This window comes from Pseudoalteromonas qingdaonensis (assembly GCF_038739665.1).
In the GTDB taxonomy this organism is placed as follows: domain Bacteria; phylum Pseudomonadota; class Gammaproteobacteria; order Enterobacterales; family Alteromonadaceae; genus Pseudoalteromonas; species Pseudoalteromonas qingdaonensis.
Genome location: NZ_JBCGCU010000003.1, coordinates 173,014 through 230,684, shown reverse-complemented (window position 1 = coordinate 230,684; position 57,671 = coordinate 173,014). Strand labels below are relative to the sequence as shown.

52 protein-coding genes, 6 tRNA genes and 1 pseudogene (2 of these 59 only partly in view) are annotated in these 57,671 nt (G+C 49.0%); 12 read left to right on the top strand and 47 right to left on the bottom strand.

The annotated features are described in order from the left end of the window. From WCN91_RS04750 to WCN91_RS04720, 7 genes and pseudogenes are all read right to left on the bottom strand, one after another. Nucleotides 1-410: the start of a cystathionine beta-lyase gene (locus WCN91_RS04750; protein WP_342676793.1), read on the bottom strand. Its footprint begins 769 nt before the window's first position; the window shows 410 of its 1,179 coding nt (coding positions 1-410); it begins with the start codon at nucleotides 408-410; its stop codon lies beyond the left edge, outside the window. Further along, nucleotides 407-1,327, bottom strand: a complete 921-nt coding sequence (nudC, locus tag WCN91_RS04745) for an NAD(+) diphosphatase (RefSeq protein WP_342676791.1) — start codon at nucleotides 1,325-1,327, stop codon at nucleotides 407-409. The genes WCN91_RS04750 and nudC overlap by 4 nt, the downstream gene beginning before the upstream one ends. A gap of 458 nt (nucleotides 1,328-1,785) precedes the next feature. Then, on the bottom strand, nucleotides 1,786-2,580 hold the full coding sequence (gene nagB, locus WCN91_RS04740) for a glucosamine-6-phosphate deaminase (protein WP_342676789.1): 795 nt from the start codon (nucleotides 2,578-2,580) through the stop codon (nucleotides 1,786-1,788). A gap of 47 nt (nucleotides 2,581-2,627) precedes the next feature. Next, nucleotides 2,628-3,329: pseudogene (locus WCN91_RS04735) on the bottom strand (DUF5009 domain-containing protein); the annotation flags it as partial. Between the two features lie 88 nt (nucleotides 3,330-3,417). Continuing rightward, nucleotides 3,418-4,539, bottom strand: a complete 1,122-nt coding sequence (nagA, locus tag WCN91_RS04730; protein WP_342676787.1) for an N-acetylglucosamine-6-phosphate deacetylase — start codon at nucleotides 4,537-4,539, stop codon at nucleotides 3,418-3,420. A gap of 33 nt (nucleotides 4,540-4,572) precedes the next feature. Continuing rightward, nucleotides 4,573-4,917 carry a hypothetical protein gene (locus WCN91_RS04725; RefSeq protein WP_425416008.1) on the bottom strand — a complete coding sequence of 115 codons (345 nt, stop codon included), beginning with the start codon at nucleotides 4,915-4,917 and terminating at the stop codon, nucleotides 4,573-4,575. Nucleotides 4,918-5,108: 191 nt separating this feature from the next. Beyond that, entirely contained in the window at nucleotides 5,109-6,083 is a 975-nt protein-coding gene (locus tag WCN91_RS04720; protein WP_342676785.1) for a transposase, read from the bottom strand. A gap of 254 nt (nucleotides 6,084-6,337) precedes the next feature. Between WCN91_RS04720 and WCN91_RS04715 the strand changes: the two genes are divergently transcribed. Then, the gene (locus WCN91_RS04715; protein WP_342676783.1) at nucleotides 6,338-6,961 is read left to right on the top strand and encodes a hypothetical protein; all 624 of its coding nucleotides are present in this window, start codon (nucleotides 6,338-6,340) and stop codon (nucleotides 6,959-6,961) included. Further along, complete coding sequence (locus WCN91_RS04710) at nucleotides 6,954-7,715, top strand: DUF3307 domain-containing protein (RefSeq protein ID WP_342676781.1); 762 nt, start codon at nucleotides 6,954-6,956, stop codon at nucleotides 7,713-7,715. Before WCN91_RS04715 ends, WCN91_RS04710 begins: the two co-directional genes overlap by 8 nt. Before the next feature lie 66 nt (nucleotides 7,716-7,781). Here WCN91_RS04710 and WCN91_RS04705 read toward each other — a convergent pair whose 3' ends face one another. The 3 genes from WCN91_RS04705 to metE form a co-directional block, all read right to left on the bottom strand. Beyond that, nucleotides 7,782-8,621: an isopenicillin N synthase family dioxygenase gene (locus WCN91_RS04705; RefSeq protein WP_342676779.1), complete on the bottom strand. Its 840-nt coding sequence runs from the start codon at nucleotides 8,619-8,621 to the stop codon at nucleotides 7,782-7,784. A 230-nt stretch (nucleotides 8,622-8,851) separates the two neighbouring features. Beyond that, nucleotides 8,852-9,895 carry a dihydroorotase gene (pyrC, locus tag WCN91_RS04700; RefSeq protein WP_342676777.1) on the bottom strand — a complete coding sequence of 348 codons (1,044 nt, stop codon included), beginning with the start codon at nucleotides 9,893-9,895 and terminating at the stop codon, nucleotides 8,852-8,854. A gap of 120 nt (nucleotides 9,896-10,015) precedes the next feature. Beyond that, complete coding sequence (metE, locus tag WCN91_RS04695; RefSeq protein ID WP_342676775.1) at nucleotides 10,016-12,289, bottom strand: 5-methyltetrahydropteroyltriglutamate--homocysteine S-methyltransferase; 2,274 nt, start codon at nucleotides 12,287-12,289, stop codon at nucleotides 10,016-10,018. A 301-nt stretch (nucleotides 12,290-12,590) separates the two neighbouring features. Here metE and WCN91_RS04690 point away from each other — a divergent pair, with 301 nt between their 5' ends. Next, nucleotides 12,591-13,481 (top strand): LysR substrate-binding domain-containing protein, encoded by an 891-nt coding sequence (locus tag WCN91_RS04690; protein ID WP_105200456.1) that lies wholly within the window; start codon nucleotides 12,591-12,593, stop codon nucleotides 13,479-13,481. Between the two features lie 210 nt (nucleotides 13,482-13,691). Here WCN91_RS04690 and WCN91_RS04685 read toward each other — a convergent pair whose 3' ends face one another. Further along, the gene (locus WCN91_RS04685) at nucleotides 13,692-14,444 is read right to left on the bottom strand and encodes a Nif3-like dinuclear metal center hexameric protein (RefSeq protein ID WP_342676772.1); all 753 of its coding nucleotides are present in this window, start codon (nucleotides 14,442-14,444) and stop codon (nucleotides 13,692-13,694) included. 162 nt (nucleotides 14,445-14,606) lie between these two features. Here WCN91_RS04685 and WCN91_RS04680 point away from each other — a divergent pair, with 162 nt between their 5' ends. Beyond that, nucleotides 14,607-14,981: a hypothetical protein gene (locus tag WCN91_RS04680; protein ID WP_342676770.1), complete on the top strand. Its 375-nt coding sequence runs from the start codon at nucleotides 14,607-14,609 to the stop codon at nucleotides 14,979-14,981. A 147-nt stretch (nucleotides 14,982-15,128) separates the two neighbouring features. On the opposite strand, the gene prpF is transcribed toward WCN91_RS04680, so the two are convergent. The 5 genes from prpF to WCN91_RS04655 form a co-directional block, all read right to left on the bottom strand. After that, entirely contained in the window at nucleotides 15,129-16,301 is a 1,173-nt protein-coding gene (gene prpF / locus WCN91_RS04675) for a 2-methylaconitate cis-trans isomerase PrpF (RefSeq protein ID WP_342676768.1), read from the bottom strand. Nucleotides 16,302-16,357: 56 nt separating this feature from the next. Further along, the gene (acnD, locus tag WCN91_RS04670; RefSeq protein ID WP_342676766.1) at nucleotides 16,358-18,949 is read right to left on the bottom strand and encodes a Fe/S-dependent 2-methylisocitrate dehydratase AcnD; all 2,592 of its coding nucleotides are present in this window, start codon (nucleotides 18,947-18,949) and stop codon (nucleotides 16,358-16,360) included. Nucleotides 18,950-19,026: 77 nt separating this feature from the next. Next, nucleotides 19,027-20,151, bottom strand: a complete 1,125-nt coding sequence (gene prpC / locus WCN91_RS04665) for a bifunctional 2-methylcitrate synthase/citrate synthase (RefSeq protein ID WP_342676764.1) — start codon at nucleotides 20,149-20,151, stop codon at nucleotides 19,027-19,029. Nucleotides 20,152-20,186: 35 nt separating this feature from the next. Next, on the bottom strand, nucleotides 20,187-21,065 hold the full coding sequence (gene prpB / locus WCN91_RS04660) for a methylisocitrate lyase (protein ID WP_342676762.1): 879 nt from the start codon (nucleotides 21,063-21,065) through the stop codon (nucleotides 20,187-20,189). A 30-nt stretch (nucleotides 21,066-21,095) separates the two neighbouring features. Next, complete coding sequence (locus WCN91_RS04655; protein ID WP_342676825.1) at nucleotides 21,096-21,806, bottom strand: GntR family transcriptional regulator; 711 nt, start codon at nucleotides 21,804-21,806, stop codon at nucleotides 21,096-21,098. Between the two features lie 229 nt (nucleotides 21,807-22,035). Between WCN91_RS04655 and rsmF the strand changes: the two genes are divergently transcribed. Further along, the gene (rsmF, locus tag WCN91_RS04650; RefSeq protein WP_342676760.1) at nucleotides 22,036-23,478 is read left to right on the top strand and encodes a 16S rRNA (cytosine(1407)-C(5))-methyltransferase RsmF; all 1,443 of its coding nucleotides are present in this window, start codon (nucleotides 22,036-22,038) and stop codon (nucleotides 23,476-23,478) included. Nucleotides 23,479-23,956: 478 nt separating this feature from the next. On the opposite strand, the gene WCN91_RS04645 is transcribed toward rsmF, so the two are convergent. From WCN91_RS04645 to yceD, 14 genes are all read right to left on the bottom strand, one after another. Further along, nucleotides 23,957-25,798 (bottom strand): alkaline phosphatase D family protein, encoded by a 1,842-nt coding sequence (locus tag WCN91_RS04645; protein ID WP_342676758.1) that lies wholly within the window; start codon nucleotides 25,796-25,798, stop codon nucleotides 23,957-23,959. 20 nt (nucleotides 25,799-25,818) lie between these two features. Next, complete coding sequence (locus tag WCN91_RS04640; protein WP_342676756.1) at nucleotides 25,819-26,598, bottom strand: TatD family hydrolase; 780 nt, start codon at nucleotides 26,596-26,598, stop codon at nucleotides 25,819-25,821. Nucleotides 26,599-26,632: 34 nt separating this feature from the next. After that, entirely contained in the window at nucleotides 26,633-26,959 is a 327-nt protein-coding gene (locus WCN91_RS04635; RefSeq protein ID WP_342676754.1) for a PilZ domain-containing protein, read from the bottom strand. A gap of 13 nt (nucleotides 26,960-26,972) precedes the next feature. Continuing rightward, on the bottom strand, nucleotides 26,973-27,872 hold the full coding sequence (holB, locus tag WCN91_RS04630; RefSeq protein WP_342676752.1) for a DNA polymerase III subunit delta': 900 nt from the start codon (nucleotides 27,870-27,872) through the stop codon (nucleotides 26,973-26,975). Next, nucleotides 27,872-28,495, bottom strand: a complete 624-nt coding sequence (gene tmk / locus WCN91_RS04625; protein ID WP_342676750.1) for a dTMP kinase — start codon at nucleotides 28,493-28,495, stop codon at nucleotides 27,872-27,874. The genes holB and tmk overlap by 1 nt, the downstream gene beginning before the upstream one ends. Beyond that, on the bottom strand, nucleotides 28,485-29,474 hold the full coding sequence (mltG, locus tag WCN91_RS04620; RefSeq protein ID WP_342676748.1) for an endolytic transglycosylase MltG: 990 nt from the start codon (nucleotides 29,472-29,474) through the stop codon (nucleotides 28,485-28,487). Before mltG ends, tmk begins: the two co-directional genes overlap by 11 nt. After that, nucleotides 29,471-30,295: an aminodeoxychorismate lyase gene (gene pabC / locus WCN91_RS04615; protein WP_342676745.1), complete on the bottom strand. Its 825-nt coding sequence runs from the start codon at nucleotides 30,293-30,295 to the stop codon at nucleotides 29,471-29,473. Before pabC ends, mltG begins: the two co-directional genes overlap by 4 nt. 82 nt (nucleotides 30,296-30,377) lie before the next feature. Beyond that, nucleotides 30,378-31,616, bottom strand: coding sequence for a beta-ketoacyl-ACP synthase II (gene fabF / locus WCN91_RS04610; protein WP_342676742.1), 1,239 nt, complete (start codon nucleotides 31,614-31,616; stop codon nucleotides 30,378-30,380). A gap of 84 nt (nucleotides 31,617-31,700) precedes the next feature. Then, nucleotides 31,701-31,937, bottom strand: a complete 237-nt coding sequence (gene acpP, locus WCN91_RS04605) for an acyl carrier protein (protein ID WP_010374019.1) — start codon at nucleotides 31,935-31,937, stop codon at nucleotides 31,701-31,703. Nucleotides 31,938-32,179: 242 nt separating this feature from the next. Beyond that, a complete protein-coding gene (fabG, locus tag WCN91_RS04600; RefSeq protein ID WP_342676739.1) occupies nucleotides 32,180-32,926 on the bottom strand; it encodes a 3-oxoacyl-ACP reductase FabG in 747 nt (248 codons plus the stop codon). A gap of 12 nt (nucleotides 32,927-32,938) precedes the next feature. Continuing rightward, the gene (fabD, locus tag WCN91_RS04595; protein WP_342676737.1) at nucleotides 32,939-33,868 is read right to left on the bottom strand and encodes an ACP S-malonyltransferase; all 930 of its coding nucleotides are present in this window, start codon (nucleotides 33,866-33,868) and stop codon (nucleotides 32,939-32,941) included. Between the two features lie 66 nt (nucleotides 33,869-33,934). Then, a complete protein-coding gene (gene plsX / locus WCN91_RS04590) occupies nucleotides 33,935-34,981 on the bottom strand; it encodes a phosphate acyltransferase PlsX (RefSeq protein WP_342676735.1) in 1,047 nt (348 codons plus the stop codon). An 11-nt stretch (nucleotides 34,982-34,992) separates the two neighbouring features. Then, complete coding sequence (rpmF, locus tag WCN91_RS04585) at nucleotides 34,993-35,163, bottom strand: 50S ribosomal protein L32 (protein ID WP_105190738.1); 171 nt, start codon at nucleotides 35,161-35,163, stop codon at nucleotides 34,993-34,995. Nucleotides 35,164-35,173: 10 nt separating this feature from the next. Next, nucleotides 35,174-35,698 (bottom strand): 23S rRNA accumulation protein YceD, encoded by a 525-nt coding sequence (gene yceD / locus WCN91_RS04580; protein WP_342676732.1) that lies wholly within the window; start codon nucleotides 35,696-35,698, stop codon nucleotides 35,174-35,176. Between the two features lie 120 nt (nucleotides 35,699-35,818). Between yceD and WCN91_RS04575 the strand changes: the two genes are divergently transcribed. After that, a complete protein-coding gene (locus tag WCN91_RS04575; protein WP_342676730.1) occupies nucleotides 35,819-36,406 on the top strand; it encodes a Maf family protein in 588 nt (195 codons plus the stop codon). Between the two features lie 40 nt (nucleotides 36,407-36,446). Here WCN91_RS04575 and WCN91_RS04570 read toward each other — a convergent pair whose 3' ends face one another. Next, the gene (locus tag WCN91_RS04570; protein WP_342676728.1) at nucleotides 36,447-37,097 is read right to left on the bottom strand and encodes an HAD-IIIA family hydrolase; all 651 of its coding nucleotides are present in this window, start codon (nucleotides 37,095-37,097) and stop codon (nucleotides 36,447-36,449) included. Then, entirely contained in the window at nucleotides 37,081-38,043 is a 963-nt protein-coding gene (gene rluC / locus WCN91_RS04565) for a 23S rRNA pseudouridine(955/2504/2580) synthase RluC (RefSeq protein ID WP_342676726.1), read from the bottom strand. Before rluC ends, WCN91_RS04570 begins: the two co-directional genes overlap by 17 nt. A 634-nt stretch (nucleotides 38,044-38,677) precedes the next feature. Here rluC and rne point away from each other — a divergent pair. Continuing rightward, entirely contained in the window at nucleotides 38,678-41,803 is a 3,126-nt protein-coding gene (rne, locus tag WCN91_RS04560; RefSeq protein ID WP_342676724.1) for a ribonuclease E, read from the top strand. 83 nt (nucleotides 41,804-41,886) lie between these two features. On the opposite strand, the gene yejK is transcribed toward rne, so the two are convergent. Next, nucleotides 41,887-42,894, bottom strand: coding sequence for a nucleoid-associated protein YejK (gene yejK / locus WCN91_RS04555; protein ID WP_342676722.1), 1,008 nt, complete (start codon nucleotides 42,892-42,894; stop codon nucleotides 41,887-41,889). Between the two features lie 64 nt (nucleotides 42,895-42,958). Here yejK and WCN91_RS04550 point away from each other — a divergent pair, with 64 nt between their 5' ends. The 5 genes from WCN91_RS04550 (at nucleotide 42,959) to WCN91_RS04530 (ending at nucleotide 48,038) form a co-directional block, all read left to right on the top strand. Continuing rightward, nucleotides 42,959-43,171 carry a YejL family protein gene (locus WCN91_RS04550; RefSeq protein WP_105190744.1) on the top strand — a complete coding sequence of 71 codons (213 nt, stop codon included), beginning with the start codon at nucleotides 42,959-42,961 and terminating at the stop codon, nucleotides 43,169-43,171. Between the two features lie 4 nt (nucleotides 43,172-43,175). Next, on the top strand, nucleotides 43,176-44,666 hold the full coding sequence (locus tag WCN91_RS04545) for a DUF3413 domain-containing protein (RefSeq protein ID WP_342676719.1): 1,491 nt from the start codon (nucleotides 43,176-43,178) through the stop codon (nucleotides 44,664-44,666). Nucleotides 44,667-44,811: 145 nt separating this feature from the next. Next, entirely contained in the window at nucleotides 44,812-45,267 is a 456-nt protein-coding gene (locus WCN91_RS04540) for a hypothetical protein (RefSeq protein WP_342676717.1), read from the top strand. 76 nt (nucleotides 45,268-45,343) lie between these two features. Further along, nucleotides 45,344-47,038 carry a bifunctional isocitrate dehydrogenase kinase/phosphatase gene (gene aceK / locus WCN91_RS04535; protein ID WP_342676715.1) on the top strand — a complete coding sequence of 565 codons (1,695 nt, stop codon included), beginning with the start codon at nucleotides 45,344-45,346 and terminating at the stop codon, nucleotides 47,036-47,038. Nucleotides 47,039-47,099: 61 nt separating this feature from the next. Further along, a complete protein-coding gene (locus tag WCN91_RS04530) occupies nucleotides 47,100-48,038 on the top strand; it encodes a LysR family transcriptional regulator (RefSeq protein ID WP_105190748.1) in 939 nt (312 codons plus the stop codon). 831 nt (nucleotides 48,039-48,869) lie between these two features. Here WCN91_RS04530 and WCN91_RS04525 read toward each other — a convergent pair. From WCN91_RS04525 to ruvB, 14 genes are all read right to left on the bottom strand, one after another. After that, nucleotides 48,870-48,960, bottom strand: a tRNA-Ser gene (locus WCN91_RS04525). Between the two features lie 106 nt (nucleotides 48,961-49,066). Next, the gene (gene nadA / locus WCN91_RS04520) at nucleotides 49,067-50,110 is read right to left on the bottom strand and encodes a quinolinate synthase NadA (protein WP_342676713.1); all 1,044 of its coding nucleotides are present in this window, start codon (nucleotides 50,108-50,110) and stop codon (nucleotides 49,067-49,069) included. 131 nt (nucleotides 50,111-50,241) lie between these two features. After that, nucleotides 50,242-50,317, bottom strand: a tRNA-Lys gene (locus WCN91_RS04515). 70 nt (nucleotides 50,318-50,387) lie between these two features. Beyond that, nucleotides 50,388-50,463: transfer RNA gene (locus WCN91_RS04510), tRNA-Lys, on the bottom strand. 67 nt (nucleotides 50,464-50,530) lie between these two features. Further along, nucleotides 50,531-50,606, bottom strand: a tRNA-Lys gene (locus WCN91_RS04505). Between the two features lie 23 nt (nucleotides 50,607-50,629). Continuing rightward, nucleotides 50,630-50,705 (bottom strand) — tRNA-Lys (locus WCN91_RS04500). A 26-nt stretch (nucleotides 50,706-50,731) separates the two neighbouring features. Continuing rightward, nucleotides 50,732-50,807 (bottom strand) — tRNA-Lys (locus WCN91_RS04495). Between the two features lie 188 nt (nucleotides 50,808-50,995). Continuing rightward, complete coding sequence (gene ybgF, locus WCN91_RS04490; protein ID WP_342676823.1) at nucleotides 50,996-51,763, bottom strand: tol-pal system protein YbgF; 768 nt, start codon at nucleotides 51,761-51,763, stop codon at nucleotides 50,996-50,998. A 16-nt stretch (nucleotides 51,764-51,779) separates the two neighbouring features. After that, nucleotides 51,780-52,313: a peptidoglycan-associated lipoprotein Pal gene (gene pal, locus WCN91_RS04485; protein WP_342676712.1), complete on the bottom strand. Its 534-nt coding sequence runs from the start codon at nucleotides 52,311-52,313 to the stop codon at nucleotides 51,780-51,782. 122 nt (nucleotides 52,314-52,435) lie between these two features. Beyond that, nucleotides 52,436-53,791, bottom strand: a complete 1,356-nt coding sequence (gene tolB, locus WCN91_RS04480; RefSeq protein ID WP_342676710.1) for a Tol-Pal system beta propeller repeat protein TolB — start codon at nucleotides 53,789-53,791, stop codon at nucleotides 52,436-52,438. Nucleotides 53,792-53,800: 9 nt separating this feature from the next. Continuing rightward, nucleotides 53,801-54,754 carry a cell envelope integrity protein TolA gene (gene tolA / locus WCN91_RS04475; protein ID WP_342676708.1) on the bottom strand — a complete coding sequence of 318 codons (954 nt, stop codon included), beginning with the start codon at nucleotides 54,752-54,754 and terminating at the stop codon, nucleotides 53,801-53,803. Nucleotide 54,755: 1 nt separating this feature from the next. After that, nucleotides 54,756-55,181 carry a protein TolR gene (gene tolR, locus WCN91_RS04470; RefSeq protein ID WP_342676706.1) on the bottom strand — a complete coding sequence of 142 codons (426 nt, stop codon included), beginning with the start codon at nucleotides 55,179-55,181 and terminating at the stop codon, nucleotides 54,756-54,758. Further along, nucleotides 55,168-55,869, bottom strand: a complete 702-nt coding sequence (gene tolQ / locus WCN91_RS04465) for a protein TolQ (protein WP_342676704.1) — start codon at nucleotides 55,867-55,869, stop codon at nucleotides 55,168-55,170. The genes tolR and tolQ overlap by 14 nt, the downstream gene beginning before the upstream one ends. A gap of 1,016 nt (nucleotides 55,870-56,885) precedes the next feature. Beyond that, nucleotides 56,886-57,671: the 3' portion of a Holliday junction branch migration DNA helicase RuvB gene (gene ruvB, locus WCN91_RS04460; RefSeq protein WP_342676702.1), read on the bottom strand. The gene runs 219 nt beyond the window's last position; only the last 786 of its 1,005 coding nucleotides appear in the window; its start codon lies beyond the right edge, outside the window; its stop codon occupies nucleotides 56,886-56,888.

The following is a 57,671-nucleotide window of genomic DNA, read 5'->3' as shown; positions in this document are numbered from 1 at the left end:
ATGCCTGCGCCTATCATGGGGTCGTAATAAGTAGTGCTCACGCCCAATCCGCTCAGTACCTTATCGCAAAAATCACGGGTCGGCTCATAAGCGGTATCCATCATCAGGATATGATCCCCGGCCTTCACAAATGACAACAGGGTATTGGCAATGGCCGCCGCACCGCTTGGGTAAAGGGCACAACCAGCGCCGCCTTCAAGCTCGGCAATGGCTTCTTGCAGGGCAAAATGGGTATTGGTGCCGCGACGGCCGTAGAATAAAGCACGATTTCCACGATTTTTAGCCGCTTCTTTAAATTCGGCCACGCTGTCGAATACCACGGTTGATGCCCGCTGCAATACCGGGTTCACTACCCCTTGGGTGTACTTTTTACTGCGCCCTGCAGCGATCAGTTGGGTTTCTTTCTTCATTCCTGGTCCTCATTCTGTGCTATCCAAGAGTCGATTAAAAATCGTGAAATGGAGTCTTTACGAGGCAATTTAAAATGCTCGCCCTCGTCCCCCCAGTTATCAAATTCCTGTAACTCTTGACGGGAAAACCATCTCGCCTCACTTATTTCGTCCTGGTCGATAAATATATCTGTGCTTTTTGCTTTGGCCATATAACCCAGCATTAAAGAGCTTGGAAAAGGCCAAGGTTGAGAGGCAATATACCTGGGGTTTTCAACAGCCACTCCCGCCTCTTCCATCACCTCACGAGCCACTGCGGCCTCTAAGGTTTCGCCCGGGTCCACAAAACCAGCCAAGGTTGAGTAAACACCTTGGGGCCAACTCGCCTGGCGGCCCAATAAGCAGCGTTCAATGCCATCGCTAAAGGGATAATGAACCAGCATGATCACTGCAGGATCGGTTCTTGGGAAGGTTAAATGACGGCAGTCTTTGTTGCTGCATTTACGCGCATGACCGGCTTCTGCAATAAAGTTTTGGGTGCCACAGCGACCACAAAACTTATGGGTTTTATGCCAGTGGCACAGACCTCGGGCCAGCACTAAAATGGCCGCATCATGAGCATCAACCACTGGCCCGTATTTGCGGATATCAACGAATTCATAACCTGCGAACTGCTTCTCTTCGGCCAGAGGCACGCTAACATCCAGTGCGAAGTAATGCTGCCGTTTGTGCTCGCCCAGGTAGATGGCATTATCCACATCAAAGGCTTTTACGGCTTGGTAGTCGGCAAAAGCAGCGATAGGAGAGTCTGGGATAAACAAATTATGGTCGTTATTAATAAGCACATAACGCCCACCTTGGCGCTTGTTAATAAGCCAATTTGGGTCTTTGCGGTCACTGGAGTGACGGTCTAAAGGCAACTGGGTGTACTGCAACATCTAACTATAAACACGGGCCAAAAAATCTAATGCCTCTACCCTAGCATAATTGCGGCCCATCGACAGCGACAAAAATAAGGGTCTGTTGACCTTTGCTGTTTTTTTCTGCAGCAGCTTGTTAGGTATTTATACAAGGCAGAGCATGTGTGGTGTAATCGCTCTACAGAAGCAGGCGATAACGTAGTAAAAATGCATCACAAGCGCTGCCCCATGGGTTCACCTAAACGTCTCCTGCTCTTTGTTGCTCGCTACTTACATAGACGAGCAAGACCGAAGCAATGCTTCGCAGCTTAGCGAGGTGAGCGCATGGATGCGCGATGTAACCAAGCTTCATGGATGAATTTAACCACATAAATCAGTGATTATATTCACCAGACTGCGTTTAGCTTGAACATAAAGTAAACCGCAAAGATAAACAGACCCTACATTAGGGCTTTTTAATCTAGCTAATGAAGAAGTTATCTTTTGCCAAGGCGCTTTAACAGCTTTTGGTTTTCGGCTTCAATATGTTTGTAAAAATCCACATCCGCCAACTTACTTGCTGCTGCTTCATCTATCACCAGCACGGCATTTTGATGCATTTGCAGCGCCGATGCCGGGCAAGCGGCACTGAGTGGCCCTTCGACCGTGGCGGCAATGGCCGCAGCCTTGCTCTCGCCTGTTGCCAATAACACCACCTTCTTGGCATCCAATATGGTGCCTATGCCCATGGTGATGGATAAGTGAGGCTGGTATTCGCCTTCCCCAAAGAAACGCGCATTATCGGCGATGGTTTCCTTGGTCAGGGTTTTTACTCGGGTACGCGAGGTCAAGCCAGAAGAAGGTTCATTAAAACCAATATGGCCGTTGCGACCTATACCAAGTAGTTGCAAGTCAATCCCGCCCGCTTCGGCTATTTGCCGCTCGTACTGCTCGCAGGCCGCAATGGGATCGTCCGCATTGCCTGGCGGCACATGAGTGTTGTTAATATCTATATCAATATGAGCAAACAACTGCTGATTCATAAAGTAGCGGTAACTTTGCGGATGTTCACCGGGCAAGCCCAGGTATTCATCGAGGTTAAAACTTTGCGCCTGAGCAAAGCTTATGTCCCCTTGCTGGTTTAGCTTGATCAGGTTTTGATACAAGGCCACAGGCGTTGAACCGGTCGCTAAACCCAATACCGAGGCTGGCTGCTTTTTTAACTGCGCCGCAAACAGCTCACTGCCATAGTGAGCAACCGCAGCAGCGTCTTTTAGAATCACAATTTGCATGTCTAGCTCTTTGTTAAAGTTGAAAAAAATGGGATCTATGGGCACAAGCGCCCAGCAAAAACACCCATCAACGCGTTGGCCACGGCGGGAATATTCGACAATATGCCCTCAGGGTCAACCGGCCTATTCTGATAACTAATACCCGGTAACAGGTGTTAATCAATCCAGGCGTTCCAACTGCCCTCGACACTTAGGTCGCCGGCAACCCCGCCGGGCACGGGAATAAAACAAAGCCAAAGCCAATAGTCTACTAAGATGCCAACCACCACCATCACCTGCGTGCGCATCGAGGTGTGCCACACCAGCATGGCAGCAATAAACCAGGCAATAGCGATGCGCCCAAGCACGCTGGCATAGCGAATTTCGTCCAGCGCCATAGGCATGCCGGTGCCCCAACCATGGTTATAAAGCACCCCAAAGGCAGATAAAATAACCAATCGTTTCAATGCCTTTTGGTAATAAGGCAGGCGTTCATTAAGAGATAAATGGTCGATGCGTTTAGGGCTTAAGCCCATGGCCACGCCCGATAAGAAGATAAAGAGCGGAAAAATCAGGTCGTAAAAAGTGAAGCCATGCCAGGGCGAGTGCAGCGTGTGCGCCTCGAATGCTTTCCAGCCTTGCCAACCCGTTAACACCAAAAGTGCGGCGAAAATGCCCTGACCGCCTAGGATCCAAAACATATCAAAGCCGCGCAATGCGGCCAAAGAGGCCAGGCGTTGCTTCTTCTTATCCGTGTTAGTTGTTGTCATATACTCTCACTACTTGCCTACCCTCATTTCTGGTTGGGCACAATAAAAAGCCCCGCATTACTGCCTGCGGGGTCTTCAGGGATTAACCTTAAAGCAAGTGCCCACCTAGGTAGGTTGCCTGTGCCTGCAGTTGCTCGTCAAGCACCACAAAGTCCGCATCAAAGCCTTCCAGCAGACGCCCCTTACTGTGCTGTAAGCCCAGGTATTGCGCCGGATAAAGGGAGGCCATTCGCAGCGCTTCGCCCAAACTGATGTCCAGGGTATTAACCGTATTACGCACGGCGCTGGCCATATCGAGCACACTGCCCGCCAGCTCACCTGTGCTGGAATTCAAACGGTCACCGGTACGGTACACCTTGCGACCATCGAAGAAGTCAAACTCGGTGACGTCTGTGCCAACCGGCGGCATGGCATCTGTCACCAGCATGATTTTGCCGCGCTGCTTGGTACGAATAGCCAGCTTGGCGGAGTCTGGATGCAGATGATGACCATCCACTATTAGCCCGCACCAGCTATTGTCATGCCAAAGGGCCGCACCCACCACACCGGGCTCGCGGGAGGTAAAAGGTGACATGGCATTAAATAAATGAGTGAAGCCATCGGCGCCGGCATCGAGAGCCGCCATGGTGGTGGCATAATCCGCATTGGTATGGCCAAGAGAAACTTTAACATCCATGGCCACCAAACGCTTGATGTCGGCAGTGCTGACATGCTCCGGTGCCAGGGTGAGCATTTTCAGACCCAGATCGTCACGCTCGTAAATGGCCATTTCTGCGGCACTGATAGGCCGGATAAACTGCTCACTGTGAGTGCCTTTTTTGGGTAAACTCAGATGCGGACCTTCGAAATGGACGCCAGCAATGCCCGGCACCTGAGTGCTAATAGCCTGTGCAATGGCGTCGGCGGCTGCGCCCATCACCTTAATATCATCTGTGATCAGGGTCGGCATCATGGCCGTGGTGCCAAATTGACCGTGCGCCTGCACCATCTTCTCAAGACAGGCAAGGTTAGGCTCGGCATTAAAAAACGCCCCGCCACCACCGTTGACCTGAACATCGATAAAGCCAGGTACCACTAAGCCTTCAAGTCGAGTGGCTTGTTCTTGTGGTGATGTCAGGAAATGCGATTTTCCCGCACGCGCCTGAAAATAGACGTCTGTTAAAAAGCGTTCACCATCAAATAAACGCTGGGCATGGAAGGTTGTATTCATTGTATTTATAACCTTAGAGTCTGTGGTGCCGATTTATTCCTGTGCCAACGACTGCTGTGCAAAGTAAACCGCACCTAATTCCGGTGGCTGTTTGGGTGGTGCGACACGCGCTGCAATATCCGCATCCAGCCACGGCTGTAAAGGCTCTGCCAAGCCGCCAATCATGGACAAACGCGGCGGCTCGAGTGCCAATAAACGCCTGGCCATCATACTGATATAGCGGGCACCGTCTTTGACTATTTCGCTAGCGAGGGGATCGCCCTGTTGCGCCGCATCCAAGACCATACGTGCTAATTTAGCATAACTACTTGAGGGTTGGCCTGCCCTTTGTTCGGCAATCACTATCGCCGATTTCGTATTAACAAATAAACAAGACACCCACTTTAAAAATTGAACGGTACAACGAAAAAAGGGAAATGCACTTTAAAACAAGTGCCGCTCAGTAAGAGCGTGTTTTGGTGATTTTCCTTTCGTTTTTATCATTTTCGTGAATTTGAGTCGTGCGTAGCCCGCACTTTGTGCATGTAGTAGGAGATTGGTAGGATAAAATGGTATTTAAGTGAACAAAGCTAAGCAAACAGAGCTTGGCTGTTGCCTAAATCCACACGTCGCTTTCGGTGTTGGTGCTGACAGTAGGTTGTTAAGGCTTGCTCTTTACCCACCGCACCGTGAAATACCTTGGTGAATGAGGTTGTTAGAGCCAACCAATTTGTAGGGCAAATATCGAGGCGCTCAAGTATGGGGGCTGCGTCAGATGAAATATGGCCAGGCTTATCTTCGCGCATACAGCGCCCTGTCCATTCAATCAGATCTAAGTAACTCTGTAGCTCAAAAGGTAACCCCTTAGGCATATTTTTGCGTGGATTACCAACAAAGGACATTAAGGTAGTGGGTTGCTGCCCCTTCTTTGCTGATGCGATTCTGGTTTTCACGCTGGTATAGTCGGATTGTTCGGGTAAGTCAGCGGCATTTGCTCGAATAGGGTTTAAGTCCACATAGGCTAAGCAGGCCACTAGGGCTGCTTCATCAAGAAGCGCTTGAGATTTAAAGCGCCCTTCCCAAAAACGGCCGGTACACTTGTCTTCACGATTGGCTTGGCGGGCAATTCCTTCATTGAGTACGCGCATAAACCAGCTGATATCACTGAGCCGCTCCCGATAAATCCTGATTCGACCTTGTAGGGCAGTAAACTCGGCCGTATCTAACGACTCTCCTTGCAAAAAGCGCTGGCTGAGCGCAGTGCCTTTAAATAGTTTATGCCACCGTAGCAGAATCGCCTTATCAGTTAGGTCCTGGGATTTACTCTTATCTACATGTAGTACCACATGAGTATGATTGCTCATTACTGCATAGGCACAGACATCTATACAGAAAACACAGGCCAGCTGCAGCAGTTTACTTTCAACCCAATCGCGGCGATGTTCATAAGAGCGGCCGGTCAGTGCATCTATACCACATAAAAAAGCACGCCGAACACAACGAGAAATACAGTGATAATAGGGGGTATCAACCAGACTGATTTGGTTTTTACGAGGCGTTGCCATGACCCACTCCTCCTTGAGTAGCACCTTCAAAGTGTAGCTAAAGGATCTTGAAGTGTGAAATATTGGAATGGGTGTCTGAGTTATTGCTTAGTTATTGTTCGTTATTGTTGGGTCCGGAAGTGTGAAATCTTAAAGTGGGTGTCTTAGTTAGTTTTTCTTGTACTATTAAGGGGGGGTAACTATATTTAGTTACAAATAAAGATGTAACTATTTTTAGTTACTTTTAGCCAAGTAACCGAACTGCACGGAGATCTATGTCCACAGCCAATTACACTGTACTGAGCGGCGATATTGTCGGCTCCAGCGAGCAGGCGGGCGCACAATACGACGTTCTGCTTTATACCCTGGAGCAAGGCTTGCGCGCCCTGTGCGAGCGCTTTGATGGGCACTTCAATATTTACCGCGGCGATGCGTTTCAATGCATTCTTGGCAAGGCCCCTGTACCTTTACAGGCGAGCCTGATGTTGCGCCTTTATTTGCGAAGCCATGCCCTTGATGCCCGTATTAGCGAAGCTATAGGGCCCATTGATAACTATCGCCAGGATGTAAAAACCGCCACCGGCGCCGCCCTATTACTCTCCGGCAAGGGACTGGATACGATTAAAAACAAGCGCCTGAGCCTAAGCCTCTATCAAAGGCCCTTGAGCGCCAGCTTTGCCTTAAACATCCGCTTTGTGGATCACCTACTCACGCACACCAGCCAAAAGCAGGCCCAGGCCCTGTATTGGTATCACTGGCTGGAACATCAAGATCATGCCGCCATCGCTGCTCAAATGGGCAGCTCACGAGCCAATGCCACCAAATTGCTCAATGCCGGGCAGTATCATTTGCTCGATGAATTTCTCGCGGTCGCCGCCAAGGAGTGCACACATGAATGAGCAAATCGCCCTGTTACTGGGGCTGTTGTTGGCCCATGTGGTCGCCGACTTTTTCTTGCAGCCCTTAAGCTGGGTTCACCAGCGTAATAAACGCCATTTTAAATCCCCTAAGTTGATGTTGCATACACTAGTGCACGGCGTGCTGAGCGGTGCCTTATTGTGGGCCTGGGAGTGTTATTACGGCCTCGGTGATTGGCTCCCTATACTGGCGGCCACCGCGCTTATTATGACCAGCCACTGGTTGATTGATGTCGCCAAATCCTACAGCAACCGTGGCTTTGTGCCCTTTATTATCGACCAAGGCGCGCATATTCTTATTCTTGTAGCGCTAAGCTGCTATTTAACGGATGCCGATACACTCGGCCTGTGGTTTAACGCTCAGCTGATGCACAGTAATACTTATGTGCTGCTGCTCGCCTATTTATTAGTGCTTAACCCCAGCTCTGTGGCCATTCGTATGCTGCTTGAGCGCTGGCACCTGCCTGCCAGCATCGCCGGTGATAAGAGAACAACGTTGCCACAAGCCGGGCACAGTATTGGCCTGTTAGAGCGCCTGCTTATGCTGACCTTTATCCTAATCGATGAATTAGCTGGAGTGGGGTTTGTGCTTGCCGCCAAGTCGGTCTTTCGCTTTGGCGATTTAACCAATGCCAAGGATAAGCAGCTCACCGAGTATGTAATGTTGGGGACTCTACTCAGCGTGGTGATCACGCTCGGTATCGGCCTGGCGGCCCGTGCCTTGCTGATAAGCTAAGCATTAAAAATGCCAAAACAAAAAAGCCCGTTTTTAACGGGCTTTTTTGTAATTACTCTATGAACGTTATTTTACGCCGAGTTCGCGCAAGCGTTCCTGCAAATAGCTGTCGGCGGTATAACGCTCAGAGAGCACCACATCTGGGCGCGGGTGCAAAAACAGGGGTAACGAGATACGTGACTTGGTCGAAGCCTTACCCGTTGGGTTAATTACTCTGTGAATGGTCGATGGGAAGTAACCACCGGATGCCTCTTGCAGCATATCGCCGATATTGATGATCAGGTTACCAAAGTCGCTTGGAACATCCAGCCAGCCACCCTCTTTGTTTTGCACCTGTAAACCTGGCTCGTTCGCAGCAGGCAGCACGGTCAGCAGGTTGATATCACCATGAGCGGCGGCACGAATAGCGCCCGGCTCTTCCTCGCCCGTCATCGGTGGATAGTGCAAAATACGCAGCAAGGTTTGCTCCGAATTTTTGATCATGTCTTTAAGGTCAATGGTGAACTTAGCCTGTACATCCGCCGGCGCATGGGCCTGCACCCAGCTTAGTAATTCGCTGGCAAACTCATTGGCCAAGCGATAATACTCACGAATTTTCTCTTCCAGTTGTTCAGGTACTCGGCCTTTAGGGTAGACATGGTAGTATTCTTTGATGTCTTTAACCTTGCAGCCTTTGGCCACTTCACTTATCTCGGGTGGGAAATAACCGTCCTGAGTTTGTTTATCAAAAAGAAACTCATGCTTTTGCTCTGAGTTAAAAAAAGCCTGCCAATCCTGATAAATTGACTCCACCAGCGATTGTGGGATCGGATGGTTAGTTAACACCCCAAAACCGGTATTGCGAAGCGATTCGACAAATTCGGCTGGCGCGTTCGGCGATTGATAGTCCACTGTAGGTAAGTGCATGGTTATTTCACCTGTTTGTTATAGCGCGAAAAGCACTGACTGTGCTTAATTTTAGCGCCAGAGCTTAGTCAAAGCCACTTTAGAACATAAGGACAATTGTCCGCTAAAGGCAGGGCTCTGCAACTTGCTTGCGGCAGATCAACACCCCGTCATCCATCTTGGCGGCTTATCCTTACAGGCATAAAAAAGCCCGATAACAAATCGGGCTTTTTCTAAGAGTGATCTAGAGCCTAGTCCTTAACCTGCCAATTCAGCATTTCACCGGCACAAATAGGAATGACCTTGTCTTCTCCCAGTGGGTAGCTTTGCGGCACTTGCCACGGCTCACGTACCAGGGTCACTGTATCCGTATTGCGGGCAATGCCGTAGAAATCCGGACCAAAGTGGCTAGCAAAGGCTTCAAGCTTGTCCAGGGCACCGGCCTGCTCAAAGGCTTCAGCATATAGCTCAAGTGGCGCGTGCGCCGTGTATGCACCAGCACAACCACAAGCCGCTTCTTTTTTGTCCTTAAGGTGTGGCGCCGAGTCGGTACCTAGAAAGAACTTGCTGTTACCACTGGTGGCAGCTTCAATCAGGGCTTCCTGATGGGTATTACGCTTAAGAATAGGCAGGCAGTAATAATGCGGACGAATGCCACCGGCAAGCATATGATTGCGGTTATAAAGCAGGTGATGCGCGGTAATGGTCGCCGCCACATTGGCCGATGCCGAGCTTACAAACTCAACCGCATCCTTGGTAGTGATGTGCTCTAACACCACTTTAAGCTCAGGGAAGTCCTGCACTACCTTTTTCAATTTGGTGTCGATAAAGACCTTTTCACGGTCGAAGATATCGATACTTGAGTCGGTCACCTCACCGTGAACCAACAACAGCATGCCCACTTCCTGCATGGCTTCAAGCACAGGGTAGATATTTTCAATATCGGTCACACCTGAGTCTGAGTTAGTGGTCGCGCCGGCTGGATACAGCTTGGCAGCAACGATTTTACCCGATCCCTTGGCTTTGCGAATTTCCTCAGGCGTGGTGTTATCCGTTAGATACAGCACCATCAGGGGTTCAAAATGCGCCTTTGGCCCCGCAGCCATAATGCGATCACGATAAGCTAGCGCCGTATCGGTACAGGTTGCCGGCGGTACCAGGTTAGGCATGATGATGGCGCGGCCAATATAGCGGCTGGCGTCTCTTACCGTGTCTTTTAGTTGCTCGCCATCACGAAGGTGAATGTGCCAGTCATCAGGACGAGTAAGGGTAATACGTTGCGGGGTATGTGTCATTGCGCTTATCCACTAGAAATTTTGTGTGATCTTATGAGGGAAGGCTGTGAAAGTAAAGGGTGAGAAAGGCTTAAAAAAGAGCGGACATTTATAACGTCCGCTCTTGTGTCACTCTTTTTGCTAAGCGCTTAGCTCTTGGCGTAGCTCCTTGGTGGCAATGACCATGTTTTGCAGGGCCTCACGGGTTTCCGGCCAGGCGCGGGTTTTCAAGCCGCAATCCGGGTTCACCCACAGACGCTCAACCGGAACTTTCGCTGCCGCCTTGTGGATCAAGTCCTTGATCCACGTAACCTCGGGCACATTCGGAGTATGGATATCATACACCCCAGGGCCAATATCATTGGGGTAATCGAAGTGCTCAAAGGCATCAAGCAATTCCATATTAGATCGCGATGTTTCTATGGTGATCACATCCGCATCCATGGCGGCAATGGCGCCAATAATGTCGTTAAATTCGCTATAACACATATGAGTGTGAATTTGCGTGCTGTCATCAACGCCACTGGCCGATACACGGAAGGCATAGGCCGCCCAATCAAGGTAACTCTGCCACTGGCTGGCTTTAAGTGGCATACCCTCGCGAAACGCTGGCTCATCGATTTGAATTACCTTAATGCCGCCATCTTGCAGATCCACCACCTCATCACGCAGTGCCAGAGCGATTTGATTGGCGATAGTCGGCTTATCCAAATCATCGCGCACAAAGGACCAGAATAAAATGGTCACAGGACCCGTAAGCATGCCCTTCATATGCTTGTCGGTGAGCGACTGGGCATACTGGGTCCATTGTAATGTCATAGGCGCGGCGCGAGACACATCACCCCAGATCAAAGGCGGCTTCACACAGCGGGTGCCATAACTTTGCACCCAACCGAACTGGCTAAAGGCAAAACCATCTAGCAATTCACCGAAGTATTCGACCATGTCGTTACGCTCCGCCTCACCATGCACCAATACATCTATATCCAGTGCTTCTTGCTCACGCACCGCATATTGAATTTGTTCCTGCATCTGTTGCTCATAAGCCTCGGCACTTAACTCCCCAGCCTTAAAGTCGCGACGGGCTTTACGAATATCCGATGTCTGCGGGAAGGAGCCAATAGTAGTGGTCGGCAACAGTGGCAATTGCAGGGCCACTTTTTGTGTTTCAGCACGCAGCGCAAACTCGCTGTGACGTTGACCGTGATCGGAACTTAGTTTTGCCACACGCTGCTGCACTTGCGCATTGTTTACTCGGCTTGAAGTACGGCGGTTTTTCACCGGTGCACTATAAGCGTCGATATCTTGCGTATTACTGCGCTCCAGAGCCACTTTTAGCAAATTAAGCTCTTCGCCTTTTTGCTTGGCAAAGGCCAACCAGCTTTTCAATTCACCGTCCAGTAGTTGCTCTTGCTCCAAGTCCACCGGGGTATGCAATAAAGAGCAAGATGGCGCCAGCCACAGTGAATCACCACGCTGGGCAGCAATTTCTTGCACCTGCTCATAGATGGCACTGAGGTCGGCACGCCAAATATTACGGCCGTTGATCACCCCAAGAGATAACACTCGCTCTTGGCCAAGCGCCGCATTCAGCGCTTCGATATTCTGCGGTGTAGCCACCAGGTCGAAATGCGCACCATCAAGGGCATACTCGCTGATATCTTTTAAGTAGCTGCTCACCTCATCAAAATAGGTGGCCAGCAACAACTTCACGCCTTGGTCGGCTAGTGCCGCAAAACTTTGAGTTAAAGCGCTGCGGTAGTGCGTATCCAGCTCCAAGGCCAAAATAGGTTCATCGATTTGCACCCACTCCACTCCTTGTGCCGCCAATTTGGCCAACACCTGTTGATACACAGGCAATAGATGCTCTAACAGGCTCAGCTTGTCGAACTCTTCCCCAGCGCACTTGGCCAGATACAAATAAGTCACCGGACCAACCAACACGGGCTTAACCTTATGCCCTAAATTCTGCGCTTCTTCTACTTGCTCAAAAAGTTCGTTAAAGCTCAGGGCAAACTGCTGCTCAGCACTTAGCTCAGGCACAATATAGTGGTAGTTGGTATTAAACCATTTAGTCATCTCACTGGCGGCGCAGGCGCAGCCCGTTGGCGCACGACCACGGCCGATACGGAACAGGGTGTCCAGGGCATTGCTGCTGTCGCTTTGGTGGCGAGCCGGAATGGCTCCTACCAGCATAGAAGTAGATAACACCTGATCGTACCAGGCAAAATCGCCCACAGGCACAAGCTCTATGCCTGCTTCGCTTTGCATTGCCCAATTTTCCTGGCGGATTTGCGCACCGCGCTGGCGCAGCTCTTCCTGGGTAATATCGCCGGCCCAATAGGCCTCGATAGCAAATTTTAATTCGCGGCGTTTGCCGATACGGGGAAAACCTAAGTTATGTATAAGTGCCATGATGTAAATATCCATTTAGCTGTTTAGATGGCTAAACGTTACATCTCAGATCTTGGGGACACAAACGAAGCTTATTCACATTGTTAATGAATTAAATTCATATCAGCGCCTTGATTCGCCGCTGACAAAATTAAAGAAAAGAGAAAATAGACATTTTTCACAATGAATTTTATCTTTTAATAGCCAACTCAGTATAAAAGTGATAATTTTTTAGCCGTCTAGACTTTCATACATTTATCAAGCGCGGTTTAGTCGCAATCATTATGAGATATGTGACTGGCTTTTATGAGATTTACTAAAGATGATTGAAATTAAACACCTTAAAACCATAGCCACCTTGAAAGAAACCGGTTCTTTAGTGAATACCGCCCGAGAATTATTTCTAACCCAATCTGCTTTATCCCACCAAATCAAAGACTTGGAAAACAAGCTCGATTGTCAGCTGTTTGAGCGTAAAACCCATCCGGTACGCTTTACCCCTCAAGGCATGCTGCTGCTGGAGCTGGCGCAGGATGTGTTACCTAAGGTCGAAGCCACCAAATGCCGCCTTAAAGAAAGTTTAAATCAGCCTATTTCGCAACTGCGCCTAAGTGTGGAATGCCACGCTTGTTTTCACTGGTTATTGCCGACCATTAAAGAATTCAATAACTTCTGGCCAGATATACATGTGGATTATGAGCGCGGCTTTAGCTATGACGCCATTCCCGAACTACTTGATGGGGATTTAGATCTAGTCCTAACCTCGGACATTCGTGAGCCGGATCGCTTGGAATTTGCTCATTTGTTTGATTTTAAACTTAAGCTGATCGTGGCACCAGATCACCCCTTGGCTAATAAGGCGTATGTGACCGCCTTGGATTTAAAAGATGAAACCATCATCTCCTACCCCATCCCACGGGAGCGCCAGGATATCTTCAAACACTTTATCCAAAATGCCCGTTTTGATGGCACCTTAAAAACCGTGGATCAGGGTTTGTTGATTTTCCAATTGGTGAGTGCGGGTATGGGCGTGGCCGCCCTGCCGGATTGGCTGGTGACGCCTTATGAGGCGCAAGGCTTGATAAAGTCGATACCTCTGGGCGCCCTGGGTTTAAACCGCCCCATGTATTTGGCGATGAAAAAAGAAATGAAGGATAACCCGGTTTACCGCCACTTCCTCAATACCTGTAAGCAAAATAACAGCCGCAAATAAGCCAGTGCAACAACAGTAAAAAAGGAGCCCCTGGCTCCTTTTAATACCAATTCTGTTAAGTATGTGATCAGAGATAGCGCTGGATAAATGATGTGATAACAAGGCGGAATTTTTCTTATGTAGTTATTTTACATCGAAAAATTTCAACACAGTGAGCACGATATTTAGCCCGCAAGGGTGATTAGCTATTTAAGTGAATTAGTATAATCTTTATACCGGATTGTCGATGTCAATAAAGGTCACATCCAAGCCGAATTCATCCGCTAAGAATTCCCCCAACGCCTTAGCACCATAGCGCTCGGTAGCGTGGTGCCCGGCGGCAAAGAAATCTATGCCCTGCTCGGTGGAACTGTGAATGGTTTGCTCTGAGGCCTCGCCAGTCAGATAGGCATCCAAACCTTGCGCCGCCGCCAGGTCGATATAACCCTGCCCACCGCCGGTACACAGGCCTATGGTTTCAATCACATCCGAGCGCACCACAGAGCTAAGGGGCGTGCGCCCTAAAACGGCTTCAATGCGCTTGGCAAATTCATCGCCACTGACAGGCTCGCTGAGCTTACCCCACACCGGCACGCTGGTTGCGCCCGACTCCATGCCGCCTTGAATTTCAATGCCCAGTAATCTAGCAAGCTGAGCGTTATTACCTAGTTCAGGGTGCACATCCAGGGGTAAGTGGTAGGCGAACAGGTTAATATCTGCCGCCAGCAGCGCTTTTAGACGGCGTTTTTTCATGCCACTGATCACTTGCGACTCACCCTTCCAAAAGTAACCATGGTGCACAACCAGGGCATCGGCTTGCAGCTCAATAGCCTTATCAACCAGGGCCTGACTGGCGGTCACTCCGGTGACGATTTTTTTAATTTGCTCTGTGCCTTCAACCTGCAGACCATTGGGACAAAAGTCTTTAATTTGCTCCGGTGCCAGCTTGGCATTCAAAATAGCGAGTAGCTCGTTGCGTTTCATAATCACCTCATGACCTAATTTAGGCCTAAATTTTCCCGTCATTGGCAAAAAAAATAAAGGAAATTAGCTATTTCGCCACAAAAAATTGAAAATTACAGGACAAATGGGTATAAATATACACTTATAATAAAATTAACCTGCGTTAACGACTAGGATCTTTTGATGAGTAAACTAGACAAAACAGAAGTGTTAGCTGCTTTTGAAGCTGCGTACGAAGCTGCGAATGGCAAAAAGCCAGAAATCACCACCAAACCTGGCTGGTACAGCATAGACGGCGGCAAAAACATGCGCCTTGCTGAGGTAGCTGAACTTACTGAAGAGCTTACTGCTGGTAAAACAGAAACAGTCGCTAAAACAGAAGAAAAGGCTCCTGCTAAAGCAAGCAAAAAAGCGGCTCCTGCGGCAAAAGCAACTGAGAAAAAAGCTGCCTTTACTGTTGTGAGTGAAAACAAAGATGGTTTCACTGCCGAAGAATTTTGGATTAAAGAGCTTGCAGAGAAAGACCACGACTGTCGCCTACCGCGCGGTGTTGTGTAATACCAATTCACTTAAATAGCTAATCATTCTAGCGGGCTAGATATCATGCTCACTGTGATCACATACTTAACAGAATTGGTATAATTTAACTTCTGATTTAATGAAGAAAGCCGCTATTAACGGCTTTTTTTATGTCTTGTGCTTTGTTTAGTCTAATTCAGGCTCTGGCACACGTACCCAGCCTTCCATTAAACGTCGGGCACTACGGCTCATACTAACACTGTGCACATCAGCCTGACCATCAAGCATATTTACCGCTGCACCCACTTGCAGCGTGCCCGAAGGATGACCAAAGGTCAGCGACTGGCGTGCCACACCACCTGCAGCCAGGTTCACCAAGGTGCCTTCGATAGCAGCAGCTGTCGCTATAGCAACGGCGGCCGTACCCATCATGGCATGGTGCAGCTTGCCCATGGACAAAGCGCGAACCTGTACATCTATATCTGCCGCATCAATGCGCTTACCACTGGATGCCACATAGCTGCTTGCTGGTGCCACCATGGCGATTTTTGGCGTATGCTGGCGCGTTTTCGCCTCTTCAATATCGCTGATCAGCCCCATTTGCACCGCACCATAAGCACGAATACGTTCAAAGCGTGCTAGGGCCTGCTCATCATTATTGATATCGTCCTGCAACTCGGCTCCTGTGTAACCCAGCTCGCTGGCATTCACGAAAATAGTAGGGATACCGGCATTGATAAAACTTGCCTGTAGCTCGCCCTCGCCCGGCACCACAAGAGTATCAACCAGGTTACCCGTTGGCAGTACTGCACCATCACCGACAGGCGATAGGAAATCGACCTTCACCTCGGCAGCGGGAAAGGTCACGCCATCGAGTTCAAAGTCACCCAGCTCTTGTACCATGCCATCGCGCATAGGCACATGAGCAATGATGGTTTTATGAATATTGGCCTGCCAGATACGCACTTGGGTTATGCCATTTTCACAAATGCGTGACGCATCCACCAAGTCGTTATTAATGGCAAAGGCACCCACCGCGGCGGTTAGGTTGCCACAGTTGCCACTCCAATCAATAAAGGGCTTGTCGATAGCGACCTGGCCAAACAGGTAATCAACATCATGATCCGCTTTATCGCTTTTCGATAAGATCACCGTTTTACTGGTACTGGATGTCGCCCCGCCCATGCCATCGGTATGCTTGCCGTAGGGATCCGGGCTGCCGATAACGCGCAAAAGCAAGGCATCGCGATAGGCGCCCGGCTGTTGTGCTGACTCCGGCAAGTCATGCAGCGCAAAGAACACCCCTTTACTGGTGCCGCCGCGCATATAGGTTGCTGGTATTTTTAGCTGTTGTGTCATTATTAACCTCAAAAAAAGTGAGCGCCCATGACTAATGGGAGCCCACCTTTTACAATTTATACTGAGCCTTCAAGGAAGTCCTGAGCAAAGCGCTGTAACACACCGCCTGCACTGTAGATAGACAATTCCTCTTGGGTATCAAGGCGACATTTAGTGGTAATAGTCAGCTGCTCACCATTGGCGCGGGTGATCTGCACTTGCATATCCGCACCCGGTGCAGGCTCACCTAACACAGTGTAAGTTTCGCTGCCATCAAGGTTAAAGGTCTTACGGTTTTCACCCGCTTTAAATTCAAGTGGCAAGACACCCATACCAATCAGGTTGGTACGGTGAATACGCTCGAAACCTTCGGCGATGATCACTTCCACACCCGCAAGGCGAACGCCTTTGGCTGCCCAGTCACGGCTTGAGCCTTGACCATAGTCGGCACCGGCAACGATACACAGCGGTTGCTTACGCTCCATATAGGTTTCAATGGCTTCCCACATACGGGTTACCTGACCTTCTGGCTCAATACGCGCCAATGAGCCCTGCTTCACCTCACCGTTTTCATCGCGCACCATTTCATTAAACAGCTTCGGGTTTGCGAAGGTGGCGCGTTGCGCCGTTAAGTGGTCGCCACGGTGCGTGGCGTACGAGTTAAAGTCTTCTTCAGGCAGACCCATTTTCGCTAGGTACTCACCGGCCGCACTGCTGGCCAGAATGGCATTCGACGGCGACAGGTGGTCGGTGGTGATGTTGTCACCCAGCACCGCCAGTGGGCGCATGTCTTTCATGGTGCGCGGTGCCGCAAGCGCCCCTTCCCAATAAGGAGGACGACGAATATAGGTGCTCATTTCGCGCCAGTCGTACAATGGGTTGTTCTTTTCTCCGTAATCCACGTCTAAATCGAACATGGGTTCGTACACCTGACGGAAGTGCTCTGGCTTCACGCTCTTGGCGATGACCGCATCGATTTCTTCGTCGCTTGGCCATAGATCCTTCAGGGTAATAGGCTGACCTTGCTTATCATAGCCCAGGGCATCTTTTTCAATATCGAAACGAATAGTACCCGCGATAGCATAAGCCACAACCAATGGCGGTGAGGCCAGGAATGCCTGTTTAGCATAGGGGTGGATACGGCCGTCAAAGTTACGGTTACCAGAGAGTACCGCAGTCGCATAAAGGTCGCGCTCGATCACCTCTTGCTGGATTTTCGGGTCTAACGCGCCACTCATGCCGTTACATGAGGTACAGGCAAAACCCACCACACCAAAGCCCAGGGCTTCCAGCTCAGGAAGAAGGTTCGCTTCTTCTAAATAGAGTTTCACCGCTTTAGAACCCGGCGCCAGCGAAGTTTTCACCCAAGGCTTGCGCACTAAGCCAAACTTGTTGGCGTTACGGGCTAACAAGGCTGCGGCAATCACGTTACGCGGGTTAGAGGTATTGGTACAGCTGGTGATAGCGGCAATAATAACCGCGCCATCCGGCATCAGACCTTCTTCTTGCTCAATAGATTTCGCGATACCGCGGGCTTGCAAGTCCGCGGTTGCTAAACGGGCATGCGGGTTTGATGGACCGGCCAGGTTACGACCCACAGATGACAGATCAAAGCTTAATACGCGCTCGTATTTCGCACCCGTCATGGCATCGGCCCACAGGCCAGTCTCTTTGGCATATTGCTCAACCAGCTTCACCTGCTCGTCTTCACGACCCGTCAGTTTCAAATAGTCGATGGTTTGCTCATCGATATAGAACATGGCCGCCGTGGCACCGTATTCCGGTGTCATATTCGAGATGGTGGCACGATCGCCCAGAGTCAGATGCGAGGCACCCTCACCGAAGAACTCAAGGTAGCTGGAAACCACACGTTCTTTACGCAGGAATTCGGTCAACGCCAGTACGATATCTGTGGCTGTAATGCCCGGCTGCGGCTTACCCGTTAGCTCAACACCGATAATATCCGGCAGGCGCATATAAGAGGCACGCCCCAGCATCACGCTTTCGGCTTCAAGACCACCCACACCCACGGCGATTACGCCCAGCGCATCAACATGCGGGGTATGGCTGTCGGTACCTACTAGGGTATCCGGGAAGGCCACGCCATCACGTACCTGGATCACCGGCGACATCTTCTCCAGGTTTATCTGGTGCATGATGCCATTACCCGGCGGGATCACATCAACGTTTTTAAACGCGGTTTTGGTCCAGTTAATAAAGTGAAATCTGTCTTCGTTACGACGGTCTTCAATGGCACGGTTCTTCTCGAACGCGTCTGGGTCAAAGCCCGGTGCTTCGACCGCCAACGAGTGGTCAACGATCAATTGGGTTGGCACCACAGGGTTTACCTTGGCCGGATCGCCGCCTTTGGCAGCAATGGCATCACGCAGACCGGCAAGGTCCACCAGCGCCGTTTGACCTAGGATATCGTGGCACACCACGCGCGCTGGAAACCAAGGGAAATCATGCTCGCGCTTGCGATAAATAAGCTGCTCAAGGCTTTGCGTTAAATCGTCTGGGTTACAACGGCGAACCAAGTTTTCGGCAAGCACTTTAGAGGTATAAGGCAAGCCATCGTAGGCGCCAGGTTCGATTGCATCAACGGCCGCTCGGGTATCGTAATAAACCAGCTCTGAGCCCGGCAGCGTCTTACGGTATTGGGTATTCATAATCATCTCTACATTGCAATGGATGTGGTGCGCCAACGAATGTGCCGCACCGACAGGCAAGGTGGCTAAGCCGTGGCTTAGCGCTCGCTTAGCTCAGGTACAGGACGCGCTTCTGGACCGATATAACCCGCACTTGGGCGGATAATACGGTTGTTAGCACGTTGCTCTTTTACGTGTGCAGTCCAGCCCGTTACGCGACTCATTACAAAGATAGGCGTAAACAATTTGGTTGGAATTCCCATAAAATGATAGGCCGACGCGTGGAAGAAATCGGCATTACAGAATAGCTTCTTCTCGCGCCACATCACTTCTTCACAACGTACAGACACAGGGTAAAGCACATCATCGCCTACCTCTTGGGCCAAACGCTCTGACCATTTTTTGATGATCACATTACGCGGATCGCTTTCGCGGTAAATCGCATGACCGAAGCCCATGATCTTCTCTTTGCGCTCAAGCATGCCCATCAGCTCCTGCTCGGCTTCATCGGCATTGCTGAAACGCTCAATCAGTTCCATGGCCGCTTCGTTAGCACCACCGTGCAATGGACCACGCAGTGAACCGATAGCACCGGTTACACATGAATGAATGTCAGATAGGGTTGAAGCACATACGCGAGCGGTGAAGGTTGAAGCGTTAAACTCGTGCTCGGCATAGAGGATCAAAGACACATTCATCACATCGGCAAACAACTGCGATGGCGCTTTGTCGTGTAACAGATGCAGGAAGTGAGCGCCTACTGAGTCATCATCGGTTTCAACGTCAATGCGCACGCCATCATGACTAAAGCGATACCAGTAACAGATGATGCTTGGGAAAATAGCAACCATGCGGTCGATGGCGTCATTGGCCTGGTCGAAATCGGCTTCCATTTCCAAGTTACCCAACATAGAGCAACCGGTACGCATTACATCCATTGGGTGCGCATCTTTTGGAATGGCTTCAAGCACGGTTTTAAGTGCCGCCGGTAGGCCGCGCAGTGATTTAAGCTTGGCTTTGTATTCAATTAGCTCACCCGCAGTTGGTAGCTCACCGCGCGAAAGTAAAAAGGCCACTTCTTCGAACTGTACTTTATCCGCCAGCTCGCTGATATCATAACCACAATAGGTTAGACCCGAACCTGTTTTACCTACTGTACAAAGGGCTGTTTGACCCGCTTCTTGACCGCGCAGACCCGCGCCACCTAATGCTTTATCTACCATAATAATTCTCCTGAATTTTTCCTGTTGAAACTCGGTTACTTATTCTTGCCTTCGGCAAAAAGGGCATCGAGTTTTTGTTCGTATTCGTGATAGCCAAGATAATCGTATAGCTCCATACGAGTTTGCATGGTGTCTATTACGGCTTTTTGATCGCCGTTCGCTAGAATCGATTTATATACGTTTTCTGCCGCCTTGTTCATGGCACGAAATGCCGACAATGGGTAAAGCACCATGTCCACACCCCAGTCGCCTAGCTCTTTGCAGTTCCACAGCTCGGTTTTACCGAACTCTGTGATGTTCGCAAGGATTGGTACGTCTAAAGCGTCGGCAAAGGCGCGGTAATGCTCTTCGGTTTGTACCGCTTCGGCAAAGATACCGTCGGCACCGGCGGCCACATAAGCCTTGGCACGTTCAATAGCGGCTTCTAAGCCTTCTTGGGCAAATGAGTCGGTACGGGCCATGATGAAGAAGTCTGGATCAGTACGGGCATCCACCGCCGCTTTAATACGGTCGACCATTTCTTCAACGGGAACGATTTCTTTATTTGGACGGTGACCACAACGCTTTTGCGCCACCTGATCTTCAATATGTACCGCAGCGGCACCGGCTTTTTCCATATCGCGGATGGTCTTGGCAATATTAAATGCGCCGCCCCAACCCGTGTCAATATCCACCATTAGCGGTAAGTCGCAGGCTGAGGTAATACGCTGTACATCGGCAATCACATCGTTCAATGAGGTCATGCCTAAGTCAGGCAGGCCGTATGAAGCGTTGGCCACGCCACCACCGGATAGGTAAATGGCCTGGTGGCCTAGTTGTTTGGCCATCATGGCACAGTAAGCATTGATGGTGCCGACAATCTGCAATGGCTGATTGGCTGTTAATGCGTCTCTAAATTTTTTTCCTGCGGACATTGTAAACTCCTGCTCTTTAAACGGTTGCGGTTATTGCGCCGCGTTAAATTTGTTTTCTATGTTATTCATTGAATAGCCGATATGTCGCTTCATCAACATTTCAGCCAATTCACCATCACGATTTTCAATAGCATTAATAATCGCCAAATGCTCATCGAACGCTTTAGAAACCCGAGGGCCCGTCATCCCCATTTGCACTCGGTACATACGAATAAGCTGGTATAAATCGTGAATTAGCAAATTAAATAGGTGCTCGTTTTTCGACCCCTTAATAATGCGATAGTGAAAATCCAGATCGCCGGCCTCTTGGTAATAAGACTCCCCTTCTTTCACTCTTTGCTCATTAAGGTGCTTGTTTAACAAGGCTTTAATATTGGCTATTTCCTCGTCGGTCATATTCTCTGCGGCAAGCCGACAGGCCAAACCTTCGAGGGAAGCACGCACCTGATACACCTCGATAAGGCGCTCCGGCGTCAAGGCCACCACGCGACAACCTACATTGGCTTTGCGCTCAACTAGGTTGCACGCTTCTAAACGGTTTAGGGCATCGCGCAAAGTTGCCCGCGATACACCGTAACGTTTTGCCAATTCGGGCTCGGAGATTTTCGACCCCTGCGCTACATCTCCCTCGACAATAGCGCGGCGTAGCTCCACAAAGACTTGATCTACTGCGGTTGTCACCTGGTTTTGCGGCTCTATTGATTCATTGGCCGCTGATTCATTGGTCACGGATTGATTAATCACGCCTTTCTCAAATTGTCGACAATCTTGGCACCTACTATGGGAGAGCTTGGGGATATTGTCAACCGTACCCACCTTATATTGTCGACATAAATCCTATTTATATCGATTCAAACTAACCATTTGTGTAAATTACGAACAGATGTGTCGACACTTTAAAAACCTCGGCATTAACAATAACGATGCGATACACTATGACCAGATTATTTGCCCGTCATTACCCCTATCTATGAACATCAATACCTATATCCCTGATGCTTTTATTGAAGACGTTAAAAGCTATTTGCCCGAACACCTTGAACTAGAAGACTTTATTAACGCCTGCCAAACACCGCTAAAACGCGCGGTACGGGTTAATACGCTAAAGATGTCGACCGCGGAGTTTGAGCAAGTATGTAGTGAGCGCAACTGGCAAATCACCCAGGTGCCCTGGTGTGAAGAGGGTTATTGGTTAGAGCGCCCCGAGCAGGAAGAAGAGGCCCTGCCCTTGGGCAGAACCGATTTGCACTTAAGTGGCTGCATCTATGTGCAAGAGGCCAGCTCTATGCTGCCACCTACAGCACTTAAAGATGCCTTAGACAATGCCCACACGGTACTGGATATGGCTGCGGCCCCGGGCAGCAAAACCTCGCAACTGGTCGCCATGCTTAATAATGAAGGTTTCTTGGTTGCCAACGAATATTCCTCGTCACGTTTAAAGGCACTGAGCGCCACCCTAAAGCGCGTCGGTGCCCATAATGTTGGCCTGACCCATTTTGATGGCGCCGTGTTTGGCGATTATATGCCAGAGATGTTCGATGCCATTTTATTGGATGCCCCTTGCTCTGGCGAAGGCACGGTGCGTAAAGATGCCGATGCGTTAAAAAACTGGTCGCTGCAATCGAATATAGATATCGCCGAGGTACAAAAATCGCTGATCAAAAGTGCTTTCCATGCCCTTAAGGTTGGCGGCACCTTGGTTTATTCCACCTGTACCTTGACTCCGGTAGAAAATCAGGCGGTGTGCCAGTACCTGCTCGATGAGTTTGATGGCTTAATGGCAGTAGAGCCGCTGAATGATTTGTTTATCGGTGCCGAAAAAGCGGCAACACAAGAAGGCTATTTGCATATCTGGCCTCAGCTGTTCGACAGCGAAGGTTTCTTTATTGCCAAGTTTAAGAAAACCGGCGCCAAAGCGGTGAGCGAGCCAAAGCGTAAAAAAGGCGCTTTTCCTTTTACGCCAATGCCAGCGAAACAACTGCAAGAATTTATGCAGTACCTGAAAAAACAATTTGGCATTACCGCCTTGCCCGGCACAGTCCATAGCCGCGATAAAGAAGTCTGGCTGTTTCCGGATGTAGAAAATGAGCGCTTATTAGAAACGGTAAAATATTCCCGCATAGGTATCCTGATCGGCACCACACACAAAAATGGCGTGCGACTTGAACATGAGTTTGGCAGCTGCTTAGGTAAACTGGCGAGCAAAAACACCCTTGAATTAACCGCCGAGCAAGGCGCCGATTACTTTAACGGCAAAGATGTGCGCCTAAGCGAGCCAAGTTCGGCTCAAGGTGAAGCGATCATCCGCTTAAATGGAGCTAGTGTCGGTCTTGGTAAGTGGCAGAAGAATAAAATAAAAAACTCCCTGGCTCGGGATCTGGTGCTGGATGGTCGGTTAATAACTTGGGAATAACTTGGGTATAAACCGTATAAAAAACACCTGTTATTTTTACAGTTTTTCACACAGGCCAGTAACATACTGTTTTAAATGCACTTTAATCTTGTTCATTTATTTCACTTTTTGCAGCGCGTTAACTACAATTAAGAAGACTTTCTCTTCTCCCGTACGAATGTGAACAGTTTATTTAGTTAGCGCACGGCTCATCAAGAGCCATTCCCCTAGGCCCAGGACAATGCGGATTCGTCCTGGGCGTTTTTTATACCAATTCACTTAAATAGCTAATCATTCTAGCGGGCTAAATATCGTGCTAACGGTGTTGGAATTTTTATATGTAGAATAACTACATAGGAAAAATTCCGCCTTGTTATCACATCATTTATCCAGCGCTATATCTGATCACATACTTAACAGAATTGGTATTATACCACCTTTAAATTTTCAACTTTAATTTCAATAAGTTGTGAGGAATTCTTGCGGCTTTTTTTGGACCTTAATCGAGTTCATACTCGGTGCAGCTGCCATCACTGTGTAGCAAACGATAGCGGCTTAGCTCGCCCTGCTCCAGCTCAATCAAGCTGATCGCCGCCTTGCTCACCAAATGTTTTTGCGGCCCCGTGGTGGTATCGTGCTTATCGACCTTCATCTGCCAGCGTTTAGTAAACATATTCAAGGGGCTGCGCGGGGAATAGAGTATAGAGTCAAGCTTATCCAAAAAGTTGATCAGCTTGCGGGGAAACTCATTTTTAATGCCACTGGCGGTCAGCTGCCAAATACGGTTATCACGCTCGCCAAAGCGCGCTTTGACTGAAAAGCAAAAGGAGTAATGCACATCGCCGGAGAGAATGATGGTTTCTTCCGGGGTTTCCATGCGCCTAAAGATATCCAGTAACTTTTTCGCCGAGCCCTCATGGGCCATCCAGTTTTCACAATCCACCATCAGCGGCTTGCCGCACAGAGTAAAGAGCGCCTGTATCGCCTCGATGGATTTCACCCCAAACACCGGCGCGGCGGAAACCAGCAACACCTTGTCACATCCTTCCAGGGCACTCTCCAGCTCGAGTAATCGCTCCCAGTCCAATAAGCCCGAGGGCTCATTAAAGTCCTGCTCATTACGCCATCTATGGGTGCGGGTATCGAGCACCACCACCTTGGGCACTGTCGGAAGCTCATAATGCCAGTAATCATAATGCAGTAAGGGCTTATACACGTCCTTCAAGTGCCAGTGATTATCTCGCAAGGCGCTATTGAGTAAGGAGAAAAATGGCCATTCCTGTTTTGCATCCGTATTACCCCAGCCCTGAAACAGAGCATAAGCCAACATGGCGTTACAAATAATGCCGCGGCTGGCGCCATGGGTGTACACAGCCTGCTCCCAATTGGCGGTCAGGTTCCAGTCATCGGTCACATCATGATCGTCGAAGATCATCAAGGTGCTGGTATGGGCCAACAGCCGCGCTACCTGAGTCTGACTGGCGGCAAATTTGCACAAATGCTCACGCTCAGCGCTAAACTGGGCATGCTGAGGGTGCTCAGAGGCAAGCTCTAAACGGGCAAAGTCGACCAATTGCCAACACGCAGCGCTAAAGCTCAATAAGTACAGGGCGATAAATTCTTCAAAGTGGATTAAATGGTTGGCACTTTTAATGCTGCTAAAGTGCGGCTCGTCTTTGCGCAGCCAATAGCCGCTATGCCACTTTGACAGTTTTTGCCAGGGGGTTTTCGGCAGCAAGTCGGCGCGTTGATAGAGCTCATCCACAACCTGCTCGCTCACAGCCAACAGTGGCGAAGATTCGGTATAAATACCCAATTTGGCAATCAACTGATGAATCGCCATTAACATGGGACCGGCAACATCATCGGCATACACCTGATCGCCTGAAAGCAAGAGTAACTGCGGACGCTGAGTCTCGCTGCCCTGCTCCATTGAGCGTGCCAGCAATTCGTCTGCCTGCACCAGGGCATCGTCACTATAATGATGGGGATTGCGACAAGAGCCGTGCAGCACTGAGTGTAATTGCTGAGGTATTAATAAACTCGGGCTGGCTTGGCCACTGTAGCAAAACGCATTTAAATCAATACGCTCTAGGCCATCAAACAGCTGGTAGGCGATGGCGGTATCGCTTACAAAGGTGCCGCTTACGGGCGTCAAGGTTAAACTATAAAGGTATAAATGCTCGCCCAGGCGGCACATGTCTACCCGCTGATAAAGCTCAACCCCGCTTAACTCTAATCTTGGGTTGATCGCCTTAGAGGTCGCCAGTTGCAGGCGAATAAGTTCGGGCTCGGCGCGCCGTAGCAAAGGGCCAAACAGCAGCAGAGGAAGTTCTGTCACAATATTGGCCCCATCAATCCTTAACGCCTGTTGATACCGTTAAACAAACGATAAAAATTATCGGTTGTGGTACTGGCCAGCTCTTTATAGCTCACCCCTTTAAGGTCGGCGATAAAATAGGCCACATCCTGCACATAGGCGGGTTGATTGGTTTTACCCCGGTGCGGCACCGGTGCTAAATACGGCGAGTCGGTTTCAATCAGCAGGCGATCCAAAGGCACCTGCTTGACCACATCCCGTAATTGCTCGGCATTGCGAAAGGTGACTATACCCGAAATGGAAATATAAAAGCCCAGATCCATGGCTTTTTTAGCCATATCCAGGTCTTCGGTAAAGCAATGCAGCACCCCACCGCAGCGCTCGGCATTATGTTCACGCATCAGGTTTATGGTGTCTGCTTTGGCATCTCGGGTATGAATGATCAGCGGTTTATTAATCTCATTAGCCACCTGAATATGACCAACAAAGCTGTCTTGCTGCACTTGTTTGGTGTCGCCGCTGTAGTAGTAATCCAGACCGGTTTCACCTATGGCTACCACCTTGTCATGCACCGCCAAACGGCGCAGCAGGTCGATATCCAAGGCATCTTTTTGATCTAAAGGATGGACCCCGCAGGAAGCGGAAACATCATCAAAAGCGGCTATTTTTTCCAACATTTGTGGAAACTGCTGCAAGGTCACGCTGACACATAAGAAGTGTTCAACATCATTGGCACGTGCCTGAGCTAATACACTCGGCAAATCTTGGCCGAGCTTATCGAAGTCCAACCTATCCAGGTGGCAGTGGGAGTCTACAATCATGTGTTACTGCAATATGAATGTAAGGCCAAAGGCCTTACATGGTGTACGTGGGATGGCCGGAGTTTAACATGGTTCCAAGCATCTTTTCGATTTTATCACGCAGATGCACTTTGTCGTCTATAAAGCCAATGCCGATTCCCGGCGGGTTCGAACTCTGAGCACCAATGGGGGTCACCCATACCACCTTGCCTGTGACCACCTCTTCTTCGAGGGAGTCGGGTAAGCCCACGCGCAGCGCCAAAGACTGACCCATTTCATAACTCATATTGGTGCGTACAAACAAACCACCGGTTTTTAGATAAGGCATATAACAACGATATAATTCATCCAGATCATCTAATTCTACAAGTAATTCTTGCACAACGGCTCCTTTGTTATCCTAATTCTTGCTTTAATACACGTAACAGCTGTGCCAATGCTAAGGACATATTTAGCCCTGGAGTTTGCGTTACCTGCTCACTAAAGTGTTGTAATTGCCTATAACAGCGCTCAAAAGCCGTAAAGCTTAACCCCTGCTGAGACTTATGTAATAAAAACTGGCTGACGAACAGCCTAAAGATAGCAATATATTGTGAGTTTTGCGCCAAAATATCAACCAGCTTTTGCTCGTTACCCGCCAATTGCTGTTCATACAGCGCTTGGTATAAGGTTTGGATTTGCCCTAGTTCATCGTTTTCCTGCCATTGGCGTAACAATAAGGGCTGAGTTTTAAAATGTACGGCAAAGGGCTGTTGTATCGCTTGCGCGGCATGGTTCTGCAGCCAGGTATCCAAAACTTCATTGTCCTGAACCGCAATCTGTTGCTTAGCGCAGCGACTCAAGATGGTGGCCGATAAATTGGCGGTGCCCGGGCTTAATAACCATAAATAACAATGATTATTGGGCTCTTCCAGAGTTTTCAACAAGGCATTGCTCGCCGCTACCGTCATGCGCTGGGCATTTGGAATAATCACGCATTTGGCGCCGCCTTGCTGGGCACTGTGTTGGATAAAGTCACTGATAGCACGTATGGCATCCACACCTATGCTGCTGCCCTCGCCGCTGAGCATAAGTAAATCCGGATGGGTGCCGGCGGCGATTAGCTTACAGCCCTTACATTGGCCGCAGGGCTGCATCTGCAGCGGCTGTTCGCACAGTAGCGCCTGACTGAGCTGCTCGGCCAAGGCGCGTTTTCCCACGCCCTCTAAACCATGTAGCAGATGGGCATGGTGCAATCGCCCTTGCTGCTGCTGTTGGGCATACTGTTGCTGTACTGCGCTTAGCCAGGGATACATTATTGCTCCGCTATAAAGGGCACAAGCACATCGGCAAGGGCTTGGTGCACCTGCTCCATGCTTTGACTGGCGTCGATAATATAGATGCTGTCATCCGCATGAGCCAAGGCCAGATAACGCTCTCGGGTGCGGATAAAAAACGATAGATCTTCCTGCTCAATGCGATCCAGCTCACCACGGCCTCGGGCACGCTCAAGGCCCAGCGCCGGGTCGATATCCAGATACAAGGTCAAATCCGGGCGCAACCCGTCTAATACATATTGGCCCAAAAAGTCCAAGACTTCGGCGTCAACCTCGCGGCCACCACCCTGATAGGCCTGGGAGGATAAGTCATGGCGATCCCCCAGCACCCAGGTATCTTGCGCCAACGCCGGACGGATCACATTTTCCAGCAACTGAGAGCGCGCCGCATACATAAGCAGCAATTCGGTTTGGGTGCTGATTTGCTCACCCTGACATTCCTTTACCACACTGCGCAATTGCTCGGCTACAGGCGTACCGCCTGGCTCCCGCGTGGTGATAAAGTCGATACCGGCATTCTTTAATAGCTCGGCACAGACCTTCATGGCGGTGGACTTGCCACTGCCTTCAAGGCCTTCAATCACAATAAACTTAGCTGTCATTTGCTCTTCTTAACTGATACTGGCGCACGGCGCGGTTATGTTCCGCGAGTTGCTTGGAAAATTGATGGCTGCCATCGCCCTTGGCGACGAAATAATAATAGTCCGACTGTGCCGGTTGCACCGCAGCTAAAAGCGCTTTGCGAGATGGCATGGCAATAGGCGTCGGCGGCAGGCCATGGATACGATAGGTATTGTACGGCGTCGTTTGACGCAGGTGGGCACGGGTAATATTGCCATCGAAATCGGGGCCGATCCCATAGATCACCGTGGGATCCGTTTGCAAACGCATGCCCTTGTTTAAACGATTTACGAACACGGACGCAATGAGTGGACGCTCGCCGGCCACGCCGGTTTCCTTTTCAATAATCGACGCCAAAATCAAGGCTTCATAAGCGTTTTGCAGTGGCGTGCTCTCGTCGCGTTGCTGCCAGATTTCGGCGAGCTGCGACTCCATTTTATTGTAAGCGCGCATCAGGATCTGCTCGGCATTTTCATGAGCATGGTAATGATAGGTATCGGGGAACAACTTGCCTTCGAAACGCTCATCCAAAGGCTGACTATTAAAGCTATCACCCCATTGCAACGGCGTGTTTACGTATTCGGACTGGGCCAAGCGTGCCAATACCTGACGTAAGTTGTCGCCTTCGATAATGGTGAAGCTGAATTCATGCTCCAGACCCTGACTTATCTGCCTAAAGGCACCCAGGGCTGTGCCCGGTACCAACTGATACACGCCGGCTTTTAAATCGGTCAGAGTAGGATCCAGCTTGGCGAGCACCTGCAGCGGCCAACACTGCTCGACCCATTGCTTTTGCTGCCACTGACGACATAACTGGTTAAAACCAGTGCCGCTTGGAATTTCAACTAATTGCATCTGCTCAATATTAATGGGTGCCTGCATGGCTTGACGCAATTGATAATATCCCGCAGAAGTAAGTACTAACGCCAGCAAGACAACGCCGACAGTGACCCTTATCATATCTTGATCCCTTGTTTTACTAGCAGGCTATGAGCGACATCCAAATTAAAGTCATGATGAGCAATGCGGGTAATGGGCACCAGGCCCATCAGGCTATTACAACAAAACACCGTATCCATAGACAATACCTGGGCCAAATTGAGCTGACAACGGATCACCGGCATACGCTCTTGCAGATGGGCTAAATACACGCCCTGCACTCCGGCCTGATCCAGGCTCGGTGTGTACCACTGTCCTTGCTTATACATCAGCAGATTGGCGCTGGAGGTTTCTATCACCTTGTCTGTGGTATCTAGCACCAGCAAGTCGTCGCTGTTTTTCTGCGCCGCTTCTTGCTTGATAAAGACTTGCTCAAGACGATTGAGGGTTTTTAGACCGGCTAATAAAGGCTGTTGCGCTAAGCGAGTTTTAGCCACAGAAAGACTCAGGCCTTTTTGCGCTATGTCTTTGTAGGCGTCGGGATAAGGCAACAAGCTAAGTATGCGCGTAGGCTGCACATCACTTGGCGGTGCATAACCACGCCCACCGCTGCCTCGGGTGTAGAGCACCTTAAGTACCGCTGGCTGCTCAAGGGGGTGTTCGCGGCTGCCCTCGCAAGTATTGAGCAGCTGTGCCACGTCCTGCTCAAGGGCGGCAAAGTCTAAATCCCCAAAGCCTAAACGGCGGGCACATTCACTTAAACGAGCAAGGTGTAAGGGCCATAGTTGCACCTTGGCGTTGACTACTTTGGCGGTAGTAAAAAAGCCATCGCCGTAGTTTAAGCCACGGTCATTAATATCGATTAGGTGCCCCGGCTGGCCATTTATAATAGTTTTAGTCATAAAAAAAGCTCGGTCATAACCGAGCTTATGTTACCAGCTTAGTCCTAACTTGGTCTACGCTGGTAGGCAGTTGATTTCACTGTTAGATCTTTTTAAATAGCAGTGAGCCGTTAGTGCCACCGAAACCAAACGAGTTACACAGCGCATAATCTAGTTTTACATCGCGCGCAGTGTGGGCAATGTAATCCAGATCGCAGCCTTCATCCGGGTTATCCAGGTTGATGGTTGGTGATACTTTTTGGTCTTGTAGCGACAGTACCGTGATGATTGATTCTACCGAGCCGGCAGCACCTAACAGGTGACCCATCATAGACTTAGACGAGCCTACCATCACTTTGTCGGCAGCGGCGCCAAAGATGCTCTTAACCGCACTGGTTTCGGCCTTATCACCCGCTGGCGTTGACGTACCGTGAGCATTGATATAACCCACTTGCTCAGCATTGATGCCTGCATCTTTAATAGCATTAGCCATTGCAAGTGCTGCACCGGCGCCGTCTTCTGGCGGCGACGTCATATGATAAGCGTCACCACTCATACCAAAACCAACAAGCTCGGCATAAATCTTCGCGCCACGTGCTTTGGCGTGTTCGTACTCTTCAAGTACCACAACACCGGCACCGTCAGACAGTACAAAACCGTCACGGTCTTTATCCCAAGGGCGTGACGCAGCTTGTGGATCATCGTTACGCGTTGACAATGCACGGGCCGCACTAAAACCACCCATGCCCATAGGCGTAGAGGCTTTCTCAGCACCACCGGCAACCATGGCATCGGCATCGCCGTAAGCTATCATACGTGCAGCATGGCCGATGTTGTGCAGGCCGGTTGTACAGGCGGTAACGATAGAAATGTTCGGTCCACGCAGGCCCTTCATAATAGAAAGGTGGCCTGAGATCATGTTGATGATGGTTGACGGCACATAAAATGGCGACAACTTACGCGGCCCAACATTTAAAAGTTTTTCATGGTTTTCTTCGATCAGTGTTAAACCACCGATCCCTGAGCCCACAGCAACACCAATACGTTCGGCATTGGCTTCGGTCACTTCCAAGCCTGAATCATCTAAGGCTTGAATACCAGCGGCGATACCATATTGGATAAACAAATCCATTTTCTTGGCATCTTTTTTCGCCATGTATGCTTCGGCATCAAAATCTTTGATTAAACCAGCAAATTTGGTACCAAAATCTGTTGTATCGAAATGGGTAATAGCACCAATGCCACTTTGACCATTCAATAAGCCCTGCCAGGTTGACGCTACATCATTACCCAGCGGCGTAAGCATACCTAAGCCAGTAACTACGACTCGACGTTTAGCCACGGTGTCCTCCAAAAAGGGAATAAAAGATGGGGGTCTCAGATAGACTAAGGGCAGCGGATGCTGCCCTTAAAAGAAATGCGTTGATTACTCAGCGTGAGCTGTAACGTAATCGATAGCTGCTTGAACTGTAGTGATCTTCTCAGCTTCTTCGTCTGGGATCTCAGTATCGAATTCTTCTTCTAGCGCCATTACTAGCTCAACAGTATCAAGAGAGTCCGCACCTAGATCATCAACGAAAGACGCTTCAGATTTTACTTCTTCTTCTTTAACACCTAGTTGCTCAACGATGATTTTCTTTACGCGTTCTTGGATGTCGCTCATTCTTCTTTCCTTTATTTAAACGCTACTGCGTTATTTTTCAGATTGCGGCGTAGTTTACGCAGCATATTTGTCTGATTCAAGGATTTGCCCTGAGTTTTTTCTCTGGTCAAACCTGTATCAAAGTAAAGTTGCACTTTTATCGCCCATTTTCGTAGCGATTTCAAGTATGTTTAAAGCAAGGTCACAAAAACTTCAATCTTTTTAGTCGAGTTTTTGTGACCTATTTTGGCTCAAATAGAGCCTTAAACCATATACATCGCGCCGTTAACGTGCAGAGTTTCGCCGGAAACGTACGCCGCCGCGTCAGACGCTAAATAGCATACAGCTGCTGCAATTTCATTCGGTTGACCAAGACGACCAGCAGGTACATTAGCAAGGGTTGCCGCCTTTTGCTCTTCAGTTAGCTCGTCTGTCATATCGGTTTGGATAAAGCCAGGAGCAACAACGTTCACCGTGATACCACGTGAGGCCACTTCACGAGCCAACGACTTAGAAAAACCAATTACGCCCGCTTTCGCAGCAGCATAGTTAGCCTGACCGGCGTTACCCATGGTGCCCACAACAGAACCTATGTTGATGATACGACCTGATTTTTTCTTCATCATAGGACGCAATACCGCTTTTGACAGGCGGAAGATAGACGATAGGTTAGTATCGATAATATCCTGCCATTCGTCGTCTTTCATGCGCATTAGCAGATTATCGCGTGTGATACCGGCATTGTTTACCAATACATCAATATCGCCCAGGTCTGCTTTAATCGCCGCCAAAGTTGCTTCGATTGACTCGCCATCGGTCACGTTTAGCTTATAACCCTTGCCGTTCTCACCAAGGTAAGCAGAGATATTCTCAGCACCGCCGTCGCTGGTCGCAGTGCCCGCAACTTTTGCGCCCTGCGCAACCAATTGCTCAGCAACCGCTTTGCCAATACCACGGCTTGCACCTGTTACTAGGACTACCTTGCCCTCTAGGGAAAATAAATTTGCCATTTTTGTTCTCTTTTATTTAGCTGCGTCTGCGCTAGCACTGTCGTTAACAGCACTGCAATCAAGGGTTTTATCAATTCGTTTTACCAGGCCGGTTAGAACCTTGCCAGGACCAAATTCAAAGGCCTGACTCACGCCCATTTTAACAATGGCTTGTACTGTTTCAGTCCAGCGAACCGGGCTGTAAAGCTGGCGCGCCAAGGCATCTTTAATAGCTTCAACATCCTGCTCGGCAGCCACATCCACATTGTTGATCACAGTAAATACTGGTGCGTTTAGTGCTAAGGTATCAAGGTCGCCTTTAAGCTGCTCGGCCGCAGGCTTCATCAGTTCACAGTGTGAAGGTACACTTACCGCAAGCGGCAGTGCACGCTTTGCACCGGCTTCTTTACAGGCTTCGCTGGCGCGATCTACGGCTTCTTTATTACCGGCGATCACCACCTGACCCGGAGAATTGTAGTTCACTGGCGCCACAACTTGGCCTTGGGCACTGTCGGCACAGGCTTTAGCGATAGCATCATCGTCAAGACCAATGATGGCCGCCATTGAACCCACACCAGCAGGTACTGCTTGCTGCATATATTGACCGCGCTTTTCAACCAGCTTAACGCCATCGGCTAAGCTCATTACACCGGCACATACCAGCGCCGAGTATTCACCTAGACTGTGACCAGCCAGTACCACTTCTTGCTCTGCACCGCCTAGCTGTTGCCAGTGACGGAAAATAGCCACTGACGAACACAATAACGCAGGTTGTGTACGGTGAGTTTGATTTAGCTCTTCTTCTGGGCCATTAAGCACTAGCTCTGCCAAGTCATAGCCAAGGGCTTGTGATGCTTCAGCAAAGGTGGCTTTCACTACCTCAGACTCGCTTAGTAGCTCAGATAACATGCCAACGCTTTGTGAGCCTTGGCCAGGAAATAATATTGCGATTTTTTCAGACATATGCTGCTCTTTCGTATTGTTTTAGCGATATTCGCGAATTTTGGCAGGCATTAATGAGGAGGGAGTTTACGAGTTTTCTGCGCTCGTATCTGGCGTTGGCTCGTTCTCAGCAAAGGCCGCTTGAATTTTCTCGGGCAACTGACGTTGCACTTCCTTAACAGCCTCATTAATTGCCGCTAGAAATGCACTTGCCGATGCATTTCCATGGCTTTTAACCACTATACCGCGCAATCCTACCAAAGATGCGCCGTTATACTGGTCGGGGTTCACCTTTTTATAGATTTTTTTTATGACAGGCATAAGTAATAGCGCCAAGCCACGATAAAGCAAATGCTTTTTCAAGGCTTTAGTCATCTTATGCATGATCAGTTTTGCAATTCCTTCACAGGTTTTCAGTGCCACATTACCGACAAAGCCTTCACAGACGATCACATCGGCCTTGCCACTGAAAATATCACTCCCCTCGCTGTAACCCGTGTAATTTATGGTGTTACAACTGCTCATCAACTTGGCAGCGGCTTTTATACCCTCATGACCCTTGATGTCTTCGGAGCCAATATTAAGCAGACTGACCTTAGGATATTCGATATCCTGCGCCTCACGCGCCACCACGGTTCCCATGATCCCGAATTGATACAAAGTATGGGCATCACAATGAACATTGGCGCCAAGATCCAACAAATAAACGGGTCGTTTTGTTTGTGTGGGTACCGTAGAGATAAGCGCTGGGCGTTTAATACCGGGCAACATTTTCAGCACATAATGGGCAATGGCGAATAAAGCCCCGGTGTTGCCGGAACTTACACAGGCTTGGGCTTCCCCGGATTTAACCAAATCAAGGGCCACACGCATAGACGCATCTTTTTTATTACGTAACGCATACGCGGGCTCATCGGCATTGGTGACGATTTGCGTACAATGTTTGATTTTTAAGCGTGGGTGTTGCAGCGCGTCTAAACGGGAAAGCTGCTCTTCAATTAGGGTTTCATTACCACAGAGGATCAGGGTAAGTGAATTATGGAGATGAACCGCTTCAACTGCGGCTGGGATAGATGAACGGGGGCCGTAATCGCCCCCCATCATATCTAACGCAATGGTTAGACTGCGTTGCATAAAGCAATCTCTTACTTAGAAATTACTTTAACGCCTTTGTAGTAGCCGTCTGCAGTGATGTGGTGACGACGGTGAGTTTCACCAGTCACTTTATCAACTGTTAGAGCTGGACCACTGATCGCATCGTGTGAACGACGCATACCACGTCTTGCACGAGACTTTTTGCTTTTTTGTACCGCCATTAGCCTTCTCCTAAGAATCTTTCTTAAGTTGTTTCAAAATTTCAAATGGATTTGGTTTTTCATCTTCTTCGTCGATTTTACCAAAGCTTTTTGGTTGCTTTGAGTAACGACAAGATGCTTCGTCATGCATAGGCACGATAGGAATGGCCAAAATCAATTCATCTTCAACTAATTGTCGAATATTGATTTCTCCGTTCTCATCTAGCTCCACAAGATCGTAGTAATCAGGGAGATGATCTGACTCTGCACCCATGCCAACCGGCGTATACGCAAAGTCTTGTTCCAAATCCAACCCAAACTCTTCATTACAACGCTGACAAATAAGAGTTGCTCGGGCCTTAATAGAACCACTGAGAACAGTTAACCCTTGTTCGTCATTCTTGCAATGAATTTGTACCGCTACTTCACCACTTTTATCCAGCACAACTTGCTCAAATCGAGAAAGTTCTTCAAGCAGTACCACGCCGTCATAATCTAACTGACGTTGTGCCGCTCTGCCCGGATCAAGGGTGACGGGAATCTTCACCTTTTGCATAGGGGCTGCATCATATAGATAGTTGTCATTAGAGTCAAAATAAAATTCGACTTTCCTTTTGTTTTTCGCCCGATTGCGCCGTATTCTAGACTCGATATTTAACAATTCGATGATCGGGCAATGAAAACAGCTTTTATCTTAGCCTCAAGTTCGCCTTTTAGGCAGCAATTATTAAAAAAAATTATCCCTGAATTTCACCACTTTTCACCCGCAATTGACGAGTCAGCCAAAGCCGGTGAACAGCCAGAGCAACTGGTACGCCGTTTAGCTCTGGAAAAAGCGCAAACCGCGTGTGATCTATATGATTGCGGCCTAGTGATCGGCTCGGATCAGGTGGCTCTGCACCAGGATGATATACTCGGCAAACCCCATACTGTAGCAAATGCTGAGGCGCAACTGGCTCGTTTTAGTGGCGAAAAAGTCACCTTTTTAACCTCTTTAGCGCTGCTGGACATAGAAACGGGCAAAAACACGGTAATAGTCGAACCCTTTGAGGTTCATTTTCGCCACTTAAGCGCCGAGCAAATACGTCTTTATGTGGCCAAAGAGCAACCCCTTAATTGTGCTGGCAGCTTTAAAAGTGAAGGCTTGGGGATTTGTCTTTTTGAAGCCCTTAAGGGCGATGATCCCAATGCCTTGGTTGGCCTGCCTTTACTACGCCTTAACCAACTACTGTTAGATTGGGGCATAGATCCACTGACGCTATAACTGTGCCAGCGCAAGAACCTCGCCAGCACAAAAATGGCGCTTAAAAGAGCGCCAATAATTCCCGATAACTGTTTACGGTCGCCTTGGGGTGAAAGATTTCTAATTCTTCCTTGGCATGCACACCAAAGGTCACGCCTATGCCATCAACCCCGGCATTGGCTGCCAGTTGCATGTCGATTTGCGTATCCCCTATCATCACCGCCTGCTGTGGCGAGCATTGATAAAAGGCAAGGATTTGCTCCAGCATTTGTGGATGCGGCTTAGATTGAGCCTCACAAGCGGTGCGGCTAATATCAAAAAAATGCGCCAGCCCGGTTTCAGCCATTAATCTGTCTAATCCCTTACGGCTTTTACCGGTCGCCACCGCCAGTGAATAACCTTTTTCCTTTAGCGCTTGCAAGGTGCTTTCAACATTATCAAACAGCGGCGTCGGCGTGGTGTCAACGGCCAGATAATGGTGCTTATATTGCTCTTCAAGCGCTTGATGAAACTCGCTATGCTCGGGAAACAAGGTGGCCACCGCGGTATCCAGGCTAAGGCCTATGATATTCTTCGCACTGATGGGGTCGGGCTCGGGCACGCTCAATGCGCGCGCCGCACTTTGCAGTGTCGCCACGATTTTCGGCACCGAGTCCATAATGGTGCCATCCCAATCGAATATCAGCAGCTCTTTATTATTGATTTTGCTCACGTAAGCGTCCTAAACAATGTTCCAATGCCGCATCTAAAGGCGCTTCCAGAGCCAAGGTAGTTTCCGTTTGCGGATGGAAAAAGCGCAGCTCACGAGCGTGCAAGAATAAACGGCCTAAGCCCTGAGCACGCATTTGCGCATCAAAGGCCTGGTCGCCGTATTTATCATCACAGGCAATAGGATGCCCTTTGCACTGGGTATGCACACGAATTTGGTGCGTACGCCCGGTCACCGGTGATGCCTGCACCAGGGAGCAATTTTCAAAACGCTCTAATACGCGAAAACGTGTGTGCGAAGCTTTACCGCGTTCATGATCAACACGCACCACGCGTTCACCGGATTGCAATGTGTTCTTATTCAGTGGCTCATTGACATTACGCACCTTGGCATCCCACTGCCCGGCTACTAGGGCCCAGTAGTTTTTCTCCATGGTTTTTTCGCGCAGTTGCTCGTGCAAGGATTTCAATACCGAGCGCTTTTTCGAGATAAGCAGGCAGCCCGAGGTGTCTCGGTCTAAGCGGTGCACCAGCTCCAGGTTTCTGTCATTCGGGCGCAACGCGCGCAATGCTTCGATAAGACCAAAACTCAAACCACTACCACCGTGCACCGCCATGCCGGCAGGCTTGTTGATAACTATAAGATACTTGTCTTCAAACAAGATGGCATCTTCGAGCTTACTCACCTTATCCAAATTGGTCGGTATAGGCTGCTCTTCGCGCTCGGCCACTTTAATCGGCGGAAGACGTACCGTATCGCCCGCTTGTAATTTATACACAGGCTTGACACGTTTTTTATTCACCCGTACTTCGCCTTTGCGCAAAATACGGTATATCGCACTTTTTGGCACCCCTTTGAGTTTGGTTATCAAAAAGTTATCTATGCGTTGTCCGCTGTAGTCTTCATCAACGGTTACAAAGCAAACCTGGGTGCCAATCGTCTCTTTCATTACCTAATCACTGATTTGAGTCATAATTTAGTTGCTTATGCTGAGGTTTTAGTGGGATAATCGCCCTTGTAAAACCTGTGCATAACACAAGATTTTACATCACCTTTGGTTTTAACCAAAACTTGCGTGCAACACATTCTGGGAATGGCGATCATACAGATTCGAGCTCGTATTTCCACAGCTTTATCACCCAGAACCCACGTGAATGCAGTGACAAACAATGCGCGTAATAGATTGTTTGTTTGGCTGCGACCGCAAGTGGTGATTGGCCCAACTGGGCAATAATAGGAAACGAAGAATAGAACATTAGGTCTTTTGCGCACGGTTCAGCATTAACATAGAACGTCAGCGAACGGCCTGTAATTAAACAAAATCATAATGCTATCGACCACCATTTGGTGTAACGGTAAACGACTATTACCTTGTTGCGTCGCCTGTCAGCCCTTAGCTGAAGGCATGAACATAGATGTGGTGTAGTGGCTCTTAATTACAGCCAAACCACTCCAAGGTAGATTTAAAACGTTAAGCTTTTTCGTTAAAAGCCCAGTCGTGAGACTGCACCTAAGACACAAAGAAGAGCGCCGAACGACCCAAGTCAGGTCGGGCACTATGTAAAGAATTTAAGAGTAACAATATGAAACGCATGCTAATCAATGCGACGCAGCAAGAAGAAATGCGCGTAGCACTGGTTGATGGCCAGCGCCTGTACGATCTAGATATCGAAAGCCCTGGACACGAACAAAAAAAAGCAAACATCTATAAGGGTAAAATTACCCGTATCGAACCTTCTCTTGAAGCCGCCTTTGTTGACTACGGCGCCGAACGCCATGGCTTCTTACCACTGAAAGAAATTGCCCGCACCTACTTCCCTAGCGGTTATACCTTTAGCGGCCGTCCTAATATCAAGGATGTGATCCGTGAAGGACAGGAAGTGATCGTCCAAGTTGATAAAGAAGAACGTGGCCAAAAAGGCGCAGCGCTAACCACCTTTATCAGTGTTGCCGGTAGCTACCTGGTGCTAATGCCAAACAACCCTCGTGCTGGCGGTATTTCTCGTCGTATCGAAGGCGATGAGCGTGTAGAGCTTAAAGAAGCACTAAGCCGCCTGGACCTGCCTAAGGGCATGGGCCTTATCGTGCGCACCGCGGGTGTTGGTAAATCATACGAAGAGCTTGAGTACGACCTAAAAGCCCTGCTGGTACATTGGCAGGCGATTAAAGATGCAGCCGACAGCGGCAAGGCACCTTTCTTAATTCACCAGGAAAGCAACGTTATTTTCCGCGCTATTCGTGACTATTTGCGTCGCGATATCGGTGAAATCCTGATCGACAAACCGCGCGTATTCGAAGAAGCAAAAGCTCATATCGAGCGCTTCCGTCCAGACTTTATGAATCGCGTTAAGCTGTATCAAAATGATGTGCCCCTGTTTACGCACTATCAAATTGAAAGCCAAATCGAGTCGGCGTTCCAGCGTGAAGTACGCCTGCCTTCTGGTGGTTCAATCGTTATTGACCCAACAGAAGCCCTGACCTCTATCGATATCAACTCGTCAAAAGCGACCAAGGGTAGCGATATCGAAGAAACGGCACTTAATACCAACTTAGAAGCCGCCGACGAAATTGCCCGTCAGTTACGCCTACGTGACCTAGGTGGTTTGATTGTTATCGACTTTATCGATATGACGCCGCCACGCCATCAACGTGAAGTAGAAAACCGTCTTAAAGATGCGGCGCGTCAAGACCGTGCCCGCGTACAAATCGGCAAGATTTCACGCTTCGGCCTGTTGGAAATGTCACGTCAACGCCTGCGCCCTTCACTAGGTGAAGCGAGCCAAGGCAGCTGCCCACGTTGTAGCGGCCAGGGCACCATACGTTCAAACGAGTCTATCGCCTTATCTATCTTGCGCTTAATCGAAGAAGAAGCGATCAAGGACAATACCGCTCAGGTTAATGCTCAGGTACCGGTTGCCGTTGGTGCCTACCTGCTTAACGAAAAGCGTCGCAGCGTACAGCGCATCGAAAAACGTCACAACTGTGATGTAGTGATCATTCCTAATCAACATATGGAAACACCGCATTACGAAGTAGTGCGTTTGCGCAAAGACGAAACTCTGGAAGCCGCCAGCTACGAGCAAATCATTGAGCCAGAGCCAGAAGCAATTGAGTACTCGCGTGCGCCGGCTATGCCACAGCGTGAAGAGCCTGTGCTTAAAGGCGTGGTAATGCCACAAGAGCCAGCACCTGTTGCCCAGCCTAAAGCTGCCAGCCCTAAAGCCAAGGCAGCTGCACAACCAGGCCTGATTGAGCGCATCGGCAAATGGCTTAAAGAGCTATTCGGTGGCGAAGAGCAAAAAGAGCAAGAGAAAAAGCCGAGTACGGATGAGCAAAAAGAGCGCCGCTCGGGTGAGCGTCGTCGCAATAACCAGCGCCGTCGCAGCAATCAGTCGCGTAACCGTGGTAAAGGCCCGCAGCAAAAAGGCGGCGATAAGCCTGAAGCTGAGAAGAGCGAAAGTAACGAGCAAAACCGCAGCGATGAGCGCGGCGGCCAACGTGGTGGTCAGCGCAACAACGAGCGTGATGACAATCGTGGCTCGGATAACCGCAACAAACGCCGTCGTTCGCAAAACCGTCGTCGCGACAACCGCAACGATAACGAAGAAGTGCGCAAAGAAACGGTTGTTGAAGCTCAAGACGAGCAAGAACAAGCGCCTAAGCAGCGCCGTCAGCGCCGTAACCTTCGTAAGAAGGTACGTGTGTCAAATCAGGCCGAGCAAACGCTTACAACTGAAACAACAACGCCTGCAGTAGATGCTCAAGAGCAACAAGCAGCGCCGGTTGTTGAAGTAGCTCAAGAAGCCCCAGTGCAAGAGCAGCCAGCTGAGACTGCACAAGAAAAGGCTTCACCAAAAGCTGAGTCTAAGCCTGCACCTAAGGCTGAGCCAGTAGCTCAGGCAGAACCCAACGCCGAGAAGCAAGAAGGTGAAGAGCAAGCCGAAGGTGAAAAAGAAGGCCGCACTCGCAGCCGTCGTTCACCACGCCACCTGCGCGCCGCGGGTCAACGCCGCCGTCGTGAAAAGCAAGAAGGCGAAACGGATAAGCCAGCCTTTGTCCCTGTCGCGGATCAAGCCATGGCGGAAGAAGCAAAGCAAGACGCTGAGCCAGCCGAGCAGCGGGTAGAAACGCCAGTGGAGCAAGAAGCCGTTGCAGCTGATCCAGCACCAAGCCAGGAGAGCCTAGAGCCTCAAGCCGAAGTGGTTGCAGAAACTGTTGAGCCACAAGCTGAAGAAGCGGTTGTTGAAACACCTGCTACTAACAGCGAAGAGCCAGCGGTAGAAGTTGTTGCCGAGCAAGACGAAGCAAAACCAGCTGAGGCTGAAGCTCAAGTTGAAACTCTTGTTGAGACTGCTGTTGAAGCAGTTGTTGAAGCACCAGCCGAGCCAGCTCAAGAGGAAAAGGTTGAAGTTGTTGCCGAGCAAGCTGAAACAAAAGTTGCAGCAACAGCTGAGCCAGCCGCTAAAGCTGTACGCGCAATCGGTCATGCCACGGCGCCTATGACACAGCCTGTAACCCAAGCCATGCAACCTCTGAATGACTTGCCACAGCCAATGCCGGCTGAGCAACGCACCGCGGTTGTAAACAGTGGTTTGAAGCCCGGTTCAGTTGCTCCTGCACACCATGCCTCCTGTGGCGCGGCGACACCAAAAGCCCCACAGATTGCCGCTGAGCCGGTGCCTGAAGTAGCTCAGGCTGATGCCGAGTAATTAGGGTAAACGTAAAAAGCCGCTGATTTCAGCGGCTTTTTTTATGTCTTTTTATATCCTAAAACTATAAGCAGGTTTACCCCCTACTCTTTATCCAACTGCTCAAGCTGATCTTTTAGATTTGGCGGCACGCCCTTGATGGTCAAAGTGTCATAAACCGGATCGTATATCACCCGCTCACCCAAGTGCTTGCGCTCAAAGCCAACGCTCACACCACCACCCATGCCAGATAACTTCACCATACCGGTTACGGTTTTCTTATCGACCGGGAATGACTCGGCCAAATCATAATTTTGCTGCTGATAAAAATCATTAAAGCTATTTTCATCATCCTTGCTGATGGCCTTACCGATTTCATCAATTTGCGCATCTTCGCCGCTGCTTAAGCGGTCACTGCAATAATCAAAAACTTCGCGGCGACGTTCGTCTTTTTCCGCCTTGTCCAAGCCTTGCTCGCTTAAGTAGTCTTCAACGGCGGTAAGCATGGAGCGGCTTTGCTGTTTCGGGTCGATACCTTCTTCACAGCCTAAAAAGTCCAAGAAGAAATCGGCAACCTTGCGCCCAGCTCGGCCTTTGATAAAGGAGATATAGCGATTATCGTCTGCCTGTGTGTCCCAGGCAGCTAAGTCTATACGCGCCGCCAATTGCATGCGGGTAATATCCAGGTGACGGGAAGAAGCCAAGTCCAACTCAGAGGTAATGCTGTAGTGCTCTTTAATATTAATCAGGGCAATTAAAATATATTCCGTGGCAACATACTGATAATGACAAAAAACCAGATAGCCAGTTTCATTAAAGGCATATTTATCAAGCTCTTCTTTTAATACCGTGGCGGCCTGCTCGGTAACTTGCCAAAAGCCAAGCTCATGATTGCGGTAGCTTTGCATAGCACTTGCCACAACACTGCTTTTATCCGCACTGAAAGCACAAAAACCCTTGCCTGGCTTGCCGTTATAGGCGTGATGTAACTGCTCGATAAACACATTAACGCGCTCATTGATGGGCATTTCGTCATTGCGCAAGTGAATTTGGGTATTATCGTCGTCTTTATCGACGTAATGTACAACCAGCTTCTTAACCTCAGTGGTCATCTTTGTTTTTCACTCCTACGGTGTTAAAATACAAGGACATATATAAATCAGTAATGAACCACCGATGCCAGCGTTATCCAAATATACCAATGAAGAAGTAGAACAACTTGTCGACCAGCTTGTCGCTGTACTTGCCGAAAAAAAGGCACCGGTTGATTTAAGCCTGATGTGTCTGGGCAATACTATCACGCATATTATTAAAGAGCATGTGCCTGAAGCAAAAAGAGCCGCCGTGGCGCAAAACTTTGCTAATGCCCTAACGGATTCGTTGAAGTAACCCGATGAATCTGACAACGCAAAATCAATTTTCTTCTCGAGTCAGCCAGTTACTGGCCTGGGGCCACTGGTTTACCCTGGCTAATATTGGTCTTGCGTTGCTGCTTAGCCTTGCCTATTTATTTGCCGATGCGCCTCCAGCAACGGCTGTTGGCACCTTTTATATGGTGGTGACCTGGCTCAGCCACACCGCCTTTATTACCTTTTTAGCCTTTGTGCTGACCATATTCCCGCTATCCCTGGTTTTTCCCTACCCTCGTCATATTCGCGGCATGGCCTCGGTGCTGGCCACCATAGGCATGACCTTGCTGGCGGTGGATGCCTTTGTTTATTACAACCTGGGATATCACCTGAATTACAGTGCCTTAGGGGAAATTTTATCTCTGTTTTGGCGCAATGTAAGTAATACCCCGGCGCTTTCGACCCTGATGGTTAGCACCTTTGTCATCTTGATTTTGGCCTATCAGCTGATCGTCAGTAACTATACCTGGCACCATCTGAGTGACCTCAAACGTCTGCGCATTGGTCGCGCCATCACCACCGCATTAGTGGTGTGCTTTGCCCTTAGCCACAGCATTCATATTTGGGCTGACGCCGAACTAAAATTTGATATCACCAAGCAGGACAATATGTTGCCTCTGTCTTACCCGACTACGGCAAAATCCTTGCTGGCCAAAAATGACCTGCTCGACCTTAAGCGTTATCAGCAAGAGCGCTCGGTTAATGTTAATGCGCCCAATGTCAGCTTTGTAATGCCGGCACAATTGCCAAGCTGTAACCTGGCGAAAGATGCTGCCGCAGTGGATATTCGCTTATTTAGCTCTGAGGCTGACTTAACTCGCTTTATTGAAGCGAACCCGGCACTGCGGCTAGTTGCCCCTATTTTGCACCCAGCCAACGCTGAGGACACCATATTCAATGCTCTCTATGGCTTACCTAGCTATTACCGCCAAAGCATGAGCAAGGATCACATAGATCCGCTATGGCGACGCACGCCATTAACACTGCAAACAAATCTAGCGCAATTTGATTTTATTCATAACGATGCCGACGCCCTGGTCAAGGTCACCCTTGATGAGCACATGCCGGTGCAAGACTCACATACAGTTTTTGCCTTTACCCTTGCCAGCGAGAGCACAGAGCGCATTACAGCAATTAATCAGTTATGGAGCTCAGACTCGCGTTTACAGAATCTCGGCCATATAGTGCAACCCCAAGACATACTGGCCACAGTGCTGGCTGAGCACTTGCAATGCCCAGAGTTGGCCACCAGCGCATTAATTGCCAATAACATGCTCGGCAATGACACTCAGCCCAATATCAATTACTCACAAGGGGTGTTTATCGCCCTGCGTAAAGACCGCATTACCTTGTTAAGCAGCGACGGCAGTTATAAACATATTTCTGCCAGCGAGGGCTTTAATGTCGACCAAGAACTTAATGTGCCTTTTTTAATTCAAGGCCTTAAGCAGCTCAAACGCTTTAACGCGCAATAAACGGATAAAAAACAACCACACATATTTAATACCTTTGGCTTACTTTCGTGACATTCAATTTCAGTTCATCTATATTGGGTGAAGGATAAAAAGAATAATTAAGCGAGGTGAAATGGTGACTAGCAGATTAGCGCTCCAAGGAAGTGTGTTAATACTTAGCGCGGCGCTGCCTGCTTTGGGTTACGCCAATACTACATACTTTAAGTGCCAAACCGAAGCAGGCATGGTATTTAGCCAGTTCCCTTGCGATAAAAATGCAAAGGAGCAAGAAGTCTCACGTACTCATTCCCACCAACAGGTCCCCAAAGAAGAGTACAGCAGGCAATTAACCGGGCTAGAGAAAGAAAACAAGCGCAACAGCATCAATATGCAAATTAACAACACCAAGCAAGAAGTGGTGCTGTTAAAACGTGAGCGCAGTGCCAAAACCTTAGCCCAAGAGTTACGCTTGGAGCACCTGATGTCAGATGATGAGCGCTCAGCACTGAAAAAAGAGGTGCAGAGTAATATCAAGGATATTGAATATCGCTATACTCAGCGCATTAAAGAAACCGAACAAAAGCTGGCAAGGTTAGAAAAGTCCCTGGCAAAATATCAATAACACTTACAAAGACCTTGCAATAAATTAGTACCATGGCTTAAGGTAGGTTAGAGTTTATACTCTAGGGGCTTTAACTGTGTATGCACAAGCAATAGCGCAACAAATTCTTAATGGGTTTTTCCATCACTATAAGTTGTTCCAATCGATCACGGCGCAAGCTCCCGAGGCCTTTGCCAAGCGTGATTGGGCAACCATGCGTCATATCGCCAGTTTGCGCATTAGCTATTATGATACCCGAGTAAATGAAACCGTTGACACCCTAGTCTCTGTGGTCAGCGATCCGGCGGACAATCCCCAGCTATGGATAGACACCAAGGAATGCTATAAGCAGTTTTTAACCTTTCACCCTCAGGCTGAGCTTGCAGAAACCTTTTATAACTCGGTGTTTTGCCGCCTGTTTGAGCGCCAGTATTACAATAACGACTTTATCTTCGTTCAGGCGACCCTGGCCGATGCTCCGGCGCTTCCGGTTGAAGCAGAATATCGCAGCTATTTCCCCGTGGTTGAAGGCCTAAAGCCCACTATTCGCCAAATTATCACTCAGTTTGAGTTTGGCTGCGCCTTTGCCAATTTAGAACGTGATATTCGCTTGTTATTAAAGGCTTTTATAAAACAAGCGCCAGACACCCATGTTAAAAGCCACCAAATGCGTTTTGATATACTGCAGGCCCCCTTTTATCGCGGTCAGGCCGCTTATATCGTCGGTCGTATTGTTTCATCGACTGGCTCTCAGCCCTTTATCATTGCGGTATTACATAACAAAGACCGCGGCCTCTATATCGATGCCCTGCTCACGCGCTCATCGCAAATGCGGGTGATCTTCGGCTTTGCCCGCGCTTATTTTATGGTGCAAACTCATGCGCCCTCGGCCCTGGTGCACTTTCTCAATCAGCTCATGCCCGGCAAAACCAAGGCCGAACTCTATAACGCCATAGGTTTTCATAAGCAGGGCAAAACCGAATTCTACCGTGAGCTACTGGCACATATGCAGCATGCCCAGGAGCGCTTTGAGCTGGCCGCAGGTACTCCGGGCATGGTGATGATGGTGATCAACCTGCCCTCTTTCCCTTACGTATTTAAAATAATCCGCGACCACTTTGGTTCCAGTAAACCCTTTGGCAGACAAACCGTACTCGAGCGTTACCAACTGGTTAAACGCCACGACAGGGTTGGCCGCATGGCCGATACCTGGGAGTATTCCGATGTGGCCCTGCCCCTGAGTTGCTTTAGCGATGAATTGCTGCAACAGCTGGAAAACAGTATTGCTAATTCGATGCGTATCGAAGGCGATATGCTGATCATCAAGCACCTCTATATCGAACGCCGCATGACGCCGCTAAACCTTTACCTGCAAGAAGTGGATAAGGAAAAAGCCGAGCACGCCATTATCGAATACGGTCAGGCGCTTAAAGAAATGATCGCCGCCAATATTTTCCCCGGCGATATGCTGTTGAAAAACTTTGGCGTCACCAAACATCAGCGTGTGGTCTTCTATGACTATGACGAAGTGCAATACCTTACAGATATGCAATTTCGCGAATTCGATTACAACGATGAGCACAGTATTTCGGTCGCCCCAAACGATGTGTTCCCGGCTCAGCTAACCACCTTTGTGCTACCTAACCCTACTCATAAAGAAATATTTATGCGTTATCATGGCGAGCTGACTGAAGCCGCCTATTGGCAGCAGGCACAGCAAAAAATTGTCCGCGGCGAATATAAACAGGTTTATCCTTATCCCAAAGAACAGCGATTTATACACCTTTGGTAGCCTATCCTGCTACCCAAGAATAAGCTAGACTAACTATAAATATAATAAATGGCATAGCGGAATGAACATAAACAAAATTGATTTAAATCTTCTCGTTTATCTCGATACCTTATTGCGCGAGTGTAATGTCACCAAGGCGGCCAATCAGCTCAGCATTACTCAGCCGGCCATGAGTAATGGCCTTAAACGCCTGCGTAACCTGTTGAATGACCCCCTATTGGTGCGCACCAGTGAGGGCATGGTCCCCACAGAGCGCGCCTTAGAGCTGCAACCTGTGATCCGCGGGGTGCTGATGACCCTGGAAGAAACCTTGGCTCCTAACCGCGACTTTGAGCCCGCCAGCAGTAAGCGCGTATTTCGTATTATGGCCAGCGACTATGCCGCCAGTACCTTGGCTCCGCGCCTATTAAGTAAACTCCATGCCGAAGCGCCGGATACCACCTTGGATATACTGACGCCCAGTGACGTTAACTTCCACGACGTTGAAAACGGCAAGGTGGACATGGCCCTCAACCGTTTTGAGAAGCTGCCTCAGTCTTTCCACCATAAACGTATTTGGAAAGACAGCTTCTGCTGTCTGGTTAAATCCGATAACCCCATTTTAGAGCGCTTTAATTTAGAAAGTTATTTACAGGCCAGACATATCTGGGTGAGTAAAACCGGTTTTGGCGTGGGTGTGGGTATGGATCCCAAGGACGTACAAAAGCTCGGTTGGGTTGACGAAGCCCTGGCGCACTTTGGTAAGCACAGAGACATAGCCACTTTCACTCGTAATTATCATGTAGCCATTCACCTGGCTAAAGAGCTGAACCTGGTCGCCACCTTGCCCTCTAAGGCGGCTAAAATCTATCAGGATGACCCTGGGCTCACCATTTTAGAGCCGCCCTTCCCCATACCGCCATTCGAGCTGGACATGATTTGGTCACCGCTGCTGCATAGGGATGTGAGCCATATCTGGTTACGACAAAAAGTGGCAGAAGTGGCGCAGGAGTTGGCGTAAAGTACGCCCAAAGCGCTTTCGGCCATATTCTCTTACATTACTGTGGTCGGTGCTTTGCGCCGACAATGCTAACCCTGGGCATATTTGTCGGCCTGAAGGCCTACCTACAACCGTCCTGTAGGTAACCCCGCGGGCGTCTGTGCGGCTCAGCTGGTGCTGTTAAAACAAAAAAGCCCACAGGGCCAAAGCTTGCGACCGAACGCCGAAAACGGTTAACCCGAGAGGGATAAGCTTGCCTACGTCCTGTAGGCAACCCTGCGGGCGCCTACGCGGCTCAAAACGCTCTAGGCATTTAGGTGCGCTCATATATCCCTATATTCGCCCCTTCGGGTGCTTCGCAGCACAAAACGCTCCCTGCGTTTTGTCGAACCAGGGTTCTCATCATGACCTCCCCACTCAGCTAGTGCGGTTAAAACGAAAAAGCCCAGCATAAAGCTGGGCTCTTTCGTTTTAATGCATGGCGGAGAGGGGTGAGTTCACCACTAGTGAACGAACAGCCCAAGGCAGGGCCGAAGCTTGCGACCGAACGCCGAAAACGGTTAACCCGGGAGGGATAAGCTTGCCTACGTCCTGTAGGCAACCCTTCGGGCGCCTGCGCGGCTCAAAACGCTCCAGGCGTTTTGTCGAACTAGGGTTCTCATCAAGGCCTCCCTAACTCAGCTGGTGCTGTTGAAACGAAAAAGCCCAGCATAAAGCTGGGCTCTTTCGTTTTAATGCATGGCGCAGAGGAGTGAGTTCACCGCTAGTGAACGAACAGCCCACAGGGCCGAAGCTTGCGACCGAACGCCGAAAAGCAAAAACCAGCCGAAGCTGGTTTTTTATCATAATGCATGGCGGAGAGGGAGGGATTCGAACCCTCGATACGCTATTAACGTATACACGAGTTCCAGTCGTGCGCCTTCGGCCACTCAGCCACCTCTCCGCACTTTAACTGGGCTGCCGTAGCAGCGCCGCTTATACTAAGCAAAGGCTTTGTTTGTTGCAAGGTGTTTTTTACAAAACCAAATCAATTGCTTAGTAATCCGCCATTAGCGTGCCATGGCAGCAGTGAAATCAAGCATGCGGTTAAGTGAACGTAAGGCACCCTCGCGCAGCTCCATGTCCACAAACACTTCTTTACCGCTTGGGTCAAGCAGGGCTTCTTCAATGGCTTTTAAGCCGTTCATGGCCATCCAGGGGCAATGTGCGCAGCTTTTACAGGTGGCACCCTCGCCGGCGGTCGGTGCTTCAAAGAATTCCTTCTCTGGGCATAGTTGCTGCATCTTGTAGAAAATGCCGCGATCGGTGGCAACGATAAACTTCTGATTATCCATTTCCTGCGCCGCTTTAATTAGCTGGCTGGTTGAACCAACCGCATCGGCCAGCTCTACAATCTCCGCTGGAGACTCTGGGTGAACCAAAACCGCCGCATCCGGGTGCAAGGCTTTCATATCTTGCAGCGCTTTGGTTTTAAACTCGTCGTGAACGATACAGGCGCCGTTCCACATGATCATATCGGCACCGGTTTGCTTTTGAATATAGCTGCCAAGGTGCTTATCCGGGCCCCAGATAATTTTTTCGCCTTCGCTATCAAGGTGCTCTACAATTTCCAGCGCACAGGATGAGGTCACAATCCAATCCGCACGGGCCTTAACCGCAGTCGAAGTATTGGCGTACACCACTACTTTACGCTCTGGGTGTTGATCACAGAACTCGTTAAAAGCATCGATAGGACAACCCACATCCAGCGAGCAGGTCGCATCCAGAGTTGGCATCACAACAGTTTTCTCAGGAGTTAAGATCTTCGCCGTTTCACCCATAAAGCGAACGCCGGCAACTATGATCATTTCTGCGTTTTCCTGACGCGCACCGAAACGTGCCATTTCCAGCGAGTCGGCTACGCAACCGCCACTTTCTTCCGCTAGGGCCTGAATTTCCGGGTCGGTATAATAGTGGGCCACTAATACCGCATTTTTCTCTTTTAGCAGTTGCTTGATACGCGCTTTGTACTCAGCTTTTTCACTGTCAGAAAGAGGAGCTGGCTTAGGAGGAAAGATATAATCCTCAGGCATGATCTGTTGGCTAATACCCATACTGATAAAACCATTCTAGGTTACAAAATATTGGGGCAATTATACGAAACTATGACGACAAAAAGAAGCTATGTGCTTGGGATAGAGAAGATAGTTAGTAACTAATTAAGTTTAAAAGGGAATAAAGAAAGTGGTGGGTCATGATGGATTCGAACCATCGACCAATGGATTAAAAGTCCACTGCTCTACCAGCTGAGCTAATGACCCGCTCTGATGTAATGAACCAATAAGGAAGTGGCACATTAAGCGCTATTTATAATAGCAGGGGGATATTGAATGGTGGGTCATGATGGATTCGAACCATCGACCAATGGATTAAAAGTCCACTGCTCTACCAGCTGAGCTAATGACCCGCCCGGGTTGTTAACTTGTTCAAAGCGTTATGATTAACGTCACAAATTAACTGTGTTGATTCTAAAGTGGTGGGTCATGATGGATTCGAACCATCGACCAATGGATTAAAAGTCCACTGCTCTACCAGCTGAGCTAATGACCCAACATTAGAATCTATTTAGCAATTGGTGGGTCATGATGGACTTGAACCATCGACCAATGGATTAAAAGTCCACTGCTCTACCAACTGAGCTAATGACCCAACGCTGTGCTAAGTATTACATAAAGTGGTGGGTCATGATGGATTCGAACCATCGACCAATGGATTAAAAGTCCACTGCTCTACCAGCTGAGCTAATGACCCACTTTATGTAATTCTGCTGCAGAAAACTTCCTAAGTGGTTATCCCCTGCTGCGGGCGCTTATAATACTTATTTAAAATCCAAGTGCAATACAAATACTCGGTTTTTTTTAGTTTTTCCTTTTAGTTGCCTAATTTTAGACCGCTTTAGCTACAAAGCAGTCTAAAACATTGCAACTGGCAAAACTTGGCTACAACTTGCTAACACGTTCGGCGGCAAGTTTCGCAGCCGTGGTATTAGGATATTGCGTGATAACCTCATTAAACAACTGCTTAGCTTTGGCCAACTGGCCTTGCTGTTGTTCTAGAGTACCAAGTTTAAGGAGTGCGTCCGGGCGCTTGTTAGAATCACTGTATTGATTCACTACGGTCTCAAAATGAGACTTGGCGCCGGCAGTATCGCCCTTAATCGTCAACAATTGCCCTAACCAGTAATGGGCGTTAGCCGCATAAACGGAATTAGGATAGCTTTGTAAAAACGACTGAAATTCTGGAATAGCGGCATCGTAGCGCTTGTCCTGCATAATCAGCTTCACCGCTTTATCGTACGCTTCGTTTTCCGATAGGTCGGTGCTGACCGCTGTGACGTTTAAACCCGTATCGCCCTGCTGCGTTTGCTCTTGTGGCATCTCGTAGCTCGGCTGCTGGGTATAAGCGGCGCTCACACGATTCTCAATCTCTTGATAAAGCTCACGTTGACGTTGCAATACCTTTTCGAGCTTGTAGCTATGCTCTTCGGTAATGCCGCGTAACTGGCTCACTTCATCCTGTAACATATCGAGCTGCTGCTGTAAGTTGGCTTGCATAATGTTGCGCGATTGCATCATTTGCTCAAGTCGACTTAAACGCTGCTCAATGCTTGATTCGCTGGCAGTGGCCTCAGAAACAGGAGCGGGAGCAGCCCAAACATGGGTGCTCCCGCTCATGAGTAAGGCTGCCAAAATAAGTTTCGGCTTCATCATTACTCTACTGATTTTAGTATACTAATACCGCACGGCGGTTTTGAGCAAACGCTTCTTCGTTGCGTGCTTTGATCATTGGCTTTTCTTCGCCATAGCTCACAACTGACATTTGGTTTGCGTTAACGCCAAGGCTTAGAAGGTATTTTTCTACCGACTGACCGCGGCTCTCACCTAGGGCGATGTTGTACTCAGGCGTACCACGCTCATCCGCGTGACCTTCGATAAGTACTTTAACCGATGGGTTTTGAATTAGGAATTGAGCGTGCGCTTGAAGTAGCTCAGCATACTTGCTTTGGATCGTTGCACGGTCAAAGTCAAAGTGAATAACCTGTTGCTGGCGAAGTTGTTCAAACTTTTTACGTAGTTTTTCTTCTGCAGTTTCTACGCGCTCAACAGTTTCTACTTCTACAGTATCAGTTACTTGGGTTTCAGCTTGGTTAGTCTCGTTGGCTTGGCCTTCATCTAGGTTTGATGAAGAACTACAGGCCGCTAGTGTCATTACTGGCACTGCAACAAGCAGGCTTTTTAACAGTTTATTAAGTTGCATTGAGTAGATTCCTATTATGATTTAGTGAAACCATCACCTGATTTTCAATTTTTCTTACTATAGTGTGTTAATCGCACAAACATCAAGTTTATGCGATTAAAGCTGACTACACCCTTAGCGAATCACAAAAATGGCGACCATGCCGGCGACTTAACCTGACCGTCGAGCACAGGTAAACGCGCTTTAAAACGACCGTCCATCGACACCAAAGCCAATACATTTTTATTGTTATGCATGGTGCTGTATATAATCATTGAGCCATTGGGTGCAACGCTTGGTGATTCATCCAAGCGAGTACGAGTCAACACATGGAAGTCCCCATTATTTAGGTCCTTCTTGCCAATATGATACTGACCTAGAGTACGGTTAACCATTACCAGATGTTTCCCATCCGGGGTCACCGAGCCGTTCAAGTTCATATCGCCGTCAAAAGTCACACGCTGCACTCGACCCGAGTCTAAATTTAACTTATAAATCTGGGCATTACCACCTCTTTCAGAGGTAAACATCAGCTCTTTACCATTAGGATGCCAAGTTGGCTCAGTGTCTATACTACGGTGGCGTGTTAAGCGGCGTTCCTGCTTAGTAATTAAGTCGTATAAATACAATTCCGTGGCACCGGTACGGTCTTTTGACAGTACCAAAGCCAGCTTAGTGCCATCAGGTGAAAACTTAGGCGCACCATTGATACCTGGGTGAGTGGTGATCAGCTGACGCTGGCCTGAGTAGATATCCTGAATAAAGATCTGGCTCTGACGATTCTCAAAAGTTACATAGGCCAGCTTATTGCCATCCGGCGACCATGCCGGCGACATCAGCGGCTCTTTAGAGCGCAATAACACCTGCTCGTTAAAGCCGTCGTAATCGGCAACCACTAGCTGATAAGGCTTATCATCCTGCTCACGCACTATGATATAAGCAATTTTCGTTAAGAAGGCGCCGCGCTCACCGGTCAAGGCTTCATACACCACATCACTGATACGGTGGCCATAACGACGGAAGCTCGATGCCGAAATCACGGTTTCGCGGGCATCCAGCACATGGTCTTCACTGTTCACCAACTGACCATTGTTCAATACTCGGGTTTTACCGCCTGTGATCTGACCGCGTAACACATCGATCAGCTCAAAACTGACCAGGTAACGACCCGCTGACTGCTGCTCGACCGTACCCACTACTATGGCTTCTACACCACGTTGTGCCCAGGCACCATAATCTACATCGGCATCCGAGCTCGGGCGCTGCGGCATATCGATATTGGCGATAGGCTTAAACTTACCGCTACGGCGCAAGTCCGCAGCCACCACTTCACTGATACGCATGGGCATTTCGCCCGTGCCTTTATAGGTGAAAGGCACCACGGCAATGGGGCGAGCGCTGTCGACCCCTTCGGTGATCACAATTTCCAGCGCGGCCTGAGCCCACATACTCATGCTCGCCAGTAAAGACACTGCCACAACGCGGCATAATCTAATCATAAAAGTCCCCTAAAACTCTGGTTTAACCGTTAAGTTAATATTTTTTAATTCTTCAAATACATCGCGGTCTTTAGAGACCGGTAGCGTATCGGCGCGGCGCACGGCACGTACCGCGGCCTCACATACTTGTCTGTCACCACCAAGCGAATTTACGCTAGTGACCAGGCCATTAAAGGCCAATTTAATATTGAGGCGACACTCTTTACCGCGGAAGCTCTCGTCAAGCAGCAGGTTCTGCTGAATACGCTGAGAGATTAAGGCGCGATATTTGTCGACTTCAGATAGCACCTGCTGACGGCGGGCTTTAGCACGCACGGCTTGCTCGGCGGCCATCTGCTCTTGCAACATTTGCTCTTGCAGCGCCTTTTGTCTTGCTTCTTCGGCCTTACGCTTAGCTTCTGCTTCTTTGCGTTTGGCTTCTGCCTCTTTACGTTTGCGCTCTTGTTCGGCTTTAAGCGCCGCTTCTTCTTCCTTGCGGCGTTTTTCCGCAGCGGCCTTAGCTGCCTTCTCTGCCTTTTCCTTTTCTAGCTGAGCCTTCTTCGCCTTATCGCGTTCTTTACGCTCAATCTCGCGGGCTTTTTTCGCTTCGGCTTCGGCTTTTTTACGCTCCTCTTCCTTGGCTTTGCGCTGCTGCTCTAGCTTTTTAATGCGATTAGCTTCTTCCTGACGCTGACGCTTGGCCAGCTCAGCGCGCTTTTCCAATTCGCGGATGCGCTTTTGCTCGGCGCGCTTCTTATCTTCTTCCTGCTTACGCAGCTCTTCGATACGCTGTTGCACCTGCTTTTGATCCACGGCCACCGCATCAACGGCTTTTTGTGGTATGTCTTCATTACTCGGCGTGTTCAAAGATACCGTGATCACCTCAGGGGTGGACGGACGAAAATAATTAGCACCAACGAGTACGGCTATCATCAGCACATGCAAAGCGGCAGAGATCAGAAGAGGTATTTTAAACTGCTGCATATTAATCCTCGAACGACTCCGTCATCAGACCCACTTCGTTCACTCCACTTTTTCTTAGTATGTCCATAAGACGGAGTACTTCTTGATAACTGACCTGACCGGAACCCTTGATCATCACGGGTGTTTTCGGACTTTTTTCCAATTGCATTTGAATTATCGCTACAACTTCAGCCGCTTCTAAAGCTTCTTCCGGGTCAGGGTTAGCACTGACGTAGTATTTACCGTCGGCATCGATAGAAGCAATGATCGGCGGTTCACCCTTGGTATCCACCAATTCCGACTGCTCCATTTTCGGCAGCTCAACCTTGACGCCATGGGTGATCAAAGGCGCGGTGGCCATAAAGATAATTAACAGCACCAACATCACGTCGATGTAAGGAACGACGTTGATCTCCGAGACCGGACGACGCTTCTTACGCAGGTACATGGCTTTTCACCTCTTGAGTCAGAGCTTGGCGATGTAGGATATTGGCAAACTCTTCCATAAAGTTACCGTAATAAGACTCAATTTTTTCCATCTTGGTAGCAAAACGGTTGTAGGCGATAACCGCAGGAATAGCAGCGAATAGACCCATGGCCGTTGCAATCAAGGCCTCGGCAATACCCGGGGCAACCATTTGTAAGGTCGCTTGTTTAACTTCACCTAAGGCGATAAAGGCGTTCATGATACCCCATACGGTACCGAACAGACCGATATAAGGGCTGATAGAGCCGATAGTGGCTAAGAAAGACAGGCTATTTTCTAGCTTTTCAACCTCACGAGAAAGGGCCACACGCATAGCGCGATGCGGACCATCTATACCTAAGCCAGCAGCAGATAGATTGTTTCTCTTGGCACGGGCAAACTCTTTAAAGCCTGAAGTAAAGATGGCTTCGATGCCTTCACTTTGAGTACCGCGAGCGGAAATTTCGTTATACAGCTTAGAGAGATCAACACCAGACCAAAAACGGGATTCAAACTTTTTTGCATTCGCGAGGGCGTTGCTAAGTATTTTGCGACGCTGAATGATAATGGCCCAAGAAAGTACCGACAGGGCAACCAGAGTAAGCATCACCAGCTGCACTAAAAAGCTGGCTTTTAAAATAAGATCAATAAAGTTTAATCCTGAATCCACGTATTTTCTCCTAAGGCGCGTATATTGCAGTTAACTGTATCCGCGCTCAATACAGCGTACGACACACAATGAACCCTAGTGTACCCAGTCATAATTACGCTGACAATGACCTTGCCATGAATTGCCACCTAGCGCCGATAAAACGCCGCAGGCTGTGGCTAACAGGCAGATACACAGATATCTTATTGGGTTCTTTACATGCGAAAAAGTTCCAAAAATCAGATTTTATGCGGATTATTCGCATAAGCTGTCATTTTGCCGATGCATAACAAGTTAAAAAATAGTAATTCTAATCGAACAAAAAAAGCACAGGAAAAATAATAACCTTATATTTCAATACACAAAGCTAGTTACCTTACGTTTATTGTGCAAAATATCATCATGAAGATTTTATTCGCTATTAGTTTTTTTTATCCGAAAAAAATAATTTTTCTAGTTTGAAGAAAATCTGCTACCGCTTTATTATTCTCCCTGTACTGAGCTAGCGCAACCAACTATGGCTCTATTGCACAGTTCATGAGGTGGTTTCTGATTCCCCACCTCACACCATCGGCTGTTTCACCCTACTATTGAGCAGCTGGTGTGTTCCTCGGATTTACTTCCTTCAACTTGTTGTTTTGCCCGCTTTATTAGCGGGCTTTTTTTTGCCTGAATCAAGCTCAGTCACAGACCCTAATCCGCGCAGCCTTAATCCGCTGTGAATCGGCTGTCGTATGACAAGCAATTAGCAGCCTGTTGTCGCCCGGGGCTTCGCGTCGGCAAGGTATCAATAGTGCATATTTGTCGGGATGGAATCCCGACCTACAACCATGGCAGCAAAGGTCAACGCACAACACTCGGCTAGCTCGGAGCTTAAACAATACCTGTAGGTGAGGCTTTAGCCTTGCTAGGTAGCCAATGGTGCATCTTTTATCGGGATGAATCCCGACCAACAGGTATGCAGGGCATAAAAAAGCCGAGCTTATGACTTGGCTAGTTAGTGCTCGGCTAATAAAATGCGATTTTACACACCAGACTTAGGTCGCCTTATGCAGACCAAAATGGGCATAGGCATGATCAGAGACAATTCGCCCTCTTGGTGTACGCTGAATAAAACCTTGTTGGATCAGATAAGGCTCTATCACATCTTCAATGGTTTCTTTTTCTTCACCTATGGCCGCGGCGAGGTTTTCCAAACCAACCGGCCCACCCATAAACTTCTCGATAATAGCCAGTAAATACTTGCGATCCATATAATCAAAACCGCTTTTATCAACATCAACCATATCCAGAGCCTGAGCAGCTATATCGGCGCACACGCTGCCATCGCCTTTCACCTCGGCAAAATCACGAACGCGGCGCAACAAGCGGTTGGCAATACGCGGCGTGCCCCGCGAACGTTTAGCAATCTCGTAGGCACCCTGCTCGTCTATGCTGAGCCCAAGATGAGTTGCGGAGCGCTTAACTATGGATGCCAGGTCATCGACATTATAAAACTCCAGGCGCTGGACAATACCGAAACGGTCGCGCAGCGGTGAGGTTAAAGAGCCGGCCCGAGTGGTAGCACCTATAAGGGTAAAGGGCGGTAAATCTAACTTGATTGAGCGCGCCGCCGGACCCTCGCCTATCATGATATCGAGTTGATAGTCTTCCATGGCCGGATAGAGAATTTCTTCCACATGCGGGCTCATGCGATGGATTTCATCGATAAAGAGCACATCATGGGCTTCTAAATTGGTTAGCAAGGCCGCCAAGTCGCCGGCCTTTTCTAATACCGGGCCTGAAGTGGTTTTAATACTCACCTCCAGCTCATTGGCGACTAT

What these genes read in the sequence shown, in the direction of transcription:
- nudC (WP_342676791.1), bottom strand. Translation starts at nt 1,327, where the DNA reads ATGTTGCAGTACACCCAGTTGCCTTTAGACCGTCACTCCAGTGACCGC.
- nagB (WP_342676789.1), bottom strand. Translation starts at nt 2,580, where the DNA reads ATGCAAATTGTGATTCTAAAAGACGCTGCTGCGGTTGCTCACTATGGC.
- nagA (WP_342676787.1), bottom strand. Translation starts at nt 4,539, where the DNA reads ATGAATACAACCTTCCATGCCCAGCGTTTATTTGATGGTGAACGCTTT.
- WCN91_RS04720 (WP_342676785.1), bottom strand. Translation starts at nt 6,083, where the DNA reads ATGGCAACGCCTCGTAAAAACCAAATCAGTCTGGTTGATACCCCCTAT.
- WCN91_RS04715 (WP_342676783.1), top strand. Translation starts at nt 6,338, where the DNA reads ATGTCCACAGCCAATTACACTGTACTGAGCGGCGATATTGTCGGCTCC.
- WCN91_RS04710 (WP_342676781.1), top strand. Translation starts at nt 6,954, where the DNA reads ATGAATGAGCAAATCGCCCTGTTACTGGGGCTGTTGTTGGCCCATGTG.
- WCN91_RS04705 (WP_342676779.1), bottom strand. Translation starts at nt 8,621, where the DNA reads ATGCACTTACCTACAGTGGACTATCAATCGCCGAACGCGCCAGCCGAA.
- pyrC (WP_342676777.1), bottom strand. Translation starts at nt 9,895, where the DNA reads ATGACACATACCCCGCAACGTATTACCCTTACTCGTCCTGATGACTGG.
- metE (WP_342676775.1), bottom strand. Translation starts at nt 12,289, where the DNA reads ATGGCACTTATACATAACTTAGGTTTTCCCCGTATCGGCAAACGCCGC.
- WCN91_RS04690 (WP_105200456.1), top strand. Translation starts at nt 12,591, where the DNA reads ATGATTGAAATTAAACACCTTAAAACCATAGCCACCTTGAAAGAAACC.
- WCN91_RS04685 (WP_342676772.1), bottom strand. Translation starts at nt 14,444, where the DNA reads ATGAAACGCAACGAGCTACTCGCTATTTTGAATGCCAAGCTGGCACCG.
- WCN91_RS04680 (WP_342676770.1), top strand. Translation starts at nt 14,607, where the DNA reads ATGAGTAAACTAGACAAAACAGAAGTGTTAGCTGCTTTTGAAGCTGCG.
- prpF (WP_342676768.1), bottom strand. Translation starts at nt 16,301, where the DNA reads ATGACACAACAGCTAAAAATACCAGCAACCTATATGCGCGGCGGCACC.
- acnD (WP_342676766.1), bottom strand. Translation starts at nt 18,949, where the DNA reads ATGAATACCCAATACCGTAAGACGCTGCCGGGCTCAGAGCTGGTTTAT.
- prpC (WP_342676764.1), bottom strand. Translation starts at nt 20,151, where the DNA reads ATGGTAGATAAAGCATTAGGTGGCGCGGGTCTGCGCGGTCAAGAAGCG.
- prpB (WP_342676762.1), bottom strand. Translation starts at nt 21,065, where the DNA reads ATGTCCGCAGGAAAAAAATTTAGAGACGCATTAACAGCCAATCAGCCA.
- rsmF (WP_342676760.1), top strand. Translation starts at nt 22,036, where the DNA reads ATGAACATCAATACCTATATCCCTGATGCTTTTATTGAAGACGTTAAA.
- WCN91_RS04640 (WP_342676756.1), bottom strand. Translation starts at nt 26,598, where the DNA reads ATGATTGTAGACTCCCACTGCCACCTGGATAGGTTGGACTTCGATAAG.
- holB (WP_342676752.1), bottom strand. Translation starts at nt 27,872, where the DNA reads ATGTATCCCTGGCTAAGCGCAGTACAGCAACAGTATGCCCAACAGCAG.
- tmk (WP_342676750.1), bottom strand. Translation starts at nt 28,495, where the DNA reads ATGACAGCTAAGTTTATTGTGATTGAAGGCCTTGAAGGCAGTGGCAAG.
- mltG (WP_342676748.1), bottom strand. Translation starts at nt 29,474, where the DNA reads ATGATAAGGGTCACTGTCGGCGTTGTCTTGCTGGCGTTAGTACTTACT.
- pabC (WP_342676745.1), bottom strand. Translation starts at nt 30,295, where the DNA reads ATGACTAAAACTATTATAAATGGCCAGCCGGGGCACCTAATCGATATT.
- acpP (WP_010374019.1), bottom strand. Translation starts at nt 31,937, where the DNA reads ATGAGCGACATCCAAGAACGCGTAAAGAAAATCATCGTTGAGCAACTA.
- fabG (WP_342676739.1), bottom strand. Translation starts at nt 32,926, where the DNA reads ATGGCAAATTTATTTTCCCTAGAGGGCAAGGTAGTCCTAGTAACAGGT.
- fabD (WP_342676737.1), bottom strand. Translation starts at nt 33,868, where the DNA reads ATGTCTGAAAAAATCGCAATATTATTTCCTGGCCAAGGCTCACAAAGC.
- plsX (WP_342676735.1), bottom strand. Translation starts at nt 34,981, where the DNA reads ATGCAACGCAGTCTAACCATTGCGTTAGATATGATGGGGGGCGATTAC.
- rpmF (WP_105190738.1), bottom strand. Translation starts at nt 35,163, where the DNA reads ATGGCGGTACAAAAAAGCAAAAAGTCTCGTGCAAGACGTGGTATGCGT.
- yceD (WP_342676732.1), bottom strand. Translation starts at nt 35,698, where the DNA reads ATGCAAAAGGTGAAGATTCCCGTCACCCTTGATCCGGGCAGAGCGGCA.
- WCN91_RS04575 (WP_342676730.1), top strand. Translation starts at nt 35,819, where the DNA reads ATGAAAACAGCTTTTATCTTAGCCTCAAGTTCGCCTTTTAGGCAGCAA.
- rluC (WP_342676726.1), bottom strand. Translation starts at nt 38,043, where the DNA reads ATGAAAGAGACGATTGGCACCCAGGTTTGCTTTGTAACCGTTGATGAA.
- rne (WP_342676724.1), top strand. Translation starts at nt 38,678, where the DNA reads ATGAAACGCATGCTAATCAATGCGACGCAGCAAGAAGAAATGCGCGTA.
- yejK (WP_342676722.1), bottom strand. Translation starts at nt 42,894, where the DNA reads ATGACCACTGAGGTTAAGAAGCTGGTTGTACATTACGTCGATAAAGAC.
- WCN91_RS04550 (WP_105190744.1), top strand. Translation starts at nt 42,959, where the DNA reads ATGCCAGCGTTATCCAAATATACCAATGAAGAAGTAGAACAACTTGTC.
- WCN91_RS04545 (WP_342676719.1), top strand. Translation starts at nt 43,176, where the DNA reads ATGAATCTGACAACGCAAAATCAATTTTCTTCTCGAGTCAGCCAGTTA.
- WCN91_RS04530 (WP_105190748.1), top strand. Translation starts at nt 47,100, where the DNA reads ATGAACATAAACAAAATTGATTTAAATCTTCTCGTTTATCTCGATACC.
- nadA (WP_342676713.1), bottom strand. Translation starts at nt 50,110, where the DNA reads ATGGGTATTAGCCAACAGATCATGCCTGAGGATTATATCTTTCCTCCT.
- ybgF (WP_342676823.1), bottom strand. Translation starts at nt 51,763, where the DNA reads ATGAAGCCGAAACTTATTTTGGCAGCCTTACTCATGAGCGGGAGCACC.
- pal (WP_342676712.1), bottom strand. Translation starts at nt 52,313, where the DNA reads ATGCAACTTAATAAACTGTTAAAAAGCCTGCTTGTTGCAGTGCCAGTA.
- tolB (WP_342676710.1), bottom strand. Translation starts at nt 53,791, where the DNA reads ATGATTAGATTATGCCGCGTTGTGGCAGTGTCTTTACTGGCGAGCATG.
- tolA (WP_342676708.1), bottom strand. Translation starts at nt 54,754, where the DNA reads ATGCAGCAGTTTAAAATACCTCTTCTGATCTCTGCCGCTTTGCATGTG.
- tolR (WP_342676706.1), bottom strand. Translation starts at nt 55,181, where the DNA reads ATGTACCTGCGTAAGAAGCGTCGTCCGGTCTCGGAGATCAACGTCGTT.